59 protein-coding genes, 1 tRNA gene and 3 pseudogenes (2 of these 63 only partly in view) are annotated in these 55,844 nt (G+C 68.6%); 41 read left to right on the top strand and 22 right to left on the bottom strand.

Annotated elements, in window-relative coordinates:
• The 12 genes and pseudogenes from FL583_RS06920 to FL583_RS06870 all read left to right on the top strand — a co-directional run.
• Positions 1-1,159 carry the 3' portion of a dipeptide ABC transporter ATP-binding protein gene (locus FL583_RS06920; RefSeq protein ID WP_142703607.1) on the top strand. Its footprint begins 479 nt before the window's first position, so the window shows 1,159 of its 1,638 coding nt (coding positions 480-1,638); its start codon lies off the left edge, out of view; its stop codon occupies positions 1,157-1,159.
• On the top strand, positions 1,156-2,241 hold the full coding sequence (locus tag FL583_RS06915; protein WP_142703606.1) for an FAD-dependent oxidoreductase: 1,086 nt from the start codon (positions 1,156-1,158) through the stop codon (positions 2,239-2,241). The genes FL583_RS06920 and FL583_RS06915 overlap by 4 nt, the downstream gene beginning before the upstream one ends.
• A 15-nt stretch (positions 2,242-2,256) precedes the next feature.
• A complete protein-coding gene (locus FL583_RS06910; RefSeq protein ID WP_142703605.1) occupies positions 2,257-3,426 on the top strand; it encodes an LLM class flavin-dependent oxidoreductase in 1,170 nt (389 codons plus the stop codon).
• A gap of 219 nt (positions 3,427-3,645) precedes the next feature.
• Positions 3,646-4,347 carry a GNAT family N-acetyltransferase gene (locus tag FL583_RS06905; RefSeq protein WP_142703604.1) on the top strand — a complete coding sequence of 234 codons (702 nt, stop codon included), beginning with the start codon at positions 3,646-3,648 and terminating at the stop codon, positions 4,345-4,347.
• On the top strand, positions 4,344-5,549 hold the full coding sequence (locus FL583_RS06900; RefSeq protein WP_142703603.1) for an LLM class flavin-dependent oxidoreductase: 1,206 nt from the start codon (positions 4,344-4,346) through the stop codon (positions 5,547-5,549). Before FL583_RS06905 ends, FL583_RS06900 begins: the two co-directional genes overlap by 4 nt.
• Positions 5,546-6,913 (top strand): NtaA/DmoA family FMN-dependent monooxygenase, encoded by a 1,368-nt coding sequence (locus FL583_RS06895; RefSeq protein ID WP_142703602.1) that lies wholly within the window; start codon positions 5,546-5,548, stop codon positions 6,911-6,913. Before FL583_RS06900 ends, FL583_RS06895 begins: the two co-directional genes overlap by 4 nt.
• Before the next feature lie 75 nt (positions 6,914-6,988).
• Positions 6,989-7,105 (top strand): annotated as a pseudogene (locus FL583_RS42835) (saccharopine dehydrogenase); the annotation flags it as partial.
• 95 nt (positions 7,106-7,200) lie between these two features.
• A complete protein-coding gene (locus FL583_RS41515; RefSeq protein WP_240746600.1) occupies positions 7,201-7,371 on the top strand; it encodes a hypothetical protein in 171 nt (56 codons plus the stop codon).
• A gap of 272 nt (positions 7,372-7,643) precedes the next feature.
• Positions 7,644-9,341 (top strand): ABC transporter substrate-binding protein, encoded by a 1,698-nt coding sequence (locus FL583_RS06885; RefSeq protein ID WP_142703601.1) that lies wholly within the window; start codon positions 7,644-7,646, stop codon positions 9,339-9,341.
• A gap of 5 nt (positions 9,342-9,346) precedes the next feature.
• Positions 9,347-10,282: an ABC transporter permease gene (locus FL583_RS06880; RefSeq protein WP_420843121.1), complete on the top strand. Its 936-nt coding sequence runs from the start codon at positions 9,347-9,349 to the stop codon at positions 10,280-10,282.
• Positions 10,279-11,268 (top strand): ABC transporter permease, encoded by a 990-nt coding sequence (locus FL583_RS06875; protein ID WP_142703600.1) that lies wholly within the window; start codon positions 10,279-10,281, stop codon positions 11,266-11,268. Before FL583_RS06880 ends, FL583_RS06875 begins: the two co-directional genes overlap by 4 nt.
• Entirely contained in the window at positions 11,265-12,857 is a 1,593-nt protein-coding gene (locus FL583_RS06870) for a dipeptide ABC transporter ATP-binding protein (protein ID WP_142703599.1), read from the top strand. The genes FL583_RS06875 and FL583_RS06870 overlap by 4 nt, the downstream gene beginning before the upstream one ends.
• A 163-nt stretch (positions 12,858-13,020) precedes the next feature.
• On the opposite strand, the gene FL583_RS06865 is transcribed toward FL583_RS06870, so the two are convergent.
• Positions 13,021-13,944 carry a glycoside hydrolase family 16 protein gene (locus tag FL583_RS06865; protein WP_170323523.1) on the bottom strand — a complete coding sequence of 308 codons (924 nt, stop codon included), beginning with the start codon at positions 13,942-13,944 and terminating at the stop codon, positions 13,021-13,023.
• 442 nt (positions 13,945-14,386) lie between these two features.
• Between FL583_RS06865 and FL583_RS06860 the strand changes: the two genes are divergently transcribed.
• The 4 genes from FL583_RS06860 (at position 14,387) to FL583_RS06845 (ending at position 20,520) form a co-directional block, all read left to right on the top strand.
• The gene (locus tag FL583_RS06860; protein WP_205751897.1) at positions 14,387-15,175 is read left to right on the top strand and encodes an SAM-dependent methyltransferase; all 789 of its coding nucleotides are present in this window, start codon (positions 14,387-14,389) and stop codon (positions 15,173-15,175) included.
• A 410-nt stretch (positions 15,176-15,585) separates the two neighbouring features.
• Positions 15,586-15,879, top strand: coding sequence for a hypothetical protein (locus tag FL583_RS06855; protein WP_142703596.1), 294 nt, complete (start codon positions 15,586-15,588; stop codon positions 15,877-15,879).
• A gap of 326 nt (positions 15,880-16,205) precedes the next feature.
• Positions 16,206-18,341 carry a hypothetical protein gene (locus tag FL583_RS06850; protein WP_142703595.1) on the top strand — a complete coding sequence of 712 codons (2,136 nt, stop codon included), beginning with the start codon at positions 16,206-16,208 and terminating at the stop codon, positions 18,339-18,341.
• 487 nt (positions 18,342-18,828) lie between these two features.
• Positions 18,829-20,520, top strand: coding sequence for a DUF6119 family protein (locus FL583_RS06845; RefSeq protein WP_142703594.1), 1,692 nt, complete (start codon positions 18,829-18,831; stop codon positions 20,518-20,520).
• Positions 20,521-21,131: 611 nt separating this feature from the next.
• Here FL583_RS06845 and FL583_RS06840 read toward each other — a convergent pair.
• Positions 21,132-21,470 (bottom strand): hypothetical protein, encoded by a 339-nt coding sequence (locus FL583_RS06840; protein ID WP_142703593.1) that lies wholly within the window; start codon positions 21,468-21,470, stop codon positions 21,132-21,134.
• A 357-nt stretch (positions 21,471-21,827) separates the two neighbouring features.
• Positions 21,828-22,553 carry a phospholipase D-like domain-containing protein gene (locus tag FL583_RS06835; protein WP_142703592.1) on the bottom strand — a complete coding sequence of 242 codons (726 nt, stop codon included), beginning with the start codon at positions 22,551-22,553 and terminating at the stop codon, positions 21,828-21,830.
• Between the two features lie 134 nt (positions 22,554-22,687).
• Here FL583_RS06835 and FL583_RS06830 point away from each other — a divergent pair, with 134 nt between their 5' ends.
• Entirely contained in the window at positions 22,688-23,140 is a 453-nt protein-coding gene (locus FL583_RS06830; RefSeq protein ID WP_142703591.1) for a GntR family transcriptional regulator, read from the top strand.
• A 20-nt stretch (positions 23,141-23,160) separates the two neighbouring features.
• A complete protein-coding gene (locus FL583_RS06825; RefSeq protein WP_240746599.1) occupies positions 23,161-23,724 on the top strand; it encodes an HD domain-containing protein in 564 nt (187 codons plus the stop codon).
• A gap of 70 nt (positions 23,725-23,794) precedes the next feature.
• Here the strand turns inward: FL583_RS06825 and FL583_RS06820 are convergent, their stop codons facing one another.
• The 4 genes from FL583_RS06820 to FL583_RS06805 form a co-directional block, all read right to left on the bottom strand.
• Positions 23,795-24,451: a DUF6082 family protein gene (locus FL583_RS06820; protein ID WP_142703590.1), complete on the bottom strand. Its 657-nt coding sequence runs from the start codon at positions 24,449-24,451 to the stop codon at positions 23,795-23,797.
• A 78-nt stretch (positions 24,452-24,529) separates the two neighbouring features.
• On the bottom strand, positions 24,530-25,030 hold the full coding sequence (locus FL583_RS06815; protein ID WP_142703589.1) for a hypothetical protein: 501 nt from the start codon (positions 25,028-25,030) through the stop codon (positions 24,530-24,532).
• Between the two features lie 3 nt (positions 25,031-25,033).
• The gene (locus FL583_RS06810) at positions 25,034-25,510 is read right to left on the bottom strand and encodes an NUDIX hydrolase (RefSeq protein WP_142703588.1); all 477 of its coding nucleotides are present in this window, start codon (positions 25,508-25,510) and stop codon (positions 25,034-25,036) included.
• Positions 25,511-25,531: 21 nt separating this feature from the next.
• A complete protein-coding gene (locus FL583_RS06805; protein WP_142703587.1) occupies positions 25,532-26,269 on the bottom strand; it encodes a DUF5919 domain-containing protein in 738 nt (245 codons plus the stop codon).
• Positions 26,270-26,714: 445 nt separating this feature from the next.
• On the opposite strand from FL583_RS06805, the gene FL583_RS06800 reads away from it, so the two are divergent.
• The 6 genes and pseudogenes from FL583_RS06800 (at position 26,715) to FL583_RS06780 (ending at position 30,440) form a co-directional block, all read left to right on the top strand.
• Positions 26,715-26,897: a hypothetical protein gene (locus tag FL583_RS06800; protein WP_142703586.1), complete on the top strand. Its 183-nt coding sequence runs from the start codon at positions 26,715-26,717 to the stop codon at positions 26,895-26,897.
• Positions 26,898-26,944: 47 nt separating this feature from the next.
• Positions 26,945-27,295 (top strand): annotated as a pseudogene (locus FL583_RS42830) (DUF2637 domain-containing protein); the annotation flags it as partial.
• Between the two features lie 27 nt (positions 27,296-27,322).
• A complete protein-coding gene (locus FL583_RS41510; protein WP_240746597.1) occupies positions 27,323-27,691 on the top strand; it encodes a hypothetical protein in 369 nt (122 codons plus the stop codon).
• Positions 27,681-27,875 (top strand): hypothetical protein, encoded by a 195-nt coding sequence (locus FL583_RS06790; protein WP_142703584.1) that lies wholly within the window; start codon positions 27,681-27,683, stop codon positions 27,873-27,875. Before FL583_RS41510 ends, FL583_RS06790 begins: the two co-directional genes overlap by 11 nt.
• Complete coding sequence (locus FL583_RS06785; protein WP_142703583.1) at positions 27,872-29,341, top strand: FtsK/SpoIIIE domain-containing protein; 1,470 nt, start codon at positions 27,872-27,874, stop codon at positions 29,339-29,341. Before FL583_RS06790 ends, FL583_RS06785 begins: the two co-directional genes overlap by 4 nt.
• Before the next feature lie 10 nt (positions 29,342-29,351).
• Positions 29,352-30,440, top strand: coding sequence for a recombinase family protein (locus tag FL583_RS06780; RefSeq protein ID WP_170323521.1), 1,089 nt, complete (start codon positions 29,352-29,354; stop codon positions 30,438-30,440).
• On the opposite strand, the gene FL583_RS06775 is transcribed toward FL583_RS06780, so the two are convergent.
• The 4 genes from FL583_RS06775 to FL583_RS06760 all read right to left on the bottom strand — a co-directional run bounded on the left by FL583_RS06775 (position 30,422) and on the right by FL583_RS06760 (position 32,550).
• Positions 30,422-30,504, bottom strand: a tRNA-Leu gene (locus tag FL583_RS06775). The genes FL583_RS06780 and FL583_RS06775 overlap by 19 nt on opposite strands.
• Before the next feature lie 321 nt (positions 30,505-30,825).
• A complete protein-coding gene (locus FL583_RS39980; RefSeq protein WP_205751894.1) occupies positions 30,826-31,098 on the bottom strand; it encodes a transcriptional regulator in 273 nt (90 codons plus the stop codon).
• Positions 31,099-31,187: 89 nt separating this feature from the next.
• A complete protein-coding gene (locus tag FL583_RS06765) occupies positions 31,188-31,886 on the bottom strand; it encodes a hypothetical protein (RefSeq protein ID WP_142703581.1) in 699 nt (232 codons plus the stop codon).
• A gap of 79 nt (positions 31,887-31,965) precedes the next feature.
• Positions 31,966-32,550, bottom strand: coding sequence for a DedA family protein (locus tag FL583_RS06760; RefSeq protein WP_142703580.1), 585 nt, complete (start codon positions 32,548-32,550; stop codon positions 31,966-31,968).
• 221 nt (positions 32,551-32,771) lie between these two features.
• Here FL583_RS06760 and trmB point away from each other — a divergent pair, with 221 nt between their 5' ends.
• On the top strand, positions 32,772-33,443 hold the full coding sequence (gene trmB, locus FL583_RS06755; protein ID WP_142703579.1) for a tRNA (guanosine(46)-N7)-methyltransferase TrmB: 672 nt from the start codon (positions 32,772-32,774) through the stop codon (positions 33,441-33,443).
• 46 nt (positions 33,444-33,489) lie between these two features.
• Here the strand turns inward: trmB and FL583_RS06750 are convergent, their stop codons facing one another.
• Positions 33,490-34,389, bottom strand: a complete 900-nt coding sequence (locus FL583_RS06750; RefSeq protein WP_142703578.1) for a DUF808 domain-containing protein — start codon at positions 34,387-34,389, stop codon at positions 33,490-33,492.
• Between the two features lie 142 nt (positions 34,390-34,531).
• On the opposite strand from FL583_RS06750, the gene FL583_RS06745 reads away from it, so the two are divergent.
• A complete protein-coding gene (locus tag FL583_RS06745; RefSeq protein ID WP_205751893.1) occupies positions 34,532-36,931 on the top strand; it encodes a glycogen/starch/alpha-glucan phosphorylase in 2,400 nt (799 codons plus the stop codon).
• A 322-nt stretch (positions 36,932-37,253) separates the two neighbouring features.
• Positions 37,254-38,045 (top strand): chitosanase, encoded by a 792-nt coding sequence (locus tag FL583_RS06740; RefSeq protein ID WP_142703577.1) that lies wholly within the window; start codon positions 37,254-37,256, stop codon positions 38,043-38,045.
• Here the strand turns inward: FL583_RS06740 and FL583_RS06735 are convergent.
• Positions 38,032-38,586, bottom strand: a complete 555-nt coding sequence (locus tag FL583_RS06735) for a Uma2 family endonuclease (RefSeq protein WP_142703652.1) — start codon at positions 38,584-38,586, stop codon at positions 38,032-38,034. The two genes, FL583_RS06740 and FL583_RS06735, sit on opposite strands and share 14 nt — an antisense overlap.
• A 166-nt stretch (positions 38,587-38,752) precedes the next feature.
• Here FL583_RS06735 and FL583_RS06730 point away from each other — a divergent pair, with 166 nt between their 5' ends.
• Together FL583_RS06730 and FL583_RS06725 are read left to right on the top strand one after the other, a co-directional pair.
• Positions 38,753-39,271, top strand: coding sequence for a SigE family RNA polymerase sigma factor (locus FL583_RS06730; RefSeq protein ID WP_142703576.1), 519 nt, complete (start codon positions 38,753-38,755; stop codon positions 39,269-39,271).
• Positions 39,268-39,927: a hypothetical protein gene (locus tag FL583_RS06725; RefSeq protein ID WP_142703575.1), complete on the top strand. Its 660-nt coding sequence runs from the start codon at positions 39,268-39,270 to the stop codon at positions 39,925-39,927. Before FL583_RS06730 ends, FL583_RS06725 begins: the two co-directional genes overlap by 4 nt.
• A 94-nt stretch (positions 39,928-40,021) precedes the next feature.
• On the opposite strand, the gene FL583_RS06720 is transcribed toward FL583_RS06725, so the two are convergent.
• Positions 40,022-40,633: a class I SAM-dependent methyltransferase gene (locus FL583_RS06720; RefSeq protein ID WP_142703574.1), complete on the bottom strand. Its 612-nt coding sequence runs from the start codon at positions 40,631-40,633 to the stop codon at positions 40,022-40,024.
• Positions 40,634-40,960: a carboxymuconolactone decarboxylase family protein gene (locus tag FL583_RS06715; protein WP_142703573.1), complete on the bottom strand. Its 327-nt coding sequence runs from the start codon at positions 40,958-40,960 to the stop codon at positions 40,634-40,636. It abuts the gene before it with no gap.
• A gap of 188 nt (positions 40,961-41,148) precedes the next feature.
• On the opposite strand from FL583_RS06715, the gene FL583_RS06710 reads away from it, so the two are divergent.
• The 6 genes from FL583_RS06710 to FL583_RS06685 all read left to right on the top strand — a co-directional run bounded on the left by FL583_RS06710 (position 41,149) and on the right by FL583_RS06685 (position 46,890).
• Positions 41,149-41,925 (top strand): SDR family NAD(P)-dependent oxidoreductase, encoded by a 777-nt coding sequence (locus FL583_RS06710; protein WP_142703572.1) that lies wholly within the window; start codon positions 41,149-41,151, stop codon positions 41,923-41,925.
• Entirely contained in the window at positions 41,922-42,869 is a 948-nt protein-coding gene (locus tag FL583_RS06705) for a thiamine pyrophosphate-dependent dehydrogenase E1 component subunit alpha (protein ID WP_142703571.1), read from the top strand. Before FL583_RS06710 ends, FL583_RS06705 begins: the two co-directional genes overlap by 4 nt.
• Positions 42,870-42,878: 9 nt before the next feature.
• Entirely contained in the window at positions 42,879-43,847 is a 969-nt protein-coding gene (locus FL583_RS06700; RefSeq protein WP_142703570.1) for an alpha-ketoacid dehydrogenase subunit beta, read from the top strand.
• On the top strand, positions 43,847-45,106 hold the full coding sequence (locus tag FL583_RS06695; protein WP_142703569.1) for a dihydrolipoamide acetyltransferase family protein: 1,260 nt from the start codon (positions 43,847-43,849) through the stop codon (positions 45,104-45,106). The genes FL583_RS06700 and FL583_RS06695 overlap by 1 nt, the downstream gene beginning before the upstream one ends.
• Positions 45,103-45,885, top strand: a complete 783-nt coding sequence (locus FL583_RS06690) for an SDR family NAD(P)-dependent oxidoreductase (protein WP_170323519.1) — start codon at positions 45,103-45,105, stop codon at positions 45,883-45,885. Before FL583_RS06695 ends, FL583_RS06690 begins: the two co-directional genes overlap by 4 nt.
• Positions 45,886-45,960: 75 nt before the next feature.
• Positions 45,961-46,890 (top strand): CPBP family intramembrane glutamic endopeptidase, encoded by a 930-nt coding sequence (locus tag FL583_RS06685; protein ID WP_142703567.1) that lies wholly within the window; start codon positions 45,961-45,963, stop codon positions 46,888-46,890.
• Here FL583_RS06685 and FL583_RS06680 read toward each other — a convergent pair.
• Positions 46,880-47,053 (bottom strand): CsbD family protein, encoded by a 174-nt coding sequence (locus tag FL583_RS06680; protein WP_142703566.1) that lies wholly within the window; start codon positions 47,051-47,053, stop codon positions 46,880-46,882. The two genes, FL583_RS06685 and FL583_RS06680, sit on opposite strands and share 11 nt — an antisense overlap.
• Positions 47,054-47,242: 189 nt before the next feature.
• Entirely contained in the window at positions 47,243-47,809 is a 567-nt protein-coding gene (locus tag FL583_RS06675) for a TetR/AcrR family transcriptional regulator (protein WP_142703565.1), read from the bottom strand.
• Positions 47,810-47,887: 78 nt separating this feature from the next.
• Here FL583_RS06675 and FL583_RS06670 point away from each other — a divergent pair, with 78 nt between their 5' ends.
• Entirely contained in the window at positions 47,888-48,190 is a 303-nt protein-coding gene (locus FL583_RS06670) for an antibiotic biosynthesis monooxygenase (protein ID WP_170323518.1), read from the top strand.
• A gap of 255 nt (positions 48,191-48,445) precedes the next feature.
• Here the strand turns inward: FL583_RS06670 and FL583_RS39975 are convergent, their stop codons facing one another.
• Positions 48,446-48,598: a hypothetical protein gene (locus tag FL583_RS39975; RefSeq protein WP_170323517.1), complete on the bottom strand. Its 153-nt coding sequence runs from the start codon at positions 48,596-48,598 to the stop codon at positions 48,446-48,448.
• Between the two features lie 142 nt (positions 48,599-48,740).
• Entirely contained in the window at positions 48,741-49,340 is a 600-nt protein-coding gene (locus FL583_RS06665; RefSeq protein ID WP_142703563.1) for a TetR/AcrR family transcriptional regulator, read from the bottom strand.
• 50 nt (positions 49,341-49,390) lie between these two features.
• Between FL583_RS06665 and FL583_RS42825 the strand changes: the two are divergent.
• The 3 genes and pseudogenes from FL583_RS42825 to FL583_RS06650 all read left to right on the top strand — a co-directional run bounded on the left by FL583_RS42825 (position 49,391) and on the right by FL583_RS06650 (position 52,182).
• A pseudogene (locus FL583_RS42825) lies at positions 49,391-50,332 on the top strand (NADP-dependent oxidoreductase).
• 54 nt (positions 50,333-50,386) lie between these two features.
• Positions 50,387-51,031 (top strand): TetR/AcrR family transcriptional regulator, encoded by a 645-nt coding sequence (locus FL583_RS06655; RefSeq protein ID WP_142703562.1) that lies wholly within the window; start codon positions 50,387-50,389, stop codon positions 51,029-51,031.
• Positions 51,028-52,182 carry an FAD-dependent monooxygenase gene (locus tag FL583_RS06650; protein WP_142703561.1) on the top strand — a complete coding sequence of 385 codons (1,155 nt, stop codon included), beginning with the start codon at positions 51,028-51,030 and terminating at the stop codon, positions 52,180-52,182. Before FL583_RS06655 ends, FL583_RS06650 begins: the two co-directional genes overlap by 4 nt.
• A gap of 491 nt (positions 52,183-52,673) precedes the next feature.
• On the opposite strand, the gene FL583_RS06645 is transcribed toward FL583_RS06650, so the two are convergent.
• The 3 genes from FL583_RS06645 to FL583_RS06635 all read right to left on the bottom strand — a co-directional run bounded on the left by FL583_RS06645 (position 52,674) and on the right by FL583_RS06635 (position 54,902).
• Positions 52,674-53,135 (bottom strand): YdeI/OmpD-associated family protein, encoded by a 462-nt coding sequence (locus FL583_RS06645; RefSeq protein WP_142703560.1) that lies wholly within the window; start codon positions 53,133-53,135, stop codon positions 52,674-52,676.
• Positions 53,136-53,688: 553 nt separating this feature from the next.
• A complete protein-coding gene (locus tag FL583_RS06640) occupies positions 53,689-54,048 on the bottom strand; it encodes a VOC family protein (protein WP_142703559.1) in 360 nt (119 codons plus the stop codon).
• A 44-nt stretch (positions 54,049-54,092) separates the two neighbouring features.
• Positions 54,093-54,902 (bottom strand): tetratricopeptide repeat protein, encoded by an 810-nt coding sequence (locus FL583_RS06635; RefSeq protein WP_142703558.1) that lies wholly within the window; start codon positions 54,900-54,902, stop codon positions 54,093-54,095.
• A gap of 24 nt (positions 54,903-54,926) precedes the next feature.
• Here FL583_RS06635 and FL583_RS06630 point away from each other — a divergent pair, with 24 nt between their 5' ends.
• Positions 54,927-55,667, top strand: coding sequence for a GNAT family N-acetyltransferase (locus tag FL583_RS06630; RefSeq protein WP_142703557.1), 741 nt, complete (start codon positions 54,927-54,929; stop codon positions 55,665-55,667).
• A gap of 5 nt (positions 55,668-55,672) precedes the next feature.
• A protein-coding gene (locus tag FL583_RS06625) for a replication-associated recombination protein A (RefSeq protein WP_142703556.1) crosses the window boundary here: on the top strand, positions 55,673-55,844 show its 5' end (the start). Its footprint extends 1,112 nt past the window's final position; only the first 172 of its 1,284 coding nucleotides appear in the window; the start codon lies at positions 55,673-55,675; its stop codon lies off the right edge, out of view.

The raw sequence follows: 55,844 nt of genomic DNA, 5'->3' as shown, positions 1-55,844 counted from the left end.
GGCGATCGCCGCCGACCCGGCGCTGTTGATCGCCGACGAGCCGACCACGGCGTTGGACGTCACCGTGCAGGCGCAGATCCTCCAACTGCTGGCTCAGCGCCGGGCCGCCGGCACCGCGCTGTTGCTGATCAGCCACGACCTGGCCGTGGTCTTGAGCGTCGCTGACCGCGTCCTGGTGATGAAGGACGGCGTGTTCGTCGAGCAGGGCCCGACCCGGCAGGTGCTCGAGGACCCGCAGCACCCGTACACGAAGACGCTGCTCGCCGCCGTGCCGGTCGCCCACGCCCGAGGTACCCGGCTGTCCCCGACGGCCGGGCTGAACGTCGCGCAGCCGCGTCCGAAGATCGGGACGGACGTCGTACTGGCCGCCCGCGGGCTCCGGAAAACGTTCCGCCTGCCCGGTCGCCAGGTCCTCACCGCGGTCGACGACGTGTCGTTCGAGCTGCGCCCGGGTGAGACGCTCGGCATCGTCGGCGAGTCCGGCTCGGGCAAGACGACGGCGGCGCGGCTACTGCTGGACCTGGAGACACCCGACGCTGGGTCGGTCGAGATCGACGGAGCGCGCTGGAGCGATCTCGACGCCCGCGCGCACCGGAACCTGCGCCGCCGGATCCAGGTCGTCTACCAGGATCCGCTCAGCTCGTTCGACCCCCGCTACCCGGTGCACCGGATCATCGCCGAACCGCTGGTCGTGGCCGGAGCCGACCGTGCGGCCCGGCGGCAGCGCGTGCGGGAACTGCTCGACCACGTCGGACTCGACCCGGATGTGCTCGGCCGGCGGCCCGCCCAGCTCTCCGGCGGCCAGCGGCAGCGAGTCGCGATCGCCCGGGCGCTCGCGCCCCGGCCGCAGGTTCTCGTCTGCGACGAGCCGGTGTCCGCGCTGGACGTGTCGATCCAGGCCCAGGTGCTCGATCTGCTCGCCGATCTGCAGGCCGAGTTCGGCCTCTCGTACGTCTTCATCTCCCACCATCTCGGCGTGATCTACCACGTCAGCGACCGGGTGCTGGTGATGAAGGACGGGCGGATCGTGGAGTCCGGCGACGTGGACCGGATCTTCCACCACCCCGAGCACGCGTACACCAAGACGCTGCTCGCGTCGGTGCCCACGCTGGACGGACTGTCCGTCCGTCCCCGCTCTTCGTCGGAGGTGGCCGGATGAGCGTCGATGTCGTGGTGGTCGGGGGCGGTGGGGTCGGCTCGGCCACAGCCTGGCAGCTGGCCCGCCGGGGCCGGTCGGTGGTGCTGCTCGAGCAGTTCGCCTCCGGCCATACGAAGGGCGCGTCGCATGGCGCGTCCCGCATCTTCCGCCTCTCCTATCCCGACCGGGTCCATATCGACCTGGCGCGTGAGGCCCGCGACCTCTGGCGTGAGCTGGAGGCGACCACCGGCACCGATTTGCTGACGATCACCGGCGGTGTCGACCACGGAAACAGCCCGCTGCTGGACGCCCTCGCCGACGGGCTGGCCGCGGCCGGGGTTTCCCGGTACTGGCTGACGCCGAACGAAGCGGCCGACCGCTGGCCGGGGATCCGCTTCGACACGCGCGCGCTGTTCCATCCGGACAGCGGTCGTCTGCACGCCGACCGATCGGTCGCGGCCCTTCAGTCCGCGGCCTCGGCGGCCGGAGCTCTGATCCGGCACGAGACCCCGGTGACGTCGATCGAGGTGCTGGGTGAGGACGCCGTCCTGGTGCACACCGACAGCGGCACCCACCGGGCCCGCCGCGTCGTGGCCGCGGTGAACGGCTGGGCGGCCAAGCTCGTCGGGAAGTTGGCGCCGCTACCACCGCTGCGCATCACCCAGGAGCAGCCGGCCCATTTCGCCGCCGCGCGGCCCGGGGACACGTGGCCGAGCTTCGGGCACGTCATCGGGGGCGAATACGGTGGGATCTACGGGCTCGCGACGCCGGGCGAGGGCATCAAGGTCGGATTCCACGGCGTCGGGCCGGAGGTCGACCCCGACCACCGCGACTACGCCCCCGAGCCGGTCCAGCTGGCGGCTCTGCGGGAGTACGCCCGCACCTGGCTGCCCGGAGTCGACCCGGACGCCTTCACATCGATCAGCTGCACGTACACCACGACACCGGACGCCAACTTCGTCCTGGACCGGGCCGGCCCGGTGGTGGTGGCCACGGGCTTCTCCGGCCATGGATTCAAATTCCTGCCTGCGCTCGGCCGCGTGCTGGCCGATCTCGCTCTCGACGCCGACCGCCCCGACCCGCGCTTCGCTTTCGTCCGCTGACCTCGGAGGATCCGCATGAGTACACCGCTGGGCGCTCTCGACCTCATCCCGCGCAGCAGCGGCGACGACACCGGTACCGCGGTGCGCAACGCCGTCGACCTGGCCCGGCAGACCGAGCGTTTCGGGTATGAGCGCTACTGGTTCGCCGAGCACCACTTGAATCCCGGCGTCCTCGGCGCCTCGCCGGCCGTGTCGATCGCGCTGGCCGCCGCAGCCACCAGCACGATCCGGCTCGGGTCCGCCGGAGTGCAGTTCGGGCATCGGCAGCCGCTGGCGACGGTCGAGGAATTCGGTCTGCTCGACGCCGCCTACCCGGGCCGGATCGACCTCGGGATCGGCCGGAGCTTCGGTCGCCAGAAGCCGGCCGAAGCACCCGCCGCTGCCCCGGCTGCGCGGCCGGTGGCGGCGGCCGCCGACGCGTACCTGAAGCAGCGTGGCGGCGGGCCCCACGCCACCGACGAGCGGGCCGGCAACGGCCTGCTGCTGCCCAAGCAGTACGACGTCAGCCGGCTCTTGACGACCGCGGGCGACAAGATCGCCGCCCACCTCAGCTTGCTGCAGCAGCCCGGCGCGTACACCCCCGCGTACGAGGAGCAGATCAGCGACGTCCTCGCGCTCCTCGCCGGAATCCACCCCAGCGGTCACGCCTACCCCGGTGAGGGCGCCGCGCTCCAGATCTGGATCCTCGGTGCGTCCGGCGGTTCCAGCGCCACCGTGGCCGGCGAGAACGGGCTTCGGTTCGTCGCCAGTTACCACCACAGCCCGAGCACGGTCCTCGACGCCGTCGAGGCCTACCGCGTCGCGTTCAAACCGTCGGCCGAGCTCGATCGGCCGTACGTCTCGGTCTCCGCCGACGTCGTGGTGGGCGAGACGGACGAGCACGCGGCCGTGCTGGCGTCCGGGTACGGCCCCTGGGTGCGCAGCATCCGCACCGGTGCTGGGGCCATCGCCTATCCGACACCCGCCGAGGCGGCCCTCGAGACCTGGAGCGGCGAGGAACGGGCGCTGGTGAAGGATCGCCTCGACACGCAGCTCGTCGGCGCTCCCGGCACCGTCGCCGACCGGCTCGAGCAGCTACGGGATGCCACCGGAGCCGACGAGCTCGTGGTCACGACGATCACCCACGACCACGCCGACCGCATCCGCTCCTACCGGCTGCTGGCCGAGGAATGGGACCGGCGGTGACGCATCTGCTCGACCACGCCGACGAACCCGCCGGCGCTCTGGACGTCGGCTGGTCGAAGAAGGACCGGCTTGAACCGGAGGAATCCTTTGTTCCGCAGACATCTCGGCGCGCTCGACCTGGTCCCCCGCAGCAGTGGCGCGGACACCGCCTTACGCAACGCCGTCGGCCTGGCCCGCCGGACCGAATGCTTCGGCTACCGAACCGGCGGGTGAACTGAGATGATGGCTTCGCATCCGCTGGACGCAGCGGCATGGTCCTCTCTCACCGGCCCACACGCGCACTTCGCCGAGGGAACCGGCCACGCCTTGCGCTACCCGGCCGACGTCTCGCCCATCCTCGCGGTCGCCCCCGAGCAGGACATCCGGGCCTGGACCGAACTGCACGCGCTGATCGGCCCGAACGCCCTGGCGCTGCTGAGCAGCGACCTGCGTGAGGTGCCCGACGGCTGGAAGCTCGAGTTCCAGGGCGACGGCGTCCAGTTCGTTGCCACCGACGCCTTGGCCTCCCGGCCGGCCGACGGGCTGGTGACGCTCGGGGCCGCCGACGTCCCGGAGATGCTCGACCTCGTCGCCCGGACCCAGCCCGGGCCATTCGAAGCCCGGACCTACCAGCTCGGCACTTATCTCGGCGTGCGGCGCGAAGGCCGGTTGGTGGCGATGGCCGGCGAGCGGCTGCACCCACCGGGCTGGACAGAGATCAGCGCTGTCTGCACAGATCCCGCATATCGGGGCCAGGGACTGGCCACGACGCTGGTCCGCGCGGTCGCTCACGGGATCCGGCAGCGCGGAGAGACGCCGTTCCTGCACACCTCGGCCGAGAACACCATCGCCATCCGCCTCTACCGCCACCTCGGGTTCGAGCTTCGGCGCAAAGTCCTGTTCTCCGCACTGCGGAGCCCCTCGTCAGGAGACAACTCATGACCGCGCTCCACCTGGCCGTCGCCCTGGACGGCGCCGGCTGGCATCCGGCCGCCTGGCGCAGCCCAGCCGCCCGTCCCCGGGACCTGTTCGCCGCCACCTATTGGAAATCCCTGGTCGCCGAGGCCGAGCGGGGCCGGCTCGACTTCGTCACGTTCAACGACTCGCTGACTCTCCAATCCGCCGACCACTTCGCGCCCGACCAGCGCACCGATCAGGTCCGGGGACGGCTGGACGCGACGCTGATCGCCGCGCGGGTCGCCCCGGCCTCCGACCGCATCGGGCTGGTACCGGTCGCCACCGCGACCCACACCGAGCCGTTTCACGTGTCGAAGGCGATAGCCACGCTCGATTACGTCAGCACCGGCCGCGCCGGTGTTCAGATCCGCAGCGGAGGCCTGGCCGGCGAACCGGCGCTCTTCGGCCGTCGCGAGTTCCCGGCGCTGAGCGCCGAGGCCCTTCAGAGTCCGCAGATCCAGCAGCTGATCACTGAGCGATTCGACGAGACCGCCGACTTCATCGAGGTCATCCGGCGGCTCTGGGACAGCTGGGAGGACGACGCGGAGATCCGGGACGCCGCCACCGGCCGGTTCATCGACCGCGACAAGCTGCACTACATCGACTTCAAGGGGCGCTGGTTCTCCGTCCGCGGGCCCTCTATCACCCCTCGGCCCCCGCAGGGCCAGCCGTTGGTCACCGTGCTGGGTCACGGCCTGGTGCCCTATCGGCTGGCCGCCCGCCAGGCCGACGTCCTCTTCGTCACGCCGCAGGATGCCGCCCACGGGCGGCAGATCCTGGACGAGGTCCGCGGCGAAACCGACGCCACCGGGCGTGGCGAGCAACTCCTGGTCTTCGCCGACCTCCTGGTCTTCCTCGACGCCGATGCGGGGGCCGCGGCCGCACGGAAGGCCCGGCTGGACGAGTGGGATGGCGCGGAGCTGTTCTCCGATGCGCAGATCTTCACCGGCACGCCGGTGGCCCTGGCCGATCGGATCCAGGAGCTGGGCGAACTCGGCTTCGACGGCGTCCGGTTGCGCCCCGGAGTCCTGCCCGCCGACCTGACCGTCCTGGTCGAATCGGTCGTCCCGGAACTCGGGCGCCGGGGCCTTTTCCAGCCCCGATACGACCGGCCGACGCTGCGGGACCGGCTCGGGTTCGCCCGCCCGGCCAGCCGCTACCTCCTAGCGAACGGATCAGCACGATGACCGGACCTCGCAAGCAGATCGTGCTGGGGGCCTACCTCGGCGGCGTCAATCACCACACCGTCTGGTCGGACCCGGCGGCCGGCAGCCAGATCGCCTTTTCGTCGTTCAAGCACGTCGCGCGAACCGCCGAGCGCGGCAAGTTCGACTTCTTCTTCCTGGCCGAGGGCCTGGTTTTGCGGGAACGGCTGGGCCGGATCTTCGATCAGGACGTGATCGGACGCCCCGACACCCTCACCGTGCTGGCCGCGCTGGCCGACGTGACTGACCACTTGGGGCTGGTCGCCACGCTCAACAGCACCTTCAACGAGCCCTTCGAGCTGGCCCGGCAACTGGCCAGCCTGGACCACCTCTCCGGCGGTCGCGCCGGCTGGAACATCGTCACCTCCTCCGACGCCTTCACCGGCGCGAACTTCCGGCGTGGCGGTTTCCTCAGGCGAGAAGACCGCTACGTCCGGGCCCAAGAGTTCCTCGCCATCGCCCGCCGGCTCTGGAACTCATGGGCGGACGACGACGTGGTGGCCGACCAGCAATCCGGCCGCTTCCTGCGGCGGCCCGACGCCGGCGCGTTCGCCTTCGCGGGTCAGCAGTTCGAGGTCAGTGGCCGATTCAGCGTTCCGCGCAGCCCCCAGGGCCAACCAGTCATCCTGCAAGCCGGCGTCTCCCCCGAAGGCCGCGATTTCGCCGCGGGCGGTGGCCCCGATGCGATCTTCTCTCCGTACTGGACTCTCGCCGAGGCGCAGCCCTTCTACCGGGACATCCAGCAGCGCGCGGCCGCCCACGGCCGCCCGCCCGGCTCGGTGAAGATCCTGCCCAGCGGCGCGTTCGTGCTGGGCGACACCGAAGCCGATGCGATCGAACGGCACCACGAGATCACCCGGGAGCAGATCAGCGGCCGTGGTGCCCAGATCCTGCTCGAGACCGTCTGGAACCGGGACCTGTCCGGTTACGACCCCGACGGGCCGCTGCCCGACGTCGACCCCGAGCCCGAGGCTCCGCTCGTCATCCAGGGCCGGGCCCGGCTCCACCAGAACGTCTTCGAGACCGTAGCCCGGTGGCGCGCGATCGCCGAGGAGAACGACTACTCGCTGCGGCAACTGGCCATCCACGAGTTCGGTCACGCCGAGTTCGTCGGCACCCCCACTCAGATCGCCGACCGGCTCGACTCCTTCGTCCAGAACGACGGCTCCGACGGGTTCATCCTCGGCTCCCATCTGACCCCGGGCGGCCTCGACGAGTTCGTGGATCGGGTCGTGCCGTTGCTTCAGGAACGTGGCTCACTCCGCGCGGAGTACGAGGGCACGACCCTGCGCGACAACCTGGGTCTGCCCGCCCCAGCCTCCCCCGCCACCCGGGCCGCCGGTTAGGAAACCATCGAGTCGATGAACGATGTGATCGTTTAAGGCGCCTATGGGCACACCGCCAGGTTCGTTGTCGCCGGTCTGCTGGCGCGCGGCCTGACCCCGGTACTCAGCGGCCGCGACCCGGAGCGGCTGCGCACCGTGGCCGCCGAGTTCTCCGAACCGCCGGTCCGGCCGGCCACGCTCGGCGACCCATCTGCCTTGACCCGAGCCCTCGCGGGGGCCGCGGCCGTGGTGAACTGCGCCGGGCCGTTCGGCGATACCCTCCCCCGCTGCTGGACGCCGGTCGCCGGATGGTGTTCGTCGACGGCCTGTTCCAGGTCCGGACGGCCGACCCGCCCCCGCCCCGGTCGAGGTGGACGTTCCCGCCGCCCTTCGGCCGGCAGGAGGTGATCGGCGAGTTCCCGACCGCGGACGTCGTCACGATTGCCCGACACCTGCCCACCGGGACGATCACCAGCTAGCTTGCCGTCCCACCCGGCGAGGAACCCGTGGCCGAAGAGGCAACCGGACCCCGGGCCGTCGATGGCGGTGGCCGATCGGCGCAGCGATTCGTGGTAGAGGTGGCCGTCCGTCGCGGGGATCTGGAGCACCGCGCCTCAGCAGCCGGCCAAGCCTTTGAGTCCATAAGGGAGCGAGTGCTATAACCTAGCGAACGCCTAGGAAAAATAGGACATAGCCACGTTCGTGTGCGTCGCGTCCTGTTGTCACCCGGCCCCGATCGCGAAGGACCGCCATGCGTAAAACACTGGCTCTTGGGCTCGCTCTGGCGCTGGGCCCACTTGCCCTGGCCGGCTGCACCAGCGACGACGGCAGCGGCTCGTCCTCCGCGCTCGATCCGAAGAACTGCCAGGGTGGCACGCTCACCGTGCTCAACCAGGGCGGGCTCGCCCATCTCGACCCGGCCCGGCTCTACACGTCCGGCGGCGGCAACGTGCCGTCGCTGCTGTTCCGGACGCTGACCACCCGCAACCGGCAGCCGGGTCAGGCCGGGACGAAGCCCGCGCCCGACCTGGCCACCGACCTCGGCACTCCGTCCGACGGCGCTCGCACCTGGACCTACCGTCTGCGCGACGGACTCTTCTTCGAGGACGGCACGCCGATCACCTCGTCCGACGTCAAGTACGGCATCGAGCGCTCCTTCGCGCCCGAGCTGCCCGGTGGCGCGCCCTACCTACGCGACTGGCTGATCGGTGGTGCCGATTACCTGGGGCCCTACAAGCAGCCGCGAGGGCTGGCGTCGATCGAGACGCCCGATGCCAAGACGATCATCTTCAAGCTGCGCAAACCCGAGGGCGACTTCCCGTACCTGGCCACCGCGACCCAGTTCGCCCCGGTGCCCAAGGCCAAGGACACCGGCGTCGATTATGAGAACCATCCGCTTTCCAGCGGCCCCTACAAGGTGACGTCCTTCGACAAGGGAAAGCACCTGACGCTGGTCCGCAACACGAAGTGGAGCAGCAAGTCCGACTCGCTGCGCTACGCCTGCCCGGACAAGATCGACGTCACGGCCGGGTTGAACTCTGCGGTGATCAACCAGCGCATCGCCACCGGCGCAGGCCGGGACGCTTACGCCGTCACCACCGACGGCATCATCGGTCCGGACCAGCTGGCTCAGCTGGGCACCGGCAGCGAACTGGACAAACGCGTTACTCGGGGCGAGTTCCCGTCGACCACGTACCTCGCGTTCGACACGACGAAAAAGCCCTTCAACGACATCCGGGTACGCCAGGCCATCTCGTACGCGGTCAACCGGGCTTCGGTGGTCAACGCCAAGGGCGGCACCGCGACCGCCGGGCCGTCGACCACGTTCCTCCCGCCGCAGCCCGCTCTGGGCTACCAGCCCTACGACTACTTCCCGGCCGGCAAGACGGGGAACCCGGCCGAGGCCAAGCGTCTGCTGGCCCAGGCCGGCTATTCCGGCGGTCTGAGCGTTGACTTCGCCTACGAGAACGACGAATCCGATGGTCTGGGCCCGAAGGAAGCGGCGGCGATCCAGGACGCGCTCAAGCAGGCCGGGGTCACCGTGCGACCCAAGGCCATCGACAGCGCGTCCTACCGGGACGTGGTCGGTAAGCCCGCCACCCAGCCGGCTCTCTCGCTGGCCAGCTGGGGCGCGGACTGGCCGTCGGGCGGCCCGTTCCTGATCCCGATCTTCGACGGCCGGCAGATCATCAAGGCCGGCGGCAACTTCAATCAGGCCCAGTACAACGACCCGCAGGTCAACGCCGAGATCGACGCGATCAACGCACTCACCGATCCGGCCGTTGCGGCCAAGCGCTGGGGCGCACTGGACGCCAAACTCGGGAAGCTGGCGCTGTACGTACCGCTCACCCACGAGGTCGACACCTACATCTACGGCAAGCGGGTCAAGGGCGCAGTCACCGACGGGTGGCGGGGCCAGTACGACCTCGCTCGGCTCTCGGTCAAGTGACCGCACTGGAGGTAGCCGGCACCGAGCCGCTGGATCCGGCGCCGGTCCGGGCCCGGTCGCTTTGGCGGCGGCTGCTGCGCGAACCGGCGTTCGTGGCCGGGGCGGTGATCGTCCTGGTCATGGTGGTGGCCGCGCTGGCCGCCCCGCTGCTGGCCCGCTGGGAGGGACAGGACGCCACGAGCTTTCATGACGATCTGCTCGACTCGGCCCGGGGCGGGGTGCCGATCGGCCGGCTCGGTGGCCTGAGCGGGGAGCACTGGCTCGGCGTCGAACCCGGCACCGGGCGGGATCTGTTCGTCCGGACGCTCTACGGCGCCCGCATCTCCCTCGGCGTGGCCGTCGCGGCCACAGCCCTGGAAGTGCTCATCGGCGTCAGCGTGGGCTTGGCGGCCGGGCTCGGGGGCCGCTGGGCGGCGGCGCTGCTGGGCCGCCTGGCCGACCTCACGCTGGCCTTCCCTCAGCTGGTGCTGGGCGTGGCACTGCTGGCCATCGTCCCCGATTCCTGGCCCCGCCCGCTCCTGCTCACCTTCGTCATCGGGCTGCTGCAGTGGGGCGGTACGGCCCGGATCACCCAAGCCGAGACGGCATCGCTGCGCACCCGCGACTACGTGGCCGCGGCCCGGCTGGCCGGAGCCGGTCCGGGCCGGATCGCGCGCCGGGAGATCCTGCCCGGCGTGGCCGTCCCCGTGCTCGCCTACGCCGCGCTGCTGCTGCCGCAGAACATGATCTCCGAGGCTGCGCTCTCGTTCCTCGGCGTCGGCGTACAGCCGCCCACCCCTTCGTGGGGCCAGATGCTCTCCTCGGCCACCACCTGGTTCCGGTCGGATCCGATGTACGTCATCGTCCCCGGCGGGTTGCTGTTCCTGACCTTGCTGGCGTTCACCTTCGCCGCCACCAGCGTGCGGCGGGCGCTGGACCCGCGGCAGGCGACGCTCCGATGATCGGCTACCTCGGACGGCGGTTCGCCGGGGCGGTGCTGGTCCTGCTCGGCCTCTCGGTGCTCGTGTACGCACTGTTCTTCCTGGCCCCCAGCGACCCGGCCCGGCTGGCCTGCGGCAAGGGCTGCACACCCGAGCGGCTGGCCCAGGTGCGCACGGCGATGGCGCTCGACGACCCGGCAGCGGTCCAATACCTGCACTTCGTCCGGGGCGTCGTGGCGGGGCGGGACTATTCGACCGGGCCGGATGCCCGCCATTGCGCCGTCCCTTGCCTGGGCTACTCGTTCGAGACCGATCAGTCGGTCTCGGCGCTCCTGGCCCAGCGGCTGCCGGTCTCGGTGTCGCTGGCCGTCGGCGCGGAGATACTGGCCCTCGGGCTTGGGATCGGGGCCGGGCTGCTGGCTGGGCGGGGCCGGTTCCAGCTGGTTCGGCGGGCGGTCAACGGCCTGGTGCTGGTGGGCTACGCGGTTCCGGTATTCCTGGTCGGGCTCGCTCTGCTGCTGCTGTTCTGCGTCCGATTGCGCTGGTTGCCCTTCCCCACGTACGTGCCGCTGACCTCAGATCCGGCCGCGTGGGCGCAGAACCTGATCCTCCCGTGGATCGCCCTGGCCCTCATCCAGGCCGCCGCCTATGCGCGCTTGACCCAGGCCGGGGTCGCCAACACCCTTGCCGAGGACTACGTACGCACCGCGCGCGCCTACGGTCTGTCGGAGCGCCGCATCCTGCGGAGCCGGGCCTTGCGCGGGGCGCTGATTCCGGTGACCACCCTGACCGCGATCGACGTCGCTCAAATGATGACCAATGCGGTACTGACCGAGACGATGTTCGGCCTGCCGGGCGTCGGCCAATTGCTGGTGGGCGCGGTGACCACGGTGGACCTGCCGGTCGTCGTCGGAGTCACGCTGCTGGCCGGGTGCATCGTGATCGCCGGGAACATGGCCGCCGACCTGCTGCTGGCCGTGGTCGATCCGCGTGTGGAACTGCGATGAAGCCGCTGCTGGAGGTGGAGGACCTCTCGATCGCCTTCGGGCCGGTCCGAGCCGTGGACGGTCTGTCGTTCTCGCTGGAGCCAGGCGCTGCGCTGGGGATCGTCGGCGAATCCGGCTCGGGCAAGAGCGCCACCGCGCTGGCGCTGCTCGGCCTGCACCGCGGCACCGGGGCACAGGTCGGCGGGCGGATCCGGTTCGAGGGCAGCGACCTGCAGACTCTCGACGATGTTCAGCTGCGGAAGGTGCGGGGCGGTGGCGTCGCCATGGTGTTCCAGGATCCGCTTTCCGCGCTCAGCCCGTTCCACACCGTCGGCCACCAGATCGCCGAGGTGTACCGCCTGCACACCGGCGCCGGGAAGAAAGCGGCCTGGGCCCGTGCGGTCGAGGTTCTCCGTCAGGTGCACATTCCTGATGCCGCTCGGCGGGCCCGGGCCCATCCGCACGAGTTTTCCGGCGGTATGCGCCAGCGCGCGCTGATCGGGATGGCGTTGGCCTGCCGCCCCCGGCTGATCGTGGCTGACGAGCCGACCACCGCTCTGGACGTCACCGTGCAGGCCCAGATCCTCGACCTGCTCGACGAGTTGCGCGCCACTACCGGCACGGCGCTGGTGCTGATCAGCCACGACCTCGGGGTGGTGGCCGGTTCCACCGACCACGTGATCGTGATGCGGGCGGGACGGGCCGTCGAGCAGGGGCCGGTCGAGCAGGTCCTGATCCGCCCGAGCCAGCCCTACACGCAGGACCTCCTGGCCGCCGTTCCAGCCGCCGGTCACTCCGCTCCCGCGAAAGCCGGCCCCCCGCTGTTGCGGCTCGCCGCCATCACCAAGAGTTATCCGACGCCGAGACAGAGCGTGCGGCGCCCGGACCCGGTCACGGCCGTGAACGGAGTAGACCTCGACGTTCTGGAAGGAGAGACGCTCGGCGTGGTCGGCGAGAGCGGGGCGGGCAAGTCCACGCTCGCTCGGATCATGGCCGGCCTGACCGCGCCGACCTCGGGCCGACTGACCTACACCGGACCGCCGGCGTCCATCCAGATGGTGTTCCAGGATCCGCTGGCCTCGCTCAACCCACGCCGCACGGTGGGCGACAGCATCGCCGAACCACTGCGGGCGACCCGCGCCGAAGACCCCCGTGAGCGGGTCGAGTACCTGCTGGACCGGGTTGGGCTCAAAGCCTCCGACTACGGACGCTATCCGCATGAGCTCTCCGGCGGCATGCGGCAGCGGGTCGGCATCGCCCGGGCTTTGGCGCCCCGGCCCCACCTGGTGCTCTGCGACGAGCCGGTCTCCTCTCTGGACGTGACGACACAGGCCCAGGTACTGGCGCTTCTCGAGGACGTCCGCCGGGAGGACGAGCTGACGCTGGTCTTCGTCTCCCACGACCTGGCCGTCGTCCGCCGGCTGGCTGACCGGATCGCCGTGATGCAATTCGGTCGCGTGGTCGAGATCGGGGCGGCCGAGGACGTCTGGAGCGATCCCCAGCACGACTACACCAGGATGCTGCTGGCCGCCGTGCCGGTCACCGACCCGGCCGAGGCCCGCCGCCGGCGCGAGCACCGCCGCCGGCCGGCCGCGATCCCCGGGGCGTAGGTCAGCGAGAATCCTGGTCGGAGCCGGACGGAGGCAGGTAGATGTCGGGTCCGACCGCCCGCGCCGTGCCGCGCGTGGCTACGCCGGGACAACGTCCGAATCTCGGTCAGCCCGAGACGCCGCCGGGCCCGGCGCCGCGCCTGGACGCGACGCCGGGCACTACTCATCCAGCCTGGTAGTAGCGCACGTAGTCGATCGACGCGGTAAACGGGAACTGGCTCTGCACGGGGTTCTGCCCGGGGTACGTGCCGCCCAGCGCCAAATTGAAAATGATGTGGAACGGCTTACGGAACTCCTCCAAGGTTGCCGGCGTCGTGTCGATCACGTGCGTTTGCGCGCCGTCGACGTACCAGCGGATCTGCGCGGCCGTCCACTCGATCGCGTAGACGTGGAACGCCGAAGCGTTGTTGACGGCAGGGTTGGCGACGTAGTTGGCGTTCTGGCCCGCCGTCCACGGGAACACTCCGGTGCGGAGATCCCAAAAGATGTTGTTCGTCACGGTCGCGTTCGCGTTCGCGTGTTCCATGATGTCGACCTCGCCGCAACTGGCCCAGTTGGTGGGCAGGCGGTCGTAGTAGGTCTGCGCCGGGTTGTAGGCACCCGTGGACGTCTCGTCGCACGCGTCACCGAGCATCCAGAAGGCGGGCCATGAGCCGGCGGCGGTCGGGAGCGCCATCCGCGCCTCGATGCGGCCGTACTGGAAGGACCTCTTCGTGTCCGTCGTCATGCGGCACGAAGTCTGGTAGAAGTTGCGGCCGTTGACCGTGATCGGCGTCGTGAGCCAGTTGGCGCGCATGACGAGGTTGCCGCCGGACTGCGTGCAATTCTCGGGCCGGTACCAGTCCCACTCGCCATTACCCCAGCCGTCGAAAGCATTGAGTCCGGGGTTGAGTCCATTGCCGACGTTGTAGTTCCAGTTGGCGCTGCTGGGCGCGCCGGAGCCGTTGAACTCGTCGGCCCACACGAGGTTCCACGCCGCGGCGTGGGCGGGCTGCTGCGCGACGACCGCGCCGCCGACGAGTGCAGTGAGGGCCACGGTGAAAAGGGCCACGACGCGCCAGCGACCGCGTGACAGTGCGCGGTCCACGAAACCTGCATTGATTGCCACGGAGAACGTCCTTTCGTGCAGAACGGTTCGATCCACTGCGAAGGTCCACATGCGAGGCAAATCGTTAATGAGTATTACGTAAATATTTCCAATTGTCGACGCGATCGTGACAGCACTCGCAGACCGGACAGGAAGCTACTGTCGGTGACCGACCGAAGGGCCGGACCGGCTCGGCTAACGCAACCCCGCCGGATGCGAGACGACCCGTGCCGCGGGGAACATCACGCCGCTACTCCTCGCTCGGTGCTGCCGTCGGCCGGCCCGAGGGTGGACAATCGCGCTGCCCGCGGCGGCTGAGTGGCGGACGAATCTGACGACGCGGTGCGCCGGATGCTGGACACCCTCGGGCCGCTGCCCGCGCTCGGCCGGATCGACACCGCCTAGAGTCCGGCCACCATGGACAGTGGGCTACGTTCTTCTCGTGTCAGTTGATCTCAACTCCGAGGTTCCGCATTCCGCGCGGGTCTATGACTACCTGCTCGGAGGCAAAGACAACTTCGCCGCCGACCGCAGCGCCGCCGCGCGGATCCTGGAGGCATCACCCGGGCTGCCCATCTCGATGCGCGCCAACCGCACGTACATGGCCCGCGCCGCGCGTTTCCTCGCACAGCAGGGCGTCCGGCAGTTCCTCGACATCGGCGCCGGTCTACCCACGTCGCCGAACCTGCACAACGTCGTCCAGCAGGTCGATCCGACCGCACGTGTGGTCTACATCGACAACGACCCGATCGTCTCGGTCCACGCCCGTGCGCTGCTCACCTCGACCTCGGAAGGCCGAACCGCCTACCTCGACGGCGACGTGCGGAACCCGGAAGGACTCCTCGCGTCGCCCGAGGTGCTCGACACCCTCGACCTGAGCAAACCCGTCGGGCTCTGCCTCATCGCGATCCTGCAGTTCGTCACCGATGAGGCCGAGGCCCACCGGATCGTCGACACGCTCCTAACCGCCCTCGCACCGGGCAGCGCACTGGCGATCTCGACGGTGACCGCGCACAACCCCCAAGCAGTCGCCGCCGCCGCGCGGTACACGTCAGGGGGAATTCCCGCCAAACCTCGTACCGACGACGAAGTGCGGGCCCTGTTCCGGGGCCTGGACCTCGTCGAGCCCGGCGTGGTCCTGGTCAACCGCTGGCGGCCTGACGACGAAGCAGCCGCCGCGGCCGAGGACGTGAACGTGCAGATGAGCGGCGGTGTAGCGTTCAAGCCCTGACCGGAGGTCAGCGGTGTCCGGCGTCGTCACATCGACGCGCGGGTCGCTGATCACCGGCTTCGGCATGTACGAAGCCTTCACGCTGGTCCCACGACTGGTGCCAATCCTGGCGGGATACCGTTCGGACTCCCCACCCACTCGCCCACGGCCAGCTGCCCGGCGTCGATGGCCGGCGGCGTCTTTTGCTAATGGTGCATCCGCCCAAAGCGTTACTCCGCTCGAGACACCCCGTATCCCGGATGATCCATCGCAGCACGAGCGGCGGGTTCCGATCAGCAGTTGCACGTGCGGAGGTAGCGTCGCTACTACGACGCCGCTCCGCTCGAACCACCGTGCTCGACCGAACCACCGGTTACCACCGAACAGCAGTGTCTCGTCGCCGGCCGCGCGCGGTGCGGGCTGCGCGGCCGATGAAGGCACCTTCAATCACGGCCGCAACCACCACCGAGGCCGGGGATTTCGCACCCGCCAACCTGACCGAGACGCTCACCGCCCTGAGCGAGGCGGAGGACAACACCGACGATGCTGCCCTTGCCTCAGCCAAGGAAGCGATCCAGTCCTGCGGGCAGCGGCTCCAGCAGTACCGCGCTGCGCTGGAGGCCGGCACTGACCCCGTACTCGTCCAGCAGTGGACCGCCGAAGTCCAGGCCGAACGCGTGCAAGCAGAGGCGAAGGCCGAGAGCCGATCGGACGCCAGCGGATGACGACCGACGAGATAGACGCGCTGGGCGGCATCCGCCGCAGCCTGATCGACGCCGACCCGGCCGCCCGGGCACAGATCTACCGGAGTCTGAAACGAATTCGACCTACCACCCGGCCGGAAGATCGTCACGGCCCAAGCCAGGCCCGAAGGCCACATGCTAAAGGATTGTGTCCGAGGACCGAGCCGAACCATGAGCACACGGTTGTTAGCGTTGACCGCAGAGATAGGCCTCGTGTAACAGCGTGGGCTGCCACGCCTTCACCCTGGGGGCGACAACAACGTCGACTAACAACTCGATACACCGTGCTGCTCGGATATCATCGCCTAATGTCCGAAATCGAAGGGGATGCCGCAGAGCGGCACGATCCTCAAATCACTTCCCCGAGGCCGTGGAGCGAGCGCTCTAATACGGTTGGCATATTGCCAGGCGGGACGACCTTCCAAGTAGATTGTCTCGTTCAGATCTTGGGTCAACTGCCAGCGGCTCGTGAAAGCAATCTTTTGATAACCACCGCAATGGGTGAAGCTATTGAGACTTCTGCGGACGAACTGTGCCGACGACAACTGTCTCCAATGGGCATCGTGGTTCGGATTGGAGAAGCCTGGCATCCGACTGCATTTTCCCGTCAATGGTTCATCAACACTTCCAACGGGTCCGCTCTAGCAGTTCACTTGCATAATCAATGCAAGTTTATTGGTGAGCTTCTAAATGAAGTCGGCGATAATACGACACAGGCCGATCTCTTACGAGCGGCAAGATCTAAGTACGTACTCTCATGGGAGAAGCAAGACCCGATCCGCAGACGATTGGCTTGGCTGCGTTCCCTCGGAATGGTCGAGATTTGGGGTCGGAAAATCGTTCTAACAGAATCCGGCAGTACGCTCCTTGCCAAGCTAACACTTGCTACAAGTGAGGAGGCCGCGGGTCAAAGCATGTCTGATCCGAAGGCGAATAGCGCGGTACAAAAAGCGTCGACCGTGGTATTGGAGCGACTGCTGGCGATCACACCATCATCTTTGATTAACCGGAAAGAACCTATCGGATATATACCCCGAGGCGCGAACCGCTCTGCCTCCGGATCCGTTGCGACGCGGCTAACAGCTCTAGAAGGACTCAGAAAGGCTGTAGGACTCATCGACGTAGGTGCAACGGTGGACGAGTTCCGCGATAGCGCTGACCGGGAACTAGGGGTCGGCGCAGGCTCCTTTAATTCAATGCTTCACTCTCTCCGTCACCTTGACTTTATCGAACTGATTGCTTACAACAAATATGGTCCAACAGAGCTGGCATACGCGTGCTTAGCAGTCGGTCGCGAGGCAGACCTGATCCGCTTCTTACACTCGAAATTTGCGTTCATCGGTGAACTTCTTGAGGCATCTCGCGATCTTGTGTCGACTTCTCAACTGCTTGCGATAGCCCGATCTCGCTATCAATTCAGTGGCGAAAACTCCGAAATCCGAACAAGAGTCGCCCTTCTCGCAGATTGCGGCTTCCTCGAAAGGTTTGACAAATCTCGATCGAGACTGACAGCCCTCGGCGAGGAACTGTTAAGCGAGCTGCCATTGCAGGAGAGTTCTCTTGTTCCTACAAGCTCTAACGGTGCGGCTGCGGACGACCCAGAATCAGAGGAACGAGATCCGTCGATGGTCGCCACCGAGGATATTCTGAATCGCTTGCAAACTTTCGGCACAATTGGTAGTCGGGACAAAGAGTTCGAAATCGCTGTTCGGGATGCATTCGAAATGCTCGGACTTCGGGCGAAGCACATTAGCGGCCAAAGTGACACCGACGTACTAGTAACTGCCGATCTGCCAGCGGACTCTCGCTATTCGGCGATCATTGAAGTCAAGTCCACATCACAAGGATCCGTTCCGGAGGGACAAATCAACTTCGAGGCCATAAAGAGGCATCGGAAGCGGAACGCCGCGAGTTATGCGGCTGTTGTCGGAGTAAAATTTCCGAAGAGTGTAATGGAATCCGCCGCGTCGAACGGCATGGCGGTGATCACTATTGAAGACCTATCGTCCCTGCTTCAGGAACACTCCCGCACGCCACTAACATTGCACCAGCTCCGCAATGCGTTCGACCCGAGCTTAACGAATCTCTCAGGACTGCAGGAAAGTGCCGATTCTCTAAAAAATGACCTAGCTCTGACAGCAGCGATCATTTCAGTCCTGCAGAGTGAGGCTACCGAAGATGACCCAGAGGCTCGCGGGTCCGCGTCGCCCGCAAATCTTCGCTTTGCACTGCGCTCTACTGACCTTCCGTTCAGGCCCACGAGTGAGCAAATTGTCGCAAAGCTAAATCTGCTTACTCATCCAACTATATCGGCCGCTCGCGAGGTCCGTGGCGAAAATCGGGAGATCCTATACGCGATCGCCGACGATCCCCGCAATATAGCCCGTCGGCTACGAGCCTTGGCTGATCAAATTGAGGTCTTCGCCAGCAGAGAGGATGACTGAGCGAAGATGCCGGCGGAGGAACTATCGGGCGTGCAGGGCGCGCCGCTGGGTGAATCCACCACAACGATTCGCATGAGTCGGGCCGGACCATAAGCACACCGGCATCTATCGTATGCCCGGAATTGTCGCTTGAGATTAGAGACGCGCGCTACGGCCGACCTAAGAGCTACACCAGCATATGCAAGCTTCCAACCAGCTATAAGGACTGCGGGTCGCCGCATCGGCTGTTTGAACGGATACGGGCGTCAGGCGGGCCAGCACCGGGTGGGTCGGCGGGCACGGCATGGGCTGCCGAGTACTGCGGTACCAGCCCGCCGATGAGGCCCGGGATGCCTTAACGTCCGAGCCCTGGCACTCACCGCAGAGGCTCTCGTCCGCGCTCTCGGTCAAGCACATTCGCCTCATACCTTCGTGCCATCTATACCTCGGGCCGCTATTGGCCCTAGAATCACACACGGTGTCGCTGATTCGTCCTACTGCGTGATCGGTGAGCTTAGATGGCCGATCGGACTCGGGGGAGCGCGTGGCAAAACTTCGGTTCAATTGCTATCTACTTCGTGACGGACTTAGTGAGCCCGTACTTGCGCTGCGTGCCAAGTATCGCCCCGGCGGCAGTCAACCGATGGATCCCCTCCCCGTAACCGGTAGCGCCCCAGTTGGCATGGTGGCCTATTTTCGCGCACGGTCGGAGAAATCCCCGCCATGGGCAAGTGCGCTCGCTGAATACTTCCCGGGGCTAAGCCAAGCGATGAATATGTCAAATCGTTTTGTCATATTCTTGCCTGTTGACGGGAGATTCTTCGCTGTCTGCTTCGGCTACGGGAGTTCTACGCTCGATTGGGCGAAAGTAGAGGCAAACTTTGGCTTGAGGTTCGCGGCGAGACGGCTAGAACCAGACGGTTTGAGCGATTTTCGCAGCCGTCGTGTCGGTGCATCCAGCCGAACTCAGTCCGTCCAAATACCATTTGGCGGTGGACTACGAGACTTTGATGTTCCGCTCGACGGAGAGTTCGTGCGAAAGCTCGCAGGAAGGCTCAACTCAGACGGAATTGAAATTGGTGAAAGCGGAATCTTTATCGCCACAGACTCGATTGCCTTCAAAGCTGAGACGAACTTGAACGAGATCGCCGAGGCGCTTAGATCTATGCTAGAAGAGGTGGAACGGCTTCAGCCCACTGAGGAACTTCAATTCGTCGATGCGCTCGTTCCGCTGCGGTCGAAAGATCCTCTCGTCGAGGATTTGGAGACCCTGCTTGCTGCGGCGATTTTTCCAACTTCCGCGCAATCAATACGTAGGCATCTCAAAGACCAGAGACTGGCACAACTCTCTGAGTACGTGCTTGAGTTCTCACCTCCCGATTCAGTTAATATGGACACCGTAGATCATATGCAAATATTCCGCGGGAGGGATGAGGATGGGGCATCCGAAGTACTCGATTCAGCATCGCTGAGTGGGCTGGAAATAGCGCTCGGAAACATGGGCGGACGGTACGGTCGGGCGTCGCTCCGCAGTGTTCGGCTTATGGCCATCGGGGATGACGGCGAGCCGGCAAGCGGAATGATGCCACTCCGCGACTGGCTCGTATTTGAGGTTGGAACGGCCGATACACGCTACATCTTGACCCTTGGCAAATGGTTCTCGCTAGACGAGGACTATACGCAACGACTGAATTCCGATCTCAGCGAGATCGACCACGTGACTTCGATACTTGCTCTCCCCGATTGGCCTAGGCACTTGTCGGAGACTCAGTACAATGCACAGGTATCGAAGGCCGATCTACTCTGCCTAGACACGGTTGACGTCCGGCCTGGCGACGGTGATGAAGTCGAGTCGTGCGATTTCCTTCACAGAGACGGCTACCTTATCCATGTCAAAAAATACTCTGGGAGTCAGACGCTGAGTCATCTGTTCTCACAAGGCTTGGTGTCTGCTCAACTGTTGGCTAGCGACAATATCTACCGGAAGAACTTCAACGAGGCGGTTCGACAGCTGGATCCGTCATTCCTCACTACTGCTGAGGCGACACCGAAGTTCGTCACTTACGCGATTGGGCATGTGAAAAATCGGTCCCTGCCAGATGACTTGCCTACATTCAGCAAAGTGAATTTGCGCGACTTCGCGAGGAGACTGCGACTCAGTCAAGTCCGCCCATCGCTGTGTCGCATTCAGATAGTTTGAAAGAGCTAATTCTCGCCCCTCCTTAGTCTTCGCAAAGATGCTCTCTGAAATATCCGCCGTGTGGCGGCCGACCGCATGTGTTGCCTTAATCGGCGAACGTTCATTTCCACGATAACACTTCAATTGGCTCTCGATACCAGAGTCACACGGCACCGCGTTGCGCTAGGTCGAGGACCCATTCCGCCCAACGTCGCTGCCTGCAAGGCCAAAACGGCACCACGACGAGGTGCGTCGCGCTCGCGCAGATGAGGCGGTCGGGGTCATTCCCCGGGGGGCAGTGGAGGTCAATAAGACCGCGCGCCGTCTCAACGTCCTCCGATACCAGTTCGCGGTGCCATCGTGGCGGGATTGGGAAGCGTTCGTCGCTTGACGCACTGCTCACCGCTCCACCATCCACAGAGCGGCTGCCGACCACGCGTCGGTAAGGCACACGATTCCGTGCATCATCGTCAGGTCTCCCAAGGTATGGGTTCATCGGACGCGCAGTTGAGCCAGGACGGGACCAACGCTGCCGGGGTTGGCTGGTCCCGTCCCGACGTGTCACCCGACGGACCGAGCCTGCATCAGGCATCGCCGGGGGTCTCATGGCAGCCGACGCACGAGTTGTGCTGTCAACGGGCTGCCGCGCTGGCCCTTCCGGCGGTATTCAAGAGCGCGCCGTACGTTCGGCCGGCAGCGATCGATGATCGACATGCGGCTTCCAGAAGCGCCCATGCCAGCTCGTCTCCCCCAGCGCTCTCGACCCAGTACGCGGCGGCGTCGACGACTGCGATGCGCTGTAAGACGGTCAGGCGCGGCTCGTGGCGTTCCAGGACGGCTACCGCGGCAAGTCTCTGTACCGTGGTTACCTCTTCCAGTATCGGGAGGTGGTCACGAGCGTGACTCAGCCGGTGGTCGTGAAGGCCGGACTGCGTCGAACGCTGCGCGGGGACGATCGCGTCGAAAGGCATCAGACGGCCTGCCTGTCGTCCGTGCCTAGCGCGGACTGGACAGCTCGTCGCTCGCCACACGGATACGGCACTCCGCACACAACGCAGGTCGACTCGTCGACCGACGGATGCCTACCGTGACGCGCCAGGATCTCGGCGAGTGCGCCGTTGGCTTCGCGCCTAGCCTCGGCGGCGCCTGCGATCCGCGGCCGAACCGACGGTCGGTCGGCGTCGGCCCCGTTCGCTGGCTGATTCATCGCTGATGCCTCCTAGTAGTCCGCCCTCGTGATGCGACTTGAGTGGACTCCAGGAGACGGGTACGGCTGAACCTCGTTCAAGGACGTTCTGCAGACGTCCCTAGCGTCCCGCTGGCCTTGGCTACACCGTGGGCTCCGCGATAGCCCAGACTCGTTCGAAACTCTCCAGGTAAGTCGCGGTCATCGATTCCGGCCCGGTCGAGCGCAGGTGAAACACGGGCGCATGTGACGCGCCGACGCCGTAGACATGGGCATTAACGAGTACCTCGTCGTCCGCTCGGTAGAGCGAGTTGTAGAGGACGGTGGCGTGCCGTCGGATCTCCACGTTCGGCGCGTCAAGCAACGGCCGGCAGAGCACCAACGCGCTACGGACCTTCGCGCCAAGGGCGTCGTCGATGCCTTCCTCCGCGCCACGGGAGCGCACGAAGGGGCTGTCCGGGTCGCCGAACGCCATTCGCACCCGGACGCCGGCGCGTGCCCGCGAGGTGATCAGGCGCATCAGCTCGACGTCCTCGACGAGGAACAAGCCGCTGTAGACCAAGACATCGATGCGATCACGCGCGACACCGAACAACGAGCGCCACACCGTCGGCGGGACCGAACCCCGATGGGGGTAAACCGCTACCGTCTCCTGCGAAGCTCCACCGGCCAGGTGCTCTAGGTGTGGCCACAGATCGTTCTCATGCTTGCCGACCATGTCGGCCAGCCCCCAACGGTGACGAGCATGGGGGATGCGGCCGGCTACCCAACGCTGCACAGTCTTGGGATCGACGCCCAAACGAGACGCGACGTCAACGTCTCGGAGACGCGAGTCAGCGAGCGCGCGCCGCAGCGTGTCGTTCACCATTCCTCCACCGGGCGTGAGGGGACGATCGCACGCTAACAGAAGACGTCCCCAGACGTCCCTCTCCGTAGTGGAAAGGTCCGATGAGGTACCAGACACTCGGACGGCACTGAACAAGCAGCGAGAGGGCGAGGCGCGTGGGACGACCGACCGCATGGCGTGCGTACGTCCACATTGCCGAGGTGCTTCGTCGGCGGGTGTCGGACGGCACACTCTCCGCAGGCTCGCTTCTGCCGTCCGAGGCCGCGCTGAGTACTGAGTTCGGCGTCGTGCGCAACACGGTCCGCCGCGCCCTAGGAGCTCTGGAGTCCGAAGGGCTGATCGAGACGCTGCCGGGGCGCGGACGCATTGTGAAGGCGCCTGGAGCGGACTCGACACCCGGCCTGGCCTACCGACGCATCGCCGCGGACCTCCGTGGTGCGATCGAGCGAGGCGACTACAAATCCGGCGCTCATCTGCCGTCCGAATCGTCGCTGACGATGACCTACGGCGTCTCCCGAGGCACCGCCCGCCAAGCCCTCGCCGAACTGGCTACGGCCGGCCTGGTCGAGTCGATCCAAGGCAGAGGCTGGTTCGTCCGGGCCCCCTGAATGCGCTTAGGCTTGCACATGTGGGACATGTGCAGGTCGGTTGGGCGCGAGCGCTCGCGGAGTCGTTGCTAGCGGAGCCGCTGCCTCGGCGATGGGCCCACTCCCAGGGGGTCGGCGCTCAGGCCGAGACGCTCCGCTCGATCCTTGGGTCCGATGCCGATCTTCTGGTCAGCGCCGCATGGCTGCACGACATCGGATACGCGCCCTCGCTCGTCGCGACGGACTTCCATCCGATCGATGGCGCCCGTTATCTACGCGACGTAGAATACGCGGACGAGATGCTATGCCGCCTGGTTGCTCACCACACGTGCGCATGCATCGAGGCGGAGGAACGCGGACTGTCCGCTGAGATGGACGAGTTTGACGCGCCGCCCAGCGATCTTGCCGATGCACTGATCTACTGCGATATGACGACCGGCCCATCCGGCGAACGCATGGACGTATCTAACCGGCTCGCTGAAATTGATGGCCGCTACGGTCCAGATCATTTGGTGAGCCGCTCCATCCGCCGTGCGACGCCGGCCCTCGTCGCTGCGGTCAGAGCAACGGCTGATCGTCTGGGGAGACTAAGTACCGACCAGTGACCCTGCGCTATTAAGCCGACGATGCATCCGGCTATAGGTCGGCTCCGCCGAGTTTCAGTATGACGGAATTCTACCTGCGGCGAAGCGCCCGCAGCGCTATCGCTCCGATCGTCGCCGCGCCGAGGAAGACAAGCGGGGCGGCAGGGCTTCGACGCCCGTCGCGCGGCGGAGGTAACGCCTTATAATGCGCAGCTAGCTCGTCGTACGCCTCATCGACCAAAGAGATAAAACGGCGGCCATCTTCGTCCGCGACGAGTTCAAGCCAACCGCTCCGCCGGGATTCCCAGTATCGGCGGCCCTCCTCCCCCGCAAGAACCTCTTTAAGAACGCCCTTAGCTTCTCCAACAGGAAACGATTCCGACTCAATACCGAAGCGCAGAAAATTGAGGATCTGGTTAATATATGCGGACTCAGCCACCGCCTCTGCGCCGTTCGGAGGTATACCCCAGTAGGGGGCATACCTTTTTGGGTTTTCAATCACGTAGCGAATCAACTCGAAATGAAGTGTTCTATTCGCTTGCGCTCGGGCTAGGCGAATTTGTCGTGACTGTTGGCGAGTGGATACAATCACGCCAATCAGCGCGGCCCCCGAAAGAAGTGCGGATACACCGCCGTAGGCTTCGCCAACGGCGCCGACCTTTTGCCAATCAAATCCCGGTAGTTCGGCTGGTACGGTCAGGGCGATCGGGGCAGCCAGAAGCGCAATCAGCCCTAGCGTTAGAATCATACCGAGTAACACTCGGCCTATCAGGCCCCGCTTGCCACGCACATTAGACACTACGCCCCCTCAATCTCGGTAGAAGCTCTACCTATTTCTCGCATTCTTCGCCCAAATGTCATGGCTTAGGCGTTCAGAGTTGCGCACGAGCAGTCCCTGCTCATCACGGGTCCAGAACCATCCCGCGCTGTCCAGAAACTCAATCTGTACTGGCTCGGGTGAGTAATACGACCCGAGCCACTCCGAGGGCGCCGACCGTGTCAAGGTCTGGCCAGGTGGCACGAGACCGATGAACTCTGACTCGGTTTCCTCGTCGGGCCGCGCCGGCAGGGGAAGCGCGGTTTCGTAGATCGGCATGTCGCTGGCGTTGTGAACGAAGAACAACAACTCCGGCGAGCCGTCGCGTGCGTGCTTCGCCTCAACCCACGCGCTGACCTTCGCTGCCTGCGCGCGTCGAGCCTCCTCGGCATGGCTCTCCTCGCGTCGGTGCTCGCGACGAAACAGCACAAGGCCGACCCCGAACGCGCCGACGGTGCCCAGCGCCGCGAAGGCGTCCGCGCCAGCTTGAATCCAGTCGGTAACCGCCATCCGCTAGCCGAGGTACGGCGTCGGGCGTTGTTCTAGGTAGTGGCCGACGCGCAGCCTCATCGACCGATCCATCGTCAGGCCGTCGACATCGCTCGGCTTGACCCAGTGAACCTCGCGCGACTCGCTGCTCGTCGTGGGGTCGCCGCCGACGTAGCGGGCGGTGAATACGACGGAGAACTCCTGCCTGACCTCGTCGTTGCTCGTGTAGTGGATGAGGTGCTTCGGGTCGGTGTAGATGCCGACGAGCCCCGTGATCTCGCAGTCGACGCCGGTCTCTTCCTTCGTCTCGCGGACACCGCACGCGGGGAGCGATTCGCCCGGGTCCATTCCCCCGCCGGGCACGGCCCAGTTGCCGTTATCCGTGCGGAGGATCATGAGGATCTCGCCCGCGTCGTTGGTGACCACGACGTTCGCCGAGGGCACCACGCTGTTCGCAGCCGGCGCGTCCGGGTCGTCGTAGTAGTCAATCCGTGCGCCCACGCGGGCCGCCTCTCTGCTCGGCTACTCGACGCGACGGGACTCGGCCCAGACGCGTTCGAAGCTCTCCAAGTACGTGGTGACCATGCTGCCCCCTGCGACCTTGCGCAGGTGGAGCACGGGCGCGTTGCCCGCGGGTGAGCCGTAGATGTGGGTGTTGACGTAGAGCTCGTCGTCGGCCCGGTAGATGGAGTTGTAGAGCGTCGTGTCGTGCAAGCTGATCTCGACGTTGTCGCGGCTGCGTAGCGGCCGGTAGAGCGCTAGTGCGGTACGGATACGGGCGGACATCCCGTCGTCGATGCCCTCATCGGCGCCGCGTTGCGCGACGTGCGGGCTGTCCGGGTCGCCGAGTAGGAGGCGGACTCGGACGCCTGCGTCGGCCTTATCGGCGAACAGTCGCACCATGCCGTTGTCGTCCGCGAGGAACGTGCCTGCGTAGACCAGCACGCTGATCTCGCTCTCGGCCGTCCGGAAGAGCCGGCCCCACGAATCACGCGGCACCGCCCAGCGGTGCGGGTAGACCGTGACGATTTCGCTCTCCGACGCGTCCGCAGCCTGCTCAGGAGTGAGCGCGTCCGGCCACAGATAGTTCTCGTCGAGCCTAAGCAGCGCAGCGACGAGGTACCGATGGCGCCGGTAGGGAATGCGCGCTTGGGTGACCCAGCGCTCCGCGGTCTTCGGATCGACGCCGGCCACCGCGGCGACGCTGTCGGGGGTCAATCCCTGCTCTAACAGTGCTGCCCGCAGCCGCTCGTTTGCCATTGCCCCCGGAACTCGTCCCTAGACGTCGCTAGACGCGCTCACGCTAGCGAGACGTCTTGCACACGTCTAGTCACGTGGTGAAGTCGTCCCCCTCTTTTGGCGGATTCTCGTTCACGTCCAGCCGAGAGGAACGGACGCGATCAACCCCAGGAAATGAGCGCAGAGAATGCGCTCTATCCCTGGCAGATCGAGTTCTTGCACATACTCAGACATGTTCGCTTTCTCTCGGCAGCTCCTTCGAAAGGAAGCCGCCGTGAACACCCTCGAATTAGGACTCCCGATCCGTCCGCTCTGCCCGTGTGCGCGCCCGACCGAGTCGCACCGCGACCAGTGCCGTAAGTGCCTCGGCCGCGCTCGCTGGATCCGCCGTCACGCCGGCCGGAGGAACCGCCGGCCCGACGCCGACGAAGCCTGACTAACCCCACTCGTAAAGGAGGCCGTTCTGTTGGTTCTGACTCTCTCTGCCGTCCTCGTGCTCGGCACACTCGTCATGTTCCTCATCCGCTACGCCGGCCTGCGCGTCTGGCACGCGATCCTCTGCACCCTGTTCGGCTTCTACCTCGCGACCTCGGCCGCCGCGCCGTTCGTCCGCGAAGCAGTCGCCACCGTCCTTCGGTTCCTGTCCTGAGCGCCGACACCAAGGCGCCGGATACGACGCGACGGGACTGGTGGGTGATGGGCGGCATGGTCGTCTCGGCCGCATCCGCCGCGGTGGCGAGCTTCTCCGGACTCCGGGGTCTGGCCGACGCTTCGGGATGGGCGCCTGAGTTGGCCTGGCTGTTGCCGGTCACGGTCGACGCCTACGCCACCACATCCGCCCGGGTCTGGCTCGCCGCCTCGACGCGGTCGGCCGAGGCTCGACGGTTCGCCCGAGCGAACGCACTCGGTGCGATCACGGTCAGCATCGCTGGCAACGCCGTCTACCACGCGGCCGAGACCGGACTCCTTGAGATCACTTGGCCGGTCGTCGTTGTGGTCGGTGCCATCCCGGCCGCCGTGCTCGGCCTTACCTCCCACCTGCATGCACTCCGATCGCGGCCCCCATCCGAACCCATGAGTACGGGTCCGGTCTCCAACGAGTCGGCCTCTGACGAACTGGCCCGCATCGACGGTTCGAACGGAGCCGATCCGTCCGCCCTACCGAATCCCGTCGAGCCCGGCTGGCCGGTCCGCCGGACTCCCGAGCGGCCCCGGTCGAACAACGATCTGCTCGCTGCCGCCCGACTCGCGGACCGGCGGTACCGCGTCGAGCACGACGGCCGGCCGATCACCCGCGATGCGCTCCGCGCAGCGCTGCACATCGGCGGACGCCGAGCCACCGAACTCCGTCGGCAGCTCGCCGAACTCCCCGCCGGACCCACCGAGTCCGACCCGGTACCGGCCGTCCATGTCCCCGAACGAGAGGAGAACGATGACGCCTGAGCCCGACGAGAACACGCGCCTACGCGCCGCACTGACCGAGACGCGTCTGCGCTACGCCTTCCTACTTGCTGCCGCCCGCTCGACGCTGGCCGCTGACCGGGACGGCGAACCGGACCCGCTGTACTACCTGCGCGACGAACTCTCGGCGAACCCGAGCCTGCCCCCGTACTTGGACGCACGATGAGGCGCCGCGACTACCGCCGCGCTCGTCGGCAACTCCGCCGCCGGTACGGCACTCGGACCGCGCCGGTCGTACTTATCGACGAGCCGTATCCAGGCGCCGGACTCGCCGCCGCCGGACGGATCCTCTTTCGGTACCGATCCGAACTCGCACCCTTCGCACTCGCCGCTACGGCCGGACTCGTCGCGCTCTTCCTGCATACGAGGCACCCGGGTTGGTGGCCCGGCCTTATTGTCGCCACGGTCCTCGGTACGGCAGCCGTCGCCTGGCTCGGTCGGCGTTGGCTGCCGCGACTGATCGAACGCGCCTACGCGGCCGGCGTCGTATTCGCCACCGGTACCTGGGTGGTACTCGCGACCGTCTACGGACCGGGCGCCGGACCGCTGCCCAAGGTTCTCGGACTCGGCACGATCGTGGCCGGGGTTCCGTGGTGGTGGCACCGACGGCGCCGCGCTCGGGTCCAGGTCGAGCGGACTCTGGAGGCATGGCCAGAGGTCGGCGAACAGGTCGGGCTCGCCGGTTCACGGGTGATGTCAGCGCTTGTCGATGCGTGGGGGTGGCGAGCCCGCATCGCGCTTCGCAAGGGGCAGACCGTTGCTGATGCGCTCAACCGCCTACCAGCGCTCGAATCCGGGCTCGGCACTCGGCCGGGTGCGCTCCGGATCGAGGCCGACCCACACCGCGCCGATCACGTGCTGCTGCGCGTTCTCAACCGCGATCCGCATGCCGAGCCGCTGCCCTGGCCCGGGGGCACGGCGCGCAGCATCAATGAGCCCGCCGAACTCGGCATCTACGAGGACGCCGGCCCGGTGCGCGTCTCGCTGCTGCGTCGGCATGGCCTCATCGGTGGTGTGGCCGGCTCCGGCAAGAGCGGAGTACTAAACGTCGTCCTCGCGATCCTCACGGGCTGTCGGGACGTCGTGCTCTGGGGCATCGACCTCAAGGGCGGCATGGAACTACAGCCGTGGGGACGCTGCCTCGACCGGCTCGCTACCACGCCAGGCGACGCCGCCGAGCTGCTCGCCGATGCCGTCCGCGTCCTCGACGCACGCGCCGCTGATCTCGCCCGGCGCGGCGCACGTGTCTGGGAACCCTCGCACGACCGGCCGGCGCTGGTGATCGTCGTCGATGAGTACGCCGAACTTGACGACGAAGCACTCCGCTACGCCGACTCGCTCGCCAGGCGAGGACGTGCGCCTGCGGTGACGCTGCTCGCCGCGACGCAGAGGCCGACACAGGACGCGATGGGTAACGGCGCTGTCCGCTCGCAGATGGACGTTCGTATCTGCCTCCGCGTCTGTGAGCGCCGAGACGTTGATCTGGTCCTCGGACAAGGCATGCTCGCCGCTGGATGGAACGCACACACCCTCGACGCGGCCGGGGCGATACCTCGGCGGGCGCCCGCCATACGGCTACCGGCTCGGCGACGCCGGACCACACCCCAATCCCGCCAAGGCCGGCGACGGTAAGCGGCTCCACGTGCTGGAGATCGACCCACTCGCCGCACCCGTCGTCCAGCGGATCTACGCCGAGTTCCTCGACGGCAGCGGCTTCTACGCCATCGCGCAGGGACTCACGCGGGACGGCATCCCGTGCCCATCTGCCCACGACCGAGCGCGCAACAGCCACCGGAGCGGCATCGCCTGGAGCAAGTCCGCGGTCCGCGTGATCCTCCTGAACCCTCGGTATACCGGTCGCGAGGTCTGGAACAAGCAACGTAAAGACGAGGTACTGATCGACGTCGAGGACGTCGCTCTCGGCCACGAGACCAAGATGCGCTGGAACGACCAAGGCGCCTGGGTCCACTCCGCCAAGCCGACACACCCGGCGATCATCAGCCCGGAGACATTCGAGCGCGTGCAGATGCTCGTCGCCGCCGGCGCGAAGCGACCCGGAGTCAGGAAGACCCGCACGACGCACCGGACCTACCTCTTTGCGGGCATGATCCGGTGCGGCCTCTGCGGGCGCGTCATGCAGGGCAACTTCAACCACGACCGCCCGCACTATCGGTGCCGCTATCCCGGCGACTACGCCGCAGCGAACCACGTCGAGCACCCGAAGGCGCTCTACCTCCGAGAGGACGCCCTCGCCGGCCCGGTCGACGAGTGGCTCGCCCAAGCGTTCGCACCCGCACGCCTGACCGAGACACTTACCGCGATTAGCGAGTCTCAGCGCAGTGACGCGGACGATGCGGCGCTCGCTGCTGCCAGGGAAACGATCCAGTCGTGCGGACAGCGACTCCAGCGCTACCGCGCCGCGCTCGAAGCAGGCACCGACGCCGTTCTCATCCAGCAGTGGACGGCCGAAGTCCAGGCCGAACGTGTCCAGGCCGAGGCGAAGATCCGCGAGTTGAGCGGCCGTCAGCGGATGACCACCGAGGAAATAGATTCGCTGGTCAGCGCCTTAGGTGGCATCCGGGCCGTGCTGCTCAACGCAGACCCCATCGACCGCATGCGCGTCTACCGGAGTCTGAACCTGGAGATGACGTACCACCCTGGCCGGAAGAGCGTCACGGCCGAAGCACGGCCCGAAAGCCGTGTGCATGATTGTGTCCGAGGGGGGACTTGAACCCCCACGCCCTTTCGGGCACTAGCACCTCAAGCTAGCGCGTCTGCCATTCCGCCACCCGGACGCGGGACCGCCTTGCGGCGTCCGCTGCGAGAACCTTACCTAATGGCCAGACCAACTCCCAAGTCGGCCCACACCGATGCGATTATCGAACCCCCGTTCTACTGTCGAACGGCTCAGAGGCTCTCGAAACCACGGCCGGCCGCGACCGGACGCCACCCTTCCCCTCCGGCTGGCCAGCACATTCCTTACCCGTCCAGGCCGGTCGCCGCCGCGACCGGTCGACGTGGTCGCGGCGGTGCCGCCCGGTTCACCCCCGCTGGGTGGCCAGCCATGGACGCCTGCACTCGAGGTCGGTCCACCGCGCCGCGGGGCGACGGCGACCTCACGGCTCCAGGCCGACGGACCTCAACCGGTTCGTGAGCTCCTCCAGCGTCCTCAGCTCCGCCTTCAGCGCGCGGCGACCGTTCGGCGTGAGCTTCAGCCACGTCCGCGGACGCTTTCCCTCGTAGCCCTTGGTGACGTCGACCAGCCCGGCATCCACCAGGACCTGTACGTGACGGTTCAGGTTCCCGTCGCTGAGGTGCAGCTCGTCGCGCATGGTCGCGAAGGCGCATTCGGGGATCTCGGCGAGGATGACCAGGATCCCCAGGCGCACCCTCTGATGAATGGTGTCATCGAGCTCCACCGCCGGGTGCGGCGGAGCCTGCGGCATCGCCGCACCCGGCGATGCCACAGGCTCCCCGCTCACGTCCCCTGCCCGCGGAGGCGGACAGCTCGGTACGCGCCGACCAGCACCAGCGGCAGGGCCATGACCACCACGGCCGGAGCGGGGCGATCCAGGCCGAACCCGAGCTGACCACCCAGCCCCGGCCCCGACCCACCCGACAGCACCCAGTCCTGCCACCCGAGCAGCCCTCCGACGAACCCCGTAGCACAGAACTGCCAGGCCAGACCGCCCATCCACAGGCCCGCGGCCGCTATCCCCAGGCTGCGCTCGGCGACTCCCAGAGCGACCGCCGCCAGTGCCACACTCATCAGCGGGGTGAGGAGCCCCTGCCACCAGTCGAACGTGAAGCCGGGCGTGCCGGTCGGCGCGGCGAACAACAGCAGCAGGGCCAGCAATCCCGTTCCTCCGGCAACGACCGGCATCCGCCAGTTCACCCGCACGCCCGCACGGTTCTCGCGATAGCGATACCAGCGGGCGACGAAGACGAAAGCGAGGGGAACCGCCACCAGCCAGAAGGCATACGAGAGCACCGAGGAGCGCTGCCGGTCGGGCAGACCTGCCCAGAACGGGTACTGCACGGTCCCCCCGTTGATCGCCGACGAGAACGGGTGCCGGTAGAGCGCGATGCTCGCCAGCGGGACCGCGGCGAGCACCAGGGCCGGCAGCCACGCACCGCCGTGGGCCAGCCGCCGGCCTCTGGCTTTCAGCTGATTCATCTCCGCCAGTACGGCGGCCGAGCGAGAAGCGTCCGTGACACACCTCTGCTTTCCAAATCGCTTTGGATTACAGAGTCATTTACTCGGGCGCCGCTGTCAACCGCCGCGAGCGAACTTGGAGGAACGCTCCTGCCACCACTCCGAACACGATTCCCGGTACCGCGCCGAGCAACGGCCGCGATGCGAACGCCAGGCCGCCCAGCCACCCCAGTCCACTGATGTAGATCGCCCACAACACGCCGGCCACCGTCGTGCTCAGGCCGAACGTCCGCCTGGGGAACCTGAGCCAGCCCGCGGCGAGCGTCGTCGCCGTACGTCCGCCGGGAAGGAAGTGACCCACCACCAGGGCCAGGCCGCCCCAGCGCCCCACGGCGCGTCGAGCGGTGGCGAACGCGGCGCCTACGGCGCCTTTCTTCGGCGGGCCCAGCCACCCGGTCGCCCGCCGCCCGAGCGCGTACGAGATCCAATCGCCGACGACGGCGCCGAGCGCCGCACTCGTCACCAACGGCGCGAGGCTGGGCGCGCCACCGATGGAGAGAGCGCTGAGGCAGATGACGAGGGAGTCCGATGGCAGGAACGTGAAGACACCGTCGGCGGCGACGAACAGCACGACGACGGCGTAGATCCAGGGCGATCCGGCGAGGTGCAGGGCGTGTTCGAGCATGCGAGGGAGCTCCGTCCACAGGCGAGTAACTACCTGCAAACAATGATTTGCACGTGCTTCAACTCGGGCAATGCGGGAACACCCGGAGATCGACCCCTAGGAGGCGCCCCATGGTGCAGCTCGCCGGAGCGAATCCGGCGCAGTCCGGGATCCGCTCCGGCATTCGGACGTCGCCCCGGGGCCACCTCCCCCACCGACTCCCCCGTGGCGGACAATGAAGCGTGACCGAACCCCTGACCCGGACCTACAAGCTCCGCAGCGGACGAATCACCCCGGGTCAGCAGCGAGCACTCGACTCCTTCGCCGACCGATTCGCCATCCCGCCCGGCGACGTCCTCCTCGACCTGCCCGCCCTCTTCCAGCGCGAAGCCCCGGTCGTCCTGGAGATCGGCTTCGGCATGGGCGGCACCACCCTGGAGATGGCCCGCGCCGACCCGTCGACCTGCATCATCGCGGCCGACGTGCACGTGCCCGGCGTGGGTGCGCTGCTCCGGGGCCTGCACGAGCAGGACCTCGACAACGTGCGCGTCCTCCACGGCGACGGCGCCGAGCTCCTCGCCCGGCGGATCCCCCCGGCGAGTCTGGCCGGGATTCGTCTCTACTTCCCCGACCCGTGGCCGAAGGCCCGGCACGTCAAGCGCCGTCTCGTCGACGCCCGTTTCGCCGCGTTGGCGGCCTCGAAGCTGGCTCCCGGCGGCCGGCTGCACTGCGCTACCGACTGGGCGCCCTACGCGGCCCAGATGGTGGAGGTCCTCGACGCCGAGCCGGGGCTGGTGCTCGAGTACGGCGGGCCGGTGGAGCGGCCGGAGTGGCGGCCGGTCACCAAGTACGAGGCCCGCGGCCGGGCCAAGGGTCACGAGGTCGCCGACATCTTCGCGGTCCGGAACGGCTGAGCGACCCCCGCCTGCGGGCGGCGCTGCGACGCCACGGCCCCGTGGGTCAGTGAGCCTTGCGCCGATGAACCGTCAACGTCACCACCAGCACGATCACCGCTCCCACGAGTAGGCCGAGGATCCCGCTGGCCACGGTGTTCACCACCCACCCCACCACCGGATTCAGGCCCTCCTCCAGGTGGTGCACCACGTCGTACAGCACGTGCAGACCCAGCTCGTCCGTCCCCACCAGCAGGATGTGCCCACCTACCCACAGCATCGCCGCCGTCCCGACCACGGTCAGCACCGTCAGCACGATCGGCATCGCCTTCACCAGGCCGCGGCCGAAGGCCGCCACTCCCCCGGACCTCCCGGCCAGCCGCAGGCCGGCGTCGTCCATCTTGACGATCAGCCCGACGGCGCCGTAGACGACGACGGTCATCACCAGCGCGACGATCGCGAGAATCACCAGGCGGGACCAGAACGGCTCGTCGATCACCTCGTTGAGCGTGATCACCATGATCTCGGCCGACAGGATCAGGTCGGTGCGCACCGCGCCCGAGACCAGCGCCTTCTCGTCCTTCGCAGCGCCGCCCTCCTCGCCGGAATGACCCGCGATCTTCGCCCACACCTTCTCCGCGCCTTCGAAACACAGGTAGGCGCCACCGAGCATCAGGATCGGCGTCAGCAGGCCGGGGAGGAACTGGCTGAGGAGCAGCACCACCGGCAGGATGATCAGGTACTTGTTGCGCAGCGACCCCAGCGCGATGCGCTTGATGATCGGCAGCTCCCGCTCGGCCGCCAGCCCCTGCACGTACTGCGGCGTCACCGCCGCGTCGTCGATGACGACGCCGGCCGCCTTGGTGCCGGCCTTCGCCGCGGCGGCGCCGATGTCGTCGACGGACGCGGCCGCGGCGCGAGCCAGCACCGCGACGTCGTCCAGCAGGGCAACCAGTCCACCGGCCACGGGCAGTCCTTCCAGAGATTCGAGCAGCTCATTGTCCCAGTGAGCCCGGAAGAGCAGGTGGTTGCAGGCCACCACGTGTCCAATCGCTGAACAAGCGGGCCGACCTCTGGAAACCGGGAAATCACCCCGGCACGATCCAGGCGTGGACCTTCGTGCGCTCGGCAACACCCCGCAGGACTTCGCTCGCGACCTGCTCAGCAACCTCTACTACGAACGCGGCACGACCGTGGAGTCGGCCAGCGCTCAGGACATGTACGACAGCCTCGCGCGAACGGTCCGGGACCGGCTCGCCGAGCGGCGCGCGCGTACCGCGGCCGCGCATTACCAGGCCAACCCGCGCTGGCTCTACTACCTGTCCGCCGAGTACATGCTCGGCCGTCAGCTGGAGCAGAACCTGCTCTACACCGGCACCACCGACCTGGCCCGCGAGGCCGTGCCCGACTTCGACACGACCGCCGCGCAGGACGTCGAGCCCGGCCTCGGGAACGGCGGCCTCGGCCGCCTCGCGGCCTGCCTGCTCGACTCGCTCGCGACGATGGACCTGCCGGCCGTCGGTTACGGCATCCGGTACGACCTGGGCATCTTCAAGCAGGATCTGGACGCCGGTGGGCAGGTCGAACGCCCCGACGACTGGGCGTTCCAGGGCAACCCGTGGGAGTTCCCGGCCCCCGACGACAACCAGGTCGTCGGCTTCTACGGCAAGGTCACGTCCGTCGACGGGCGTCGCGAGTGGGAGCCCGCGGAGACCGTGCTCGGCGAGCCGAGCCACATGCTGGTGCCGGGCTACGGCACCGACACCGTGAACATCGTCCGGCTGTGGCGCGCCCGGGCCGCGCAGGGCTCGTTCGACCTCACCCGGTTCGCGCACGGCCAGTACGCCGAGGCCGTCGCGGACGTCGTCCGCTCGGAGAACATCAGCAAGGTCCTGTACCCGGACGACAGCACCGACCTCGGCCGGGAGCTGCGCCTCAAGCAGCAGTACTTCCTGGTCTCCTGCTCGCTGCGCGACATCATCCGGCGGTTCTCCTTCCGCAACGACGGCAATTGGGACGAGTTCGCCGCCAAGACGACGATCCAGCTGAACGACACGCACCCGGTGCTGGCGATCCCGGAGCTCATGCGCCTGCTGGTCGACGAGTACGAGCTGGACTGGGACCGGGCCTGGCGGATCACCCACGACACGTTCGGGTACACGTGCCACACGCTGCTGCCCGAGGCGCTGGAGACGTGGCCGGTGGCGACGATCGAGAACCTGCTGCCCCGCCACCTCGAGATCATCTACGAGATCAACGCCCGGTTCCTGGCCGAGGTGTCGGAGCGGTTCCCCGGAGACGTCGCTCGGATCCAACGGATGTCGCTGGTCCAGGAGGAGCCCGAGCGGCGGATCCGGATGGCGAACCTGGCCGTCGTCGGGTCGCGGGCGGTGAACGGCGTCGCCGCCCTGCACTCCCAGCTGCTCGCCGAGACGACGCTGCGCGATTTTGCCGAGCTGTGGCCGGGGCGCTTCCACAACGTCACCAACGGCGTGACCCCGCGGCGGTTCGTCAAGATCGCCAATCCGGCACTGTCGGACCTGATCAGCTCGGCGCTCGGCAGCGACGCCTGGCTGCGTGACCTCTCGCTGCTGCAGGGGCTGGAGCCGTTCGCCGCCGACGACGCCTTCCGCGCCCGCTGGCGCGAGATCAAGCGGGCCAACAAGCTCACGCTCGGCGTCGCGCCGGACTTCCTCACCGACGTCATCGTCAAGCGGTTCCACGAGTACAAGCGCCAGCTGCTCAAGCTGCTGCACACGATCACGCTCTACCAGCGCATTCGGGCCGGAGAGACGCCCGCGCCGCGCACGGTCGTATTCGCGGGTAAGGCCGCGCCGGGCTACTGGGCCGTCAAGGACGTCATCCGGCTGATCAACGCGGTCGCCGCGACCGTCAACAACGACCCGGCGGTCGCGCCGTACCTCAAGGTGTTCTTCCCGGCCAACTACAACGTGACGCTGGGCCAGCGGATCTACCCGGCCGCCGACCTCTCCGAGCAGATCTCGCTGGCCGGCAAGGAGGCCAGCGGCACCGGCAACATGAAGCTCGCGCTCAACGGCGCGGTCACGATCGGCACGCTCGACGGGGCCAACGTCGAGATCCGCGACCGGGTCGGCGCCGACAACTTCTTCCTGTTCGGCCTGGACGCGGCCGAGGCCGCGACCCTCCGGTCGAGCGACTACCGCCCGCGTGACTACTACGAGCGCGACGACGAGCTCCGCGCCGCCGTCGACGCGATCGGCGACGGCACGTTCGCCGGCGGCGACCGGCAGGCGTTCGGCGGCGTGCTCGCCTCCCTCCTCGATCGGGACGAGTACCTGACGCTCGCCGACTTCCGGTCGTATCTGGACGCGCAGGCCGAGGTGGAGAAGGTGTGGCTCGACGCCGAGGCGTGGACCGCGAAGTCGATCCTGAACACGGCTCGATCCGGGTACTTCTCGTCGGACCGCACGATCGCCGACTACACCCGCACGATCTGGGGCCTCGACCCGGTTCGCGTGAACCCGTGAGCCGCTGACCCGATCCACGTTCACGAACCCCTGCTGGACGCCGAGGCCGTGCGCCGGTTCGGTCTCGGCGGCGGTGCTCGCGCCGCTGGGGACGCCGGCGACCGCCGGTCCGTCCCGACCTCCGGTTGACCCTGTTCGGCGGGGGCGGCCGGGCGTCGCGCGGGGTGGCCGGGGCGCGTGCGGGGATGGCAAGCTTCGCGGCGAGACGACATCCGTCCCACTAGCGGCAACGTCACGTTGAGCCAATCGTGAGCTCCGTCGACGAACGTGGGGCACATCGTCTTTGCTCCGCTCCCCGAACGCTAGGAACGCTAGGAAGCCGATGAAGCACGCCGCCGTTCGCACCGGTTTAGTCGCTGCCGTCCTGACCGTCGCACTCCTCCCGGCCGCGCCGGCCGGCGCGGTGACCGCGCTGGACACTCCGCGCGGGAAGGACCTCGCGATGCGGCTGGTGTCCAGCGCCGAGAACTCGACCCTCGATTGGCGCGCCCAGTACGCGTACATCGAGGACATCGGCGACGGGCGCGGCTACACCGGCGGCATCATCGGGTTCTGCTCCGGCACGTCCGACATGCTCGCGGTGGTCGTGCGGTACACCGCGAGGAGGCCCGGCAACCGGCTGGCCCGGTTCCTGCCGGCGTTGGCGCGGGTCGACGGCACCGCGTCGCACTCCGGGCTGGGCGCCCCTTTCGTGGCCGCGTGGCGGGCCGCCGCGTCCGACCCGGCGTTCCGGGCCGCACAGGACGAGGAACGCGACCGGTCCTACCTCGGTCCCGCCGTTCGCCGGGCCAAGGCCGACGGTCTGCACGCGCTGGGTCAGTTCATCTACTTCGACGCGATCGTCATGCACGGCCCCGGCACCGACCCGAGGAGCTTCAGCGGGATCCGCGCCACCGCGATGAGGCTCGCGCGGACGCCCGCCCAGGGCGGCAGCGAGAGGGCGTACCTGAGCGCGTTCCTCACCGCCCGCCGAGCCGTGATGCGCGCCGAGGGCCTCGACACCAGCCGGATCGACACCGAGCAACGCCCGTTCCTCGCCGCCGGCAACCTGACCCTGGCCGCCCCCCTGACCTGGAAGACCTACGGCACGACGTACACGATCACCGCGCCGTGAGGTCGACCTCGACGGTGAACGGGGCTGAGATCCGGACGGCGCCGGTGAAGAGGTCACCCTCGTGGTAGCGGTCCGTGGCCGGGTCCAGGACGTAGGTGTAGACGAGCGGCACGCCGGTCGCGGTCTGTTCGACGCGCCAGTAGAAAGCAATGCCGGCCTTCGCGTACTGGTCGGCTTTGACGATGCGGTCGGTGGTCTCCGAGCCGGGTGAGACGACCTCGACGACGAGGAGCACGTCCTCGGGCCGCGTCGGCGTCACGTCGATGGTGTCGGCGCGATAGACGGTGACGTCCGGGCGGCGGTTGTTGAGCGGCACATCGGTGAGCCGGACGTCGAAGTCGGTATCCGCGTTCCAGTCCGGCCCCGCCGCATCATCCAGGGCGTTGGCCAGCAGCCGGGCCAAGCGGTTGTGACGCTTGGACGCACTCGGGCTCACGACGACCATCCCGTCGACTATTTCGATGCCCGCGCATTGCTCTTCGGTCCAGACCGCGTACTGCTCCGCGGTGACCTGTTCGTGCATCCACGCGGGCGCCACCATCCCGGTCATGAGGCACCTCCGCAAGCGCACGACGTGGGCTGACTGACGACGTCAGGGTATCGCGCCATGCTGAGGCGACTCGGCTCCGCGCGCCCGTCGAAATTGTTGTCTCGGGAGGCAACCCTCGGCGCGGTGGGATTCGTCCATTCGGGCGAAGGAGGTGCCGATGCAACGACGAGCGCTCGACGCGGAATTCGCGTGCTTCGTCCGGGACAACCGGACCGACCTGGTCCGCACCGCTCGCCTGCTCGCGAGCGGTGACCCGCACCGGGCCGAGGACCTGGTGCAGACCGCGCTGGTCCGGGCCTACGTCTCGTGGGGCCGGATCCGGACCAGCGACCACCCGGTCGCCTACGTCCGGCGCAGCATCGTCAACGCGCACATCGACGAGAGCCGTCGACCGTGGTGGCGCCGGGAACGGTCGGTCGACCAACTGCCCGAACGGCCCCACACCACTCCGGCCGACGACCTGGGCGACGCCGTCCGGGCCGCGCTCACGACGCTCCCGCCGAAGATGCGCGCGGTCGTCGTGCTGCGGCACTGGCTCGACCTGAGCGTCGAACAGACCGCGGAGTGGCTCGGCTGTTCCGAAGGAACCGTGAAGAGCCAGAACGCCAAGGGCGTCGCCAAGCTACGCCAACTCCTGGAACCGCTACCCGTGTCACCCGGGCGGAGGTCCCGATGAACGACATCAAACGCCTGCTCGCCGCAGCCCTGAACGAGGAGCACACCCCCATGACCACCGACGTCCGCCCGACCGACCCGACCGCCGACCTCGACCGCGGCCGCCATCACCTGTACCGCCGACGCGCGGCGATCGCCGGCGGCGTCGCCGTGGCCGCTCTGCTCGTCGGCGGCGCCGCCGCCTGGGTCGGCACGTCCAGCACCTCCAGCACCTCCAACACCCCGGTGACGGCGCAGGCGCCGGCGAAGAACCAGATCCAGCTCGTCGCCTACACCGGCAAGCAGCCCAAGGGATACCGCGTCGAGCAGCTCCCGGACGGCTGGGTCATCCAGGGCGGCAGCGAGTCCTCGCTCACGATCGCGCCGAGGTCCGCGGCCGACAAGGACCCGGACTCGTTCGTGAACAAGCTGACCGTGCTCTCGGCCTCGTCCGACACGCCGAAGGGCGAGCTCACCCAGGGCACCCCGGTCCCGACCGGCGACCGCACCGGCTACCTCCGCAGCACCGACGGCATCCAGATCTTCACGTACCAGGACAAGTCCGGCCGGTGGGTGCAGATTCAGGTTCCGGCCCAGCTGCACTGGGACGGCGCCCGCATCGCCGAGTTCGCCACCGGCATCACGGTCGTCAACGGCGCCGGCGACGCCCACGGCTGACCCGCCGCACCTGACAGCCCGGGCGCCCACGCGCCCGGGCTGACGCCCGCCCGAGCCCGAACGCGCCCGGGCTAACGCCCGGCCACGCCCGGGCTCAGCGATTCGAGATACCCACGTAGCTCAAATACCGCCGAGCGACCCGATCCCCCAACCCCGTCCGGATCCGCTCCGCCACCGCGTCCAACAACGCCTCCCGCACCCCCTCCGGCAGCGCGGACTCGTCCTCCCAAGGCGGATGACCCCACGCCGGATGACCGGGCGCGAAGCGCTCGTGCAGGTCAGCGGTCTCCGCGTACACCTCCGGCTCCCCCGGGCGCCGCACGACGACGTGCCCGAGCACCGCGAACGACCCACCCGGACGCACGACCTCCCGGAACCGTCGCCACCCCACCACCGGATCGACCCAGTGCCACGACGACGCCGCCAGCAGCACGTCGAACCGCCGGCCCCGGTCGTCCCACCGCTCGAACGTCGACTCCTCGACCGGCACTCCGGGCACCGCCCGCCGGGCCGCCGCGGCCAGCGCGGGCCCGGGCTCGAGCGCGGTCACGTCGCAGCCGCGGGACACCAGAGACCGCGTCGCCTGCCCGGTACCGCAGCCGACCTCCAGCACCGACGTCCCCGGCGCCAGCCACTCGAACAGCGCATCCGGGTACCCCGGACGAACCTGCGAGTACAGCTGCGCGACCTCGTCGAAGAGAAGCACTCACGAATTCTGCAACGCCTCCAGCGCCTTCGAGCCGTAATACGTCGCCGGCCCGCCGCCCATCAGGATCGCGACCCCGATCGCCTCCTCGACCTCGGCCGCGCTCGCCCCGGCCCGCAGGGCCCCGTCGACGTGCCAGCCGATGCATCCCTCGCACTGCGAGGTGATCGAGATGGCCGTGGCGATCAGTTCCTTGACCTTGCGCGGTAGCTCGCCGTCGGCCAGCGCGGCCTCGTGCACGGCGGTGAACGCCTTCATCGTCTCGCTGGTGCCGCCGGCCTTGGCCAGCTTCCCCAGCCCGAGCTGGAAATCCTTGCGATCCGCCACTGAGGTCTCCCTAGGAGGCTCCCGACCGACTGGTCGGTTCACAGGCCATCTCTACGCCATCACCACGCCTCTAGGCAACGGTTGACAGCGCGCAGGCCGCAGCGTAGGAAACAACGAACCGACTGTTCGGTCGACTGCGGTCAGCGAGCCCTCCCGGGCCCAGAACGCGCACAGGAGCGTGAAACGCCGTGCCACCAGACCCGAACACCACCTTCGGCCTCGACGGCCGCGTCATCTGGATCACCGGCGCCAGCCGCGGGATCGGCGCCGCGATCACCCACCAACTGGCCCTGGCCGGCGCACACCTCGTCCTCCAGGCCCGGACGGAGGCGGCCCTGCAGGACGTCTGCGCGAAGGCCGAGGCGGACGGCGCCGAGGTCATCCCGGTCGTCGGCTCGATCACCGACGAGGCCGTCGCCGCCACCGCCGTCAGGAAAGCAGAGCAACGGTGGGGTCACCTCGACGGCCTGGTCAACAATGCGGGCATCAGCCCGGTCCTCAAGCGCAGCGAGACCATGCAGCTCGACGAGTGGCGCGAGGTCTGCGAGACGAACCTGACCGGCACGTTCATCGCGACGATGGCCGCCGGACGGCAGATGCTCGACCAGGGCGCCGGCAGCATCGTCAACGTCTCGAGCGTCCACGGCCAGGTCGCCGGACCGCGCATCGTCGCCTACGCCGCCTCCAAGGGGGGCGTCGACATGCTGACCCGCAGCCTCGGCGTCGAGTGGGCCGACCGGGGCGTGCGCGTCAACGCGGTGGCGCCCGGCTACGTCGAGACCGACATGACCGAGGCGCTGCGCGCGCACGACCGCTGGTCGGCGATCCTGCTCGGCAAGATCCCGATGGCCCGCTTCGCCACGCCGCAGGACGTCGTCGGCGCCGTGCACTTCCTGCTCTCGGACGCCGCCCGCTACCTCACCGGAACCGTCCTCAACGTCGACGGAGGTTGGACAGCCCAATGAGCTCCCGTTTAGAGATCTACCGCGTGATGGTCCTGGCCCAAGCCTGGGAACAGGCCCTACTCAGGCTCATCGACGAGAACCTGGCGCCGGCCAGCTACCACCCGGGCCGCGGCTCGGAGGGCTCCGAGGTCGGCGCCACGCTGGCCCTCGAAGACACCGACTACCTGCTCTACGACCACCGCGGCATGGCCCACATCATCGCGAAGGGCACGTCGCTCACCGCCCTGTTCGGCGACTTCCTGGGCAACGAGCTCGGCACCACCAACGGCCTCGGCGCCGGCATCGTGCACGTCGCCGACCCCGAGCGGGGCGTCCTCGGCCAGTCGGGCACGCTCGGCGGCAGCCAGCTCATTGCGTCCGGCGCCGCGCTCTCCGCCAAGCTGCGCAAGTCAGGCCAGGTCACGATGTGCTTCATGGGCGACGGCGCGGCCAACCGCGGGACGTTCCACGAGGCTGCCAACGCGGCCGGGGCCTGGAAACTCCCGCTGGTCTTCGTCGTCCAGAACAACGGCTGGGCCGTGTCGACGCCCACCGAGCACTCGACCGGGGGCTCCTTCGTGGACCGGGCGAAGGGCTACGGCTGGCACGGGGTGCAAGTCGACGGCCAGAACCCGTTCGACGTCCACGACGTCGCCGTCGAAGCCGTCGAACGAGCCCGCAGCAACAACGGGCCGACGCTCATCGAGGTCAAGACCGTCCGCCTCACCGGCCACTACCTCGCCGACCCGCAGCAGTACCGCAGCGCCGAGACCAAGGCCGACGCGTCCACGAAGGACCCGATCGTGTTCGCCCGCAAGCTCCTGCACGAGAGCGGCGAGGCCACCGAGGACGAGCTGGAGAAGATCGAGGCCGAGGCCAGGACCCAGGTCGACAACGCCCGCGACGAGGCCCTCAAGGGCAACCAACCCGGCCAAGACCTGCTCACCCGCTACACCTACGTCTGAGGAGCACCGATGCCCCGAACCATCACGTACTCCGAAGCGATCAACGAGGCACTCCGCGAGGAGATGGAGCGCGACGAGCGCGTCGTCCTCCTCGGCGAGGACGTCGGCCGGATGGGCGGCATCTTCGGCGTCACCCACGACCTGTACGAGCGCTTCGGCCCCGACCGCGTGCTCGACACCCCGATCTCCGAGATGTTCATCGTCGGCGGCGCGGTCGGCCTGGCCATCACCGGCCTGCGCCCGGTCGCCGAGCTCCAGTTCGCCGACTTCATCTTCAACGCGGCCGACGAGACCTACGCGAAGATGAGCAAATGGCGGTACATGCACGGCGGCAACTTCACCGTGCCGATGACCCTCCGCCTCCCTGAGGGCGCGACCGGCGGCGGTGGCGCCGAGCACTCGCTCTGCCCCGAGGCCGCGCTGCTGGCCCACCCGGGTGCGCACATCGTCGTGCCGTCCACCCCTGCGGATGCCAAAGGCCTGCTCAAGGCCGCGATCCGGGACGACAACCCGGTCGCGTTCTTCGAGCACAAGGGCCTGTACGCGACCCGCGGCGAGGTCCCCGACGGCGAGCACCTGGTCGAGATCGGCAAGGCCGACATCAAGCGCGAGGGCACCGACGTCACGGTCGTCGCCTGGGGCCGGATGGTCAGCCGCGCGCTGGAGGCCGCGAAGAACTCCGACGCGTCCGTCGAGGTCCTCGACACCCGCGGCCTGCGCCCCCTCGACACCGACGCGATCTTCGCCAGCATCGAGAAGACCGGCCGGCTCGTCATCGCCCAGGAGGCTCCGAAGACCGGCGGCGGCGCGTCCGAGATCGCGGCGATCGTCGCCGAGGAGGCCATCGACCTCCTCGACGCCCCGATCAAGCGCGTCGGCGCGCTCGACATCCCGCTCCCCCAGAACGCGATGCTCGAGGCGATGGCGATCCCGACCGCGGCCGAGATCCAGGTCGCGATCAAGGAAGTCCTGGCCTGATGCACCTCATCCACCTGCCCCAGCTGGGCTACACGATGGAGAACGGGGTGATCACCAGCTGGCTGGTGCAGCCCGGTGAGTCGTTCGCGGTCGGTGACCCGCTCTACGAGGTCGAGACCGAGAAGAACGCGGTCCAGGTCGAGGCCCGCCTGGCCGGCACGCTCGCCCGCGTCGTGGCTCCGTCCCTGGAGGCGCACCCGGTCGGCACGCTCCTCGCCGTCGTGGCCGACCCCGGAGAAACCCCGTCGTCCGAGGCCATCGATGCCCTGCTCGCGTCTCACCACGATGATTACGCCGAGCCGAGCGCACCGTCGGCGCCTGGCGGTGGCGGCGCACCACCGGAAGCAGCCAACGACCGCACCACCGCCCGGGGCGACGGCGCGCGCGTCCGCGCCGTCCCCAAGGTCAAGGCGTTCGCGGCCGAGAAGGGCGTGGACCTCAGCGCCCTGACCGGAACCGGGCCCCGCGGGTCGATCACGATGACCGACGTCGAGGCCTACCTGGCCACGGTCGGCGCGACCGGCGCCGAGGGGCCGGCCGCACTGGTCCCGTCCGACGGCGGACCGGCCGTCCGGGAGCAGCGGGTGCTCACCGGGGTCCGGCGGGCGATGGCCGAGAACGTCGCCCGGAGCTGGAGCGAGATCCCCCAGTTCGTCCAGCAGTTCCGGGTCGATCTCACCGCGGTGCGCCGCCATCGCGCGGCGCTGAAGGCCGACGGCGTCCAGGTCGGCCTGACCGACGTCCTGATCGCCGCGCTGGCCCACGCGGCCCAGGAGGTGCCGGAGATCAACGCGACGGTCGACGGCCGGACCGTGACGCTCTACGGAGCGGTCAACGTGGCGATCGCGGTCGCGACCGACCGCGGCCTGCTCGTGCCGGTGCTGGCCGACGCCCAGTCGCTCACGCTGGCCGAGATCGGCGACCGCAGCCGGGCCCTGACCGCGCAGGCTCGGGCCTCGGAGTCGGCCGGCGGCGCGCCGGTGACCGCCACGGTCACGCTGTCGAACCTCGGCCAGTCGGCCGTCGAGACCGGAACTCCGCTGGTCACGGCGCCGCAGACCGCGATCCTGTTCGCCGGGGCCACCGTGGACACCCCGGTCGTCGAGGACGGCGACGTGGTCGTGCGTCCGCTGCTCGGGCTCAGCGCCGCGTACGACCACCGGGTGGTCGACGGCATCACCGGGGCCCGGTTCTGCAGCGCGGTCAAACGTCTGCTGGACAAGCCCGAACTCCTCGACACCCCGGCGGTGACCTCGTGAGAATCCTCGTGACCGGCGCGGCCCAGGGCATCGGCAAGGCCGTGACCCTGCGACTGGCCGCCGACGGTGAAGACCTCGTGCTGTTCGATCGCAACGAGGAGGGGCTGGCGTCCACCGTCAAAGAAGCGACCGACGCCGGCGCGGGCAGCGTCCAGACGTATGTCGTGGACGTGCGGGAGCACGACCGCCTGCGGGAGCTGGCGGAGCGCCTCGACGGCGAGGAGCCGTTCGACGGCCTGGTGAACGTGGCCGGCGTCGGCCTCATGTCGAAGTTCCCGGAGCTGTCGCTGGAGCAGTGGCAGTGGACGTTCGACATCAACGTGGCCGCACCGTTCGTGCTCTCGCAGGCGATCGGCGTGCGGATGGCCGCGCGCGGCCGCGGCCGGATCGTCGTGATGGCGAGCATCGCCGGCAAGGGCGGGTCGGCCGAGCTGGCCGACTACTGCGCGTCGAAGGCGGCGGCGATCTCACTGACCCAGTCGCTGGCCCGGGCCCTCGGCCCGAGCGGGGTGACCGCGAACGCGGTCTGCCCGGGTCTGGTCTGGACCCCGATGTGGGAGGCCACCGGTTCGTGGCTGGCCGCCAACCAGCCGGCTTTCGCGTCGGCCGGGATGAGCAACCACGAGGCCTTTCTGGCCACGGTGAAGGCGAGCACGCCGCTGCAGCGGCCGACCCGGCCGGAGGACATCGCCGCGACCGTGCGGTTCCTGCTCTCCGACGACGCCGAGCTGATCACCGGCCAGGCGATCAACGTGGACGGCGGGATCGAGGTGCACTAGGTACAGCTAGGTCCACCGTGGACAGGGTGGCTGGCTGGCCGTTGCTCCCGGCGCGGTTCTCCTAGCGTCGGGGGCATGGCTGGAATCGTTCGCCGGTACCCGCTGACCTGCTTTTTCGTGGCGGTGTACGGCATCACCTGGTTGTTCTGGCTGCCGTACGCGCTGTCGGAGGACGGGCTCGGATGGTGGCACTTCCGGTTCCCAGAGGTGCTCGGGGACACGCAGCTGGCCGGGTTGCTGGTCGGCGGCTACCTGGGTCCGTTCGCGTCGGCGTTCGCGGTGACTGCGCTGGCCGACGGGGTTCCCGGGCTACGCCGGTGGCGGGCCCGGCTGTTCCGGTGGCGGATCGCCCCGCGGTGGTATCTGTTCTCGGTCCTGGGGATTCCGCTGGTGCTGCTGGCCGGGAGCCTGGTGCTGACCCGGGACGTGCACCGGGTCGGCGTGTCGATGATCCTGCTGTACCTCGGCGGGATGGTGCTGCAGATGCTGACGTCGTCGCTGGCCGAGGAGCCGGGCTGGCGGGACTTCGCGCTGCCGCGGCTGCAGGCGCGGCACGGGCCGCTGCTCGGGACCGTGATCCTCGGGCCGTTGTGGGCCTGGTGGCACCTGCCGCTGTTCCTGACCACGTGGAACCGGGGCGGCGGCGGGCTGCGCGCAATCGCGCTGTTCACGCTGCTGGCCGTGGCGTTCAGCGTGGTGATCACGTGGGCGTTCAACCGGACCGGGGAGAGTCTCCCGGTGGCGATGCTGATCCACGCGAGCAACAACAACACGTTCTCGGTGCTGACCCCGGTGCTGTTGCCGGGGTTGGTCAATTCGGAGCAGGTGACCGTGGCGAGCCTGATCGGGTACGGGGTGCTCGCGGTCGTGCTGGTGATCGTGACGCGGGGGCGGCTGGGTTATCCGGGGCCGGTCCCGGGCCGGACTTCCGGGCCGGGCCCGGGTTCGGGGCCGGCCGCGGACCGGGCCGAGGTGGCCCGGTCCGTCGGGGACGTCACGACTTGAAGACGTCCTTGATCTTCTCGCCGGCCTGCTTGAGGTTCGCGCTGGCCTGGTCGCCCTTGCCTTCGGCTTCGAGGTCCTTGTCGTCGGTGGCCTTGCCTGCGCCTTCCTTCACCTTGCCGCCGAGCTCTTCCGCCTTGTTGCTGACCTTGTCGTCGGCGCCCACAGTCGTCCTCCTGTTGTGCCGCCCCACGGGATGCGAGGCCGGAGACTCGCGGAATACCCGGCCGGCCGTCTCATAATCCTGTGAGTCCGAGCTGCGGCGACCCGGTCGCCTGCGGTCCCGGGCGCGTCACAGCCCACCTGAAGACGCATGGCGTGGACGCCGACCCCTTCGCCCGCCGGAGCCTCGGCCTCATCGGTGGGTCAGGGTGCCCTCCAAGAGGAGCGTGGTGACCGCGGCAGCAGCTTCCTCGATTCCCCGCCGGCCGCTCCCGACCGCCTCGATCGCGCCTTTGGTCAGGCCCGAGAACAAGTCGAGCAGAAGATCGGGAGGAACGTCCGCTCGCAGCGCGCCGTCGGCGAGCGCACGACGGAACAGCGCGCGGATGGGCTCGAGCACCTTCTCGTCGAATCCGGGCTGCTCCTCGCTGTGCCGCACGCCATCCCTGCTCAGGTAGACGTACTTGCTCCCGGTGGCCACGATGACGCGCGAGAGCCGGGCCACCGCCTCCTCGAAGGGAACCGACGGCAAGTCGGCCTGCTCGATCCGAACCGCCAATTCCTGCACGCTGGCCGCGGCCATCGCGCCCGCCAACTGCTCGCGATTGGGGAAGTACCGGTAGACGGTGGCGCGCCCGACGCCGGCCGCGCCGGCGATCTCCTCCATGCTCGCCGCCGCGCCCCGCGCCGCCAGAACCTTCGCCGCGCTGTCGATGATCGCGGCCGCGGTGCGGTCCCGGAGCGCTTCGCCCTTGGTCATGCCTCCGATTCTGGAGCACGTTGACTCACCGGTCGCGTAATGAGACGCTGATGTCTCATTGTGCCGGAGGAGGCCGCCGTGATCGCTCGGGTTCAGACGTTCCACCACTCGGCCGAGAAGCTCGACGAGCTGACCGAACTCACCCGTCAGCAGGTCGCGGCGGCGCGCTCGATCCCTGGCTTGAACGGCTACTACCTCCTGGTCGACCGCGACAACGGGAAGGCCGTGTTGCTCTCCTTGTGGTCGTCCGAAGAGGACTTACGCCGTCTCGAAGCGACCAACGCGTCGACGCGTGAACGCGTTGAGGCCGAAGTCGGCGTCCAACCGCCGGCCGCCGAGATCTTCGAGGTGGCCCTCCGTGCCGCCGCGCCGTCTTCCTGACCGCGCCCGCCCCGTCCGGACCAGAGCGGGCTAGAGCCTGTCCCCAAGGGCTGTCTTGTCGTAGCGACGGCGGTAGGCCAGCTTGTCGAAGGCCGTTGGCCGGCCGCCGGACCGGACGCGGCACTGCCGGTGGGCCTGCTGATCACGGCGTTCCGGGATCGTCGTGATGATGCGGCGGCGACGCCGATGGCCGCGGATCGCGCGGCTGGAGTAACCCTTGTCCGCGAGGACTCGAGTCGTTGACGTTCCCGCCGGTCAGCACACGGTCAGGGGCCGACCATGGCCGTCGCCGGGCCGGGCCCGGCACGCGCTGGCGGTGCGCTGGTGAGCGCGCACGATGCTGGAATCGACCGACACCTCACGGTCGAGCTCGTCGATCGCCTCGGCGATCACGCGCACCTGCTGCACCAGCCGGGTCAGGGTGCCGTTGCGCGACCAACGCCGGCAGCGGCACCCGACACCGCAAGTAACGCCGCGATCGCCTGCCGATGGCCATCGGTCGACTCACGCCGACGCACCTATGCAGCAGCAACTACTTCGAGAACACGGGCTAGCGGGCCGCGAGTGGGAGGCGGACCGGGGGCGGGAGCGGACCCGGGTCCGGAATAGCCCGGAACGACTGGAGCATCAGGGCTCCGAACCGGCGGGAAGCAGCGGCGCGCTGCGCGGGCGACTCCGCCCGAATGCCCTCATTGGCCATCAACGCCAGAATCGCATCCTCGAGCACGAAGTCACTCCGCAGAGCCCCAGCGAGCTTCGCCCGGCGAATCAGCTCGAGCATCCCGCGCAACGACCGGTCCCGCTCGGCCGCAACACCGAGCGTCGCATTGAACGCCCGGGAGAAGCCGCGGTTGAGCGCATGCACCTCGAGCAGTCGCAGGATCACCCCGGAGAAGCCGTCCCACGGATCCTCGGCGGCCAGCCCCTCGGCGACGATCTCCGAACAGAGCGCCCTCTCGTCCGCGAACGCCTCCGCGAGCAGCGCCTCCTTGGTCGGGAAGTGCCGGTAGACGGTCGCCGGGCCGACGCCCGCCTGCCGGGCGATCTCCCGGATCGGCACCTCGAGGCCGTCGGCGGCGAAGGCGGCCCTCGCGACGGCCAGGATCCGCGAACGGTTGTCCTGGGCGTCCGCTCTCAGTTGTCCGGCCACGGCTCTCACTTTAGCTAACCGGACGGGGTGTTCCGTTAGCGTCGCCAGGCATGAGAGCAGTGGAGTTCGCGCAGTACGGGCCGCCCGACGTGATGCGGGTGGCCGACGTTCCCGAACCGCACGCCGGGCCGGGCGAGATCCGGATCGCCGTGCGTTCGTCGGGACTGTCGGCCGGCGAGACGATGATCCGCTCCGGGGCGATGCGCGACGCCGTCCCCGCGGAGTTGCCGTGGCGGACCGGGTTCGACGCGGCCGGCGTCGTCGACCAGATCGGCGACGGGGTGGCCGGGGTCGCGCTCGGGGACGAGGTGTTCGGGTGGGCCTCGATGGCGACGCGGGCCGCGAACGCGGATCACGTCGTCCTGATGGCGTAGGCGCCGAAGCCTCGGAGCTGGAGCTGGCCGGAGGCCGGCGGTGCGGCGGGCGCGGTCGAGACCGCGACCCGGGTGCTCGACCGGCTGAAGGTGGCGCCCGGGCAGACGGTGCTGATCAACGGCGCGGCCGGTGGGACCGGAGCGGTGACGGTGCAGCTGGCGGTGGCCCGCGGAGCCCGGGTGATCGGGACCGCGAGCGCGGCGAACCACGAGTTCCTGCGGTCGCTGGGCGCCGAGCCGACCACCTACGGACCGGGGCTGGTGCACCGGGCCCAGGAGCTGGCACCGCACGGGGTCGACGCGGTCGTCGACTGCGCGGGCGGCGCGCTCCCCGACCTGATCGCGATCGCCGGTTCGCCGGACCGGGTCGTGACGATCGCCGACTTCACCGCGGCCGCCCACGGCGTCCACCTCTCGCACGGGGCGCCGGCCGGCTCCGACGTCGGGTCCGACGCCGATCCGCAGGCCGTCCACGCGCTGGGCATCGCGGTCGAGCTGGCCGACTCCGGCCGGCTGCGGATACCGGTGGCGGCGACGTTCCCGCTGGAGCAGGCCGCGGCCGCGCACGCGCTCAGCGAGACCCGTCACGCCCGCGGAAAGATCGTCTTCCTCCATTAGGTTGGTGGGCACAAAACTTTGGCGAAGCCAAAGTTTCGGCGTACTGTTCTCGACATGGCGCGAGAACAGGGTCTGCGGGACCGGAAGAAGGCGGAGACGCGCGAGCGGATCGCCGACGTGGCCGCCGGGCTGTTCGCCGAGCACGGCTACGAAGCGGTGTCGGTGATCGACGTCGCGCGCGCGGCGAACGTGTCGGACCAGACCGTCTACAACTACTTCCCGGCCAAGCAGGACCTGGTCCTCGACCGGGTCGACGAGTTCCTCGAGCTCTACCGGCGGGCCGTGCTCGAACGCGGCGCCGGGGTGAGCCCGGCCGGCGCGATCCGCCCGCTGCTCGAGGCCGACATCGAGCGGTACCGCCACACCGATCCGCGCCAGGGGCGGGGCGAGTTCTTCACGCAATGCGTGATCAGCCCCGTCCTGCGCCGGTTCGCGCTCGAATTCCGGGAACGGCAGATCGAGGTGGTGGCCGACGCGATCGTCAGCACCTGTCCGGATCTGGCCCCCCTCAGCGCGACGGCCCACGCCGCCGCGCTCGTCGCCGTCGTCCAGGCGATCGGCGACCGGATCGGCGCCGGGCTCCGCGACTCCGCCCCGGTGGCGGAGTTGGTTGCCGAGCTGACCCGCGTCGCCTCGCTCGCGCTCGACGACCTCGACCGCGCCTTCCGCAGCGTCACAACCCCAGGAGCACCCTCGTGAAGAACAGCCGCGTCCTCATCTCCGGCGCCAGCATCGCCGGCCCGGCTCTGGCCTTCTGGCTCGACCGCTACGGATTCGACGTCACCGTCGTCGAGAAGGCCGACGGAATCCGGACCGGCGGTCAGGCCGTCGACTTCAAAGGACCCGTCCATCGGACGGTCCTCGAGAAGATGGGCATTCTGGACGCCGTAGAGCAAGCGTCCGTCGGGTCCGACGACGGGGCGATCGTGAACGCGAAGGGGCGCCGGATCGGAGTCGTGCCGGGCGCGTTCGCCGGTGGGGAGATCAACATTCCGCGCGGCGACCTGGCCCGGATCCTGTACGACCTCACCGCGGAATCGTGCGAGTACGTGTTCGGCGACTCGATCGCCACGCTGACCGAGACCGCGGACGGCGTCGACGTGACGTTCGTCCACCGGGAGCCGAGGACGTTCGACCTGGTCATCGGCGCGGACGGGATTCACTCGACGGTGCGGCGGCTGGCGTTCGGCCCGGAGTCCCGGTTCGTCACGCACCTCGGGTACTACTACGCGCTCGCCGGCCTGGACGCCGGGGACGACGACGTGATGTACAACGAGCCGGGCCGGATGGCGGCGCTGGGAGGCTCCAAGGCCCCGGCGTTCTTCGTCTTCGCGGGGCGTCTCGAGCCGGGGGTGCGGGAGGACGTAGCGGCGCAGAAGCAGCGGGTCGCCGAGGCGTATCGGGGTGGGAAGTGGCGGTTGCCGGAGCTCGTGGGGAAGCTGGAGGGGGCGTCGGAGTTCTATCTGGACTCGATCAGCCGGGTGACGGTGGAGCACTATTCGGCGGGGCGGGTGGCGCTGGTCGGGGACTCGGCGTACGGGAATGCGCTGGGTGGGTTCGGGACTGGGTTGGCGATGGTGGGGGCGTATGTGCTGGCCGGGGAGCTGGGGTTGGCGGGAGGTGACTACGGGATGGCGTTCGGGAGGTACGAGGAGAAGTTCCGGGATTATGCATCGGTGTCGCGGAAGGTGAATGCGGGGCGGCTGTTGGCGCCGCGGGGTTGGGTGGGGATCGTGGGCCGGAATGTTTTGTTTACGGCGTTGAAGGTGTTCGGGCCGTTGATGAGGGTGTTCGATCGTCCGGCTAGCAACATCGCGCTCGAGGACTATCCGCTGCCGACGGGCGTTTGATCTGCGGCGGCGGCTGAGTCGGCTAGGCGGGGGTTTGGTGGCGGCTTCGGCTGGGGGTCATTCCGGCGGGGGCCTGGCGGGTGCGGTGTGCGCCGACCCGCGTGCCGCGGTAGGCGGCGCGCAATGCATGCCCGGGGCCGCGGGCCCGGCCGACGCGGCGCAGGAGAGCCGCCGCGGTAGGCGGCGCGCGGCGGGCACAGCACGGCATGGGGGCGTATGCGGGTCGCGGCATGCACGGCATCGGACCCGAGCAGCGCGCCCCCGGCTCGGTCGACGTTCGGCTTCGCGGCCTCGGCTCCGAGTTCGTCGTGACGAGGCGGGGGCACGGAGCGCGGTGCGCGGGAACGCAGTGGCGCGAAAGGCAAAGCCTGGCGCCCAGCGCACCGGTTGACCCTGCGCAGCGGGCGGCGCGGTGCGGTCGGGCGGCCGTTGGTGGGCGGTGGCCGGTCGGCGGTGGGCGCGGCTCCTGCGTGGTCTGGCGGGAGGAGGAGTTAGCGGGTTCGGCCTTCTCGGGCCATTTCTACGGTCTTGGCTACTCGGTCGGCTCGGGTTGCTTCGCGCTTGGCTTCGGTGATCCAGCGGACGAATTCCTTGCGGTGGGAGTACGCCAGAGCGTTGAACGCTTTCTCGGCGGGTGCGTCTGCGGCCAGAGCCTCGGCCAGGTCGGCGGGGACCTCGACCGTGCGTTCGCCTGCGTCGGACGTGATCTCCACGTCGTACGTCGAGCCGATCTCTACGCCGGCCTCGGCTCGGGCTGCCTTGGCCAGTCCGACCATGTTTTCGCCGCCCATTTTGGCGAGCCTCAGGGAGAGCGTCACGCCGTTGAGGGTCACTCGGACCGGGAAGGTCTTTTTGCCCTCGCCTAGGACGGATACCTGCTCGTCGGTGAGGACGAACGCGCCTGCTGGACCTCGGGGTTCCAGGGTGGCGGTCAGTTGCAACTTCTCTCCCATGCGATGCACGCTAACCCACTGATCGCGCCTTGATGGGGACGAATGACCGGATCAGTGGTTCTCTGGCCTCCTGCGCTGGCATCCGCGCTTGGGCGAGCCGGGCGGGGTGATCTGCTTCGGCTGGGGCTCGCCGTGGGCGCGGCGCCAGACTCGAGATGACGGGCGCTCCCGGTCTGCTTGGTGATCGCTACGCGATCGGCCCAGGGTTGTGGGTCACGCGCTGACCGCATTCAGCTGGGCACGGTGCGGCGACGACTGCCCGCCGCGTCGTTCAGGCCCACGATGTGCCCCGACGGGCACGGTCAACGCCAGGTGGCGGCACGGTCAGCGCCGGGGCGGGCGATCGCCTGGGCCGCGGCGGCCGGGTGAGCGCCTGTGCGCCAGGCGTGGCTTAGGCGTGGGTCGCCTCGGCTGCGTGCCGGCTAGGACCGCCGCCCGGCTCAGACCGCCGCCCGGCTCGCACCGCCACCCCGGCTCGCACCGCCACCCCGGCTCGCACCGCTGCCCCGGCTCGCACCGCTGCCCCGGCTCGCACCGCCACCCCGGCTCGGGCTCAGGACTCCGACCAGACGCCCAGTTCGTTGCCGCTCGGGTCGGCGAAGTGGAAGCGTCGGCCGCCGGGGAACTCGTACGGGCCGTTCGTCACTCGGCCGCCCGCTTTCTCGACCGCTTCCACCGACCGGTCGAGATCCGTCGAGAACAGGAGCACCAGCGGGCCGCCGGGACGGATCTCGTCACCGGCGGCCAGGCCGCCCACCTCGCCGGAGGTGCCCAGGATTCCGGCGTAGCCGGGGCCGTAGTCGGTGAACTGCCAGCCGAACGCGTCGGCGTAGAAGCGCTTGGCCGCCTCCAGGTCGGTGACCGTGAACTCGATGTAGTCGATCGCGTGATGGCGATGAGTCGGTTCCGTCATGCGCCGCAGTATGGCCCGCCCCTCCGACAATTCCGCCCGGTTGCTCAGAGTGCGTCGCGGGGGGTGAGGGCTCTCCCGGCCTCGTACTCGCGCCCGAACGCAGCTTCGCCCAGGGCCATGATCGCCTTCTCCCGGGCCGCTGACAGCTCTTGTGCGTCGTCCGGGTCGGGGACCTGGCCGATCTCGGCGTAGGCCGCGTCGGTGAGGCCGATCATGCGGGCCGCTAGCTCGTCATCTCCGTCGGCCGCGGCCAGGGCGGACGCGGCCACGCCGAGGTACGGCACGAACGAGTCGTAGCCCTCTCGGAAGACGCGCTCTCGGACCTCGGCGAACAGCTCTCGGGCCCGGTCCCGGTTGCCGAGTCGGAGCTCGGTGAAGGCCAGGTTGTACGACTCGGAGTTCACGGCCTCCGGCCGGCCCAGTTCCTCGTTCAGCGCGATGCTGGCCAGATACCGCTCGCGCGCGAGCTCGTAGTTCCCCGACAACCGTGCGACCGCCGCCAGCACATGCCGAGGCCTTTCTTCCAACCCCCGCCCACCGGCCTCCCGGCCACCCCCACCGGCCTCCCGGCCACCCCCACCAGCCTCCCGGCCACCCCCGCCACCCCCGCCGGCCTCCCGGCCGACCAAGCCGGCCGCACCCACCGCTACGGACAGCGCCTCCCGCGCCAACTCTTCCGCCCGTACCAGCTCACCCCCACGCAGCGCCACGCGCGACAGCGCGTACAGCGCCTCCACCTCCCCGGCCGCATCACCGGCCTCCCGCGCCCGGACGACCTCCGCCTTCGCCATCCCCACGACCGCGTCCGTGTCGCCCCGCCGGAACGCGCCGCGCACCGCGTCTTCGAACCCCACGTCACTCCTTCGTAGACTCGCCCGATGACCGTACGGGACCGCGCCGCGGCCGCCTGGCTCGACGCGATGGCCCGCTTCATGACCGCGAGCCCGCAGGGCTGGTACGCCGAGCTGGGCGGCGGCGCCGTCGTCGTCAGCGGCACCGAGTTCGCCTCGCTCAACACCGTGGTCAGCCTCGACCCCACCCCCGACCTGACCGCGCTCGAAACCCTCGCGACCGACGCCGGCACCCGACCTTTCCCCTGGTCGATGGTCGTCCGCAGCGACACAGCCGCGGACCTCGCCGCCCGCCACGGCCGGACCGCCCGCCACGACGGCCCGATGATGACCTGCCCCGCCCCGGACGTGAGACTGCCCGCCCCCGACACCACCATCCACCACGTCGGTCCCGACCACGCCAACGCCTACACCACCGCCCTCGCCCACGGCTTCGGCGTCCCCTCGGCCGCCTTCGGCGACCTGATGGGCGGCGACGTGCTCGACACCCCCGGCATCACCGGCTACCTCGCGTCCGCGTCCGGCCGGCCCGTCGCTACCGGCCTCGGCATCCGCAGCGGCGAGATGATCGGCGTCTTCAACGTCGCCGTGGTGCCGGAGGCCCGTAGGCGCGGCCTCGGCCGCGCGATGACCGCGCGGATCCTGTCCGACGGCTTCGCCGCCGGCGCCACCACCGCCTACCTGCAGCCGTCGGCCGACGGGTGGACGCTGTACGAGTCGATGGGCTTCCGGGTCGTGGACAGTTGGACGATCTTCGTCGCAGGGTAGGGGCCATGGACGAAGCGTTGCCGCTGTTCTCCGACGACACCCGCCCGCTGGCCGACCGCCTCCGCCCGCGGACGCTCGACGACGTCGTGGGGCAGGACCACCTGCTCGGGCCGGACGCGCCGCTGGCGCGGATGGTCGCGCAGCACCGGCTGGTCTCGATGATCCTGTGGGGGCCGC

Origin of the sequence: Cryptosporangium phraense (assembly GCF_006912135.1) — a bacterium.
Lineage (GTDB): Bacteria > Actinomycetota > Actinomycetes > Mycobacteriales > Cryptosporangiaceae > Cryptosporangium > Cryptosporangium phraense.
The sequence above is the reverse complement of the archived record's forward strand: the minus strand, read 5'-3'. Positions and strand labels throughout refer to the sequence as shown.

Excerpts from the sequence above, each read along its gene's own strand:
- FL583_RS06915 (WP_142703606.1), top strand. The coding sequence starts at position 1,156 with ATGAGCGTCGATGTCGTGGTGGTCGGGGGCGGTGGGGTCGGCTCGGCC.
- FL583_RS06910 (WP_142703605.1), top strand. The coding sequence starts at position 2,257 with ATGAGTACACCGCTGGGCGCTCTCGACCTCATCCCGCGCAGCAGCGGC.
- FL583_RS06905 (WP_142703604.1), top strand. The coding sequence starts at position 3,646 with ATGATGGCTTCGCATCCGCTGGACGCAGCGGCATGGTCCTCTCTCACC.
- FL583_RS06900 (WP_142703603.1), top strand. The coding sequence starts at position 4,344 with ATGACCGCGCTCCACCTGGCCGTCGCCCTGGACGGCGCCGGCTGGCAT.
- FL583_RS06895 (WP_142703602.1), top strand. The coding sequence starts at position 5,546 with ATGACCGGACCTCGCAAGCAGATCGTGCTGGGGGCCTACCTCGGCGGC.
- FL583_RS41515 (WP_240746600.1), top strand. The coding sequence starts at position 7,201 with ATGGTGTTCGTCGACGGCCTGTTCCAGGTCCGGACGGCCGACCCGCCC.
- FL583_RS06885 (WP_142703601.1), top strand. The coding sequence starts at position 7,644 with ATGCGTAAAACACTGGCTCTTGGGCTCGCTCTGGCGCTGGGCCCACTT.
- FL583_RS06875 (WP_142703600.1), top strand. The coding sequence starts at position 10,279 with ATGATCGGCTACCTCGGACGGCGGTTCGCCGGGGCGGTGCTGGTCCTG.
- FL583_RS06870 (WP_142703599.1), top strand. The coding sequence starts at position 11,265 with ATGAAGCCGCTGCTGGAGGTGGAGGACCTCTCGATCGCCTTCGGGCCG.
- FL583_RS06855 (WP_142703596.1), top strand. The coding sequence starts at position 15,586 with ATGAAGGCACCTTCAATCACGGCCGCAACCACCACCGAGGCCGGGGAT.
- FL583_RS06850 (WP_142703595.1), top strand. The coding sequence starts at position 16,206 with ATGTCCGAAATCGAAGGGGATGCCGCAGAGCGGCACGATCCTCAAATC.
- FL583_RS06840 (WP_142703593.1), bottom strand. The coding sequence starts at position 21,470 with ATGCCTTTCGACGCGATCGTCCCCGCGCAGCGTTCGACGCAGTCCGGC.
- FL583_RS06835 (WP_142703592.1), bottom strand. The coding sequence starts at position 22,553 with ATGGTGAACGACACGCTGCGGCGCGCGCTCGCTGACTCGCGTCTCCGA.
- FL583_RS06820 (WP_142703590.1), bottom strand. The coding sequence starts at position 24,451 with ATGATTCTAACGCTAGGGCTGATTGCGCTTCTGGCTGCCCCGATCGCC.
- FL583_RS06815 (WP_142703589.1), bottom strand. The coding sequence starts at position 25,030 with ATGGCGGTTACCGACTGGATTCAAGCTGGCGCGGACGCCTTCGCGGCG.
- FL583_RS06805 (WP_142703587.1), bottom strand. The coding sequence starts at position 26,269 with ATGGCAAACGAGCGGCTGCGGGCAGCACTGTTAGAGCAGGGATTGACC.
- FL583_RS41510 (WP_240746597.1), top strand. The coding sequence starts at position 27,323 with ATGAGTACGGGTCCGGTCTCCAACGAGTCGGCCTCTGACGAACTGGCC.
- FL583_RS06790 (WP_142703584.1), top strand. The coding sequence starts at position 27,681 with ATGACGCCTGAGCCCGACGAGAACACGCGCCTACGCGCCGCACTGACC.
- FL583_RS06785 (WP_142703583.1), top strand. The coding sequence starts at position 27,872 with ATGAGGCGCCGCGACTACCGCCGCGCTCGTCGGCAACTCCGCCGCCGG.
- FL583_RS06765 (WP_142703581.1), bottom strand. The coding sequence starts at position 31,886 with ATGAATCAGCTGAAAGCCAGAGGCCGGCGGCTGGCCCACGGCGGTGCG.
- FL583_RS06760 (WP_142703580.1), bottom strand. The coding sequence starts at position 32,550 with ATGCTCGAACACGCCCTGCACCTCGCCGGATCGCCCTGGATCTACGCC.
- FL583_RS06740 (WP_142703577.1), top strand. The coding sequence starts at position 37,254 with ATGAAGCACGCCGCCGTTCGCACCGGTTTAGTCGCTGCCGTCCTGACC.
- FL583_RS06735 (WP_142703652.1), bottom strand. The coding sequence starts at position 38,586 with ATGGTGGCGCCCGCGTGGATGCACGAACAGGTCACCGCGGAGCAGTAC.
- FL583_RS06730 (WP_142703576.1), top strand. The coding sequence starts at position 38,753 with ATGCAACGACGAGCGCTCGACGCGGAATTCGCGTGCTTCGTCCGGGAC.
- FL583_RS06725 (WP_142703575.1), top strand. The coding sequence starts at position 39,268 with ATGAACGACATCAAACGCCTGCTCGCCGCAGCCCTGAACGAGGAGCAC.
- FL583_RS06705 (WP_142703571.1), top strand. The coding sequence starts at position 41,922 with ATGAGCTCCCGTTTAGAGATCTACCGCGTGATGGTCCTGGCCCAAGCC.
- FL583_RS06700 (WP_142703570.1), top strand. The coding sequence starts at position 42,879 with ATGCCCCGAACCATCACGTACTCCGAAGCGATCAACGAGGCACTCCGC.
- FL583_RS06695 (WP_142703569.1), top strand. The coding sequence starts at position 43,847 with ATGCACCTCATCCACCTGCCCCAGCTGGGCTACACGATGGAGAACGGG.
- FL583_RS06685 (WP_142703567.1), top strand. The coding sequence starts at position 45,961 with ATGGCTGGAATCGTTCGCCGGTACCCGCTGACCTGCTTTTTCGTGGCG.
- FL583_RS06675 (WP_142703565.1), bottom strand. The coding sequence starts at position 47,809 with ATGACCAAGGGCGAAGCGCTCCGGGACCGCACCGCGGCCGCGATCATC.
- FL583_RS06655 (WP_142703562.1), top strand. The coding sequence starts at position 50,387 with ATGGCGCGAGAACAGGGTCTGCGGGACCGGAAGAAGGCGGAGACGCGC.
- FL583_RS06645 (WP_142703560.1), bottom strand. The coding sequence starts at position 53,135 with ATGGGAGAGAAGTTGCAACTGACCGCCACCCTGGAACCCCGAGGTCCA.
- FL583_RS06640 (WP_142703559.1), bottom strand. The coding sequence starts at position 54,048 with ATGACGGAACCGACTCATCGCCATCACGCGATCGACTACATCGAGTTC.
- FL583_RS06630 (WP_142703557.1), top strand. The coding sequence starts at position 54,927 with ATGACCGTACGGGACCGCGCCGCGGCCGCCTGGCTCGACGCGATGGCC.